The 43815-nt window shown below is 64.0% G+C and carries 39 protein-coding genes; 21 read left to right on the top strand and 18 right to left on the bottom strand.

Features of this window, described 5'->3' with window-relative positions; all coding sequences use genetic code 11:
• Positions 1-190: 190 nt before the first annotated feature.
• Positions 191-1624 carry an MFS transporter gene (locus tag RQH14_RS21735; RefSeq protein WP_311215193.1) on the bottom strand — a complete coding sequence of 478 codons (1434 nt, stop codon included), beginning with the start codon at positions 1622-1624 and terminating at the stop codon, positions 191-193.
• A 66-nt stretch (positions 1625-1690) separates the two neighbouring features.
• Between RQH14_RS21735 and soxR the strand changes: the two genes are divergently transcribed.
• Positions 1691-2146, top strand: coding sequence for a redox-sensitive transcriptional activator SoxR (gene soxR / locus RQH14_RS21730; protein ID WP_311215192.1), 456 nt, complete (start codon positions 1691-1693; stop codon positions 2144-2146).
• A 45-nt stretch (positions 2147-2191) separates the two neighbouring features.
• Positions 2192-2935, top strand: a complete 744-nt coding sequence (locus RQH14_RS21725; RefSeq protein WP_311215191.1) for a methyltransferase domain-containing protein — start codon at positions 2192-2194, stop codon at positions 2933-2935.
• Here the strand turns inward: RQH14_RS21725 and RQH14_RS21720 are convergent.
• The gene (locus RQH14_RS21720; protein WP_311215190.1) at positions 2932-3969 is read right to left on the bottom strand and encodes an Lrp/AsnC family transcriptional regulator; all 1038 of its coding nucleotides are present in this window, start codon (positions 3967-3969) and stop codon (positions 2932-2934) included. The genes RQH14_RS21725 and RQH14_RS21720 overlap by 4 nt on opposite strands.
• Before the next feature lie 140 nt (positions 3970-4109).
• Between RQH14_RS21720 and RQH14_RS21715 the strand changes: the two genes are divergently transcribed.
• Positions 4110-5327: a M20 family metallopeptidase gene (locus RQH14_RS21715; RefSeq protein WP_311215189.1), complete on the top strand. Its 1218-nt coding sequence runs from the start codon at positions 4110-4112 to the stop codon at positions 5325-5327.
• A gap of 37 nt (positions 5328-5364) precedes the next feature.
• The gene (locus RQH14_RS21710; RefSeq protein WP_311215188.1) at positions 5365-6657 is read left to right on the top strand and encodes an MFS transporter; all 1293 of its coding nucleotides are present in this window, start codon (positions 5365-5367) and stop codon (positions 6655-6657) included.
• A 76-nt stretch (positions 6658-6733) separates the two neighbouring features.
• Here the strand turns inward: RQH14_RS21710 and RQH14_RS21705 are convergent, their stop codons facing one another.
• Positions 6734-8011: a CynX/NimT family MFS transporter gene (locus RQH14_RS21705; RefSeq protein WP_311215187.1), complete on the bottom strand. Its 1278-nt coding sequence runs from the start codon at positions 8009-8011 to the stop codon at positions 6734-6736.
• Positions 8012-8054: 43 nt separating this feature from the next.
• Between RQH14_RS21705 and RQH14_RS21700 the strand changes: the two genes are divergently transcribed.
• The 5 genes from RQH14_RS21700 (at position 8055) to RQH14_RS21680 (ending at position 10518) form a co-directional block, all read left to right on the top strand.
• Positions 8055-8342 carry a ribbon-helix-helix domain-containing protein gene (locus RQH14_RS21700; RefSeq protein WP_311215186.1) on the top strand — a complete coding sequence of 96 codons (288 nt, stop codon included), beginning with the start codon at positions 8055-8057 and terminating at the stop codon, positions 8340-8342.
• On the top strand, positions 8324-8581 hold the full coding sequence (locus RQH14_RS21695) for a toxin (RefSeq protein WP_311215185.1): 258 nt from the start codon (positions 8324-8326) through the stop codon (positions 8579-8581). Before RQH14_RS21700 ends, RQH14_RS21695 begins: the two co-directional genes overlap by 19 nt.
• Positions 8582-8706: 125 nt before the next feature.
• On the top strand, positions 8707-9612 hold the full coding sequence (gene trmB, locus RQH14_RS21690; protein ID WP_311215184.1) for a tRNA (guanosine(46)-N7)-methyltransferase TrmB: 906 nt from the start codon (positions 8707-8709) through the stop codon (positions 9610-9612).
• A 19-nt stretch (positions 9613-9631) separates the two neighbouring features.
• Positions 9632-10024: a hypothetical protein gene (locus RQH14_RS21685; protein WP_311215183.1), complete on the top strand. Its 393-nt coding sequence runs from the start codon at positions 9632-9634 to the stop codon at positions 10022-10024.
• Entirely contained in the window at positions 10024-10518 is a 495-nt protein-coding gene (locus RQH14_RS21680; RefSeq protein WP_311215182.1) for an SRPBCC family protein, read from the top strand. The genes RQH14_RS21685 and RQH14_RS21680 overlap by 1 nt, the downstream gene beginning before the upstream one ends.
• A gap of 18 nt (positions 10519-10536) precedes the next feature.
• Here RQH14_RS21680 and RQH14_RS21675 read toward each other — a convergent pair whose 3' ends face one another.
• Positions 10537-11205 carry a zf-HC2 domain-containing protein gene (locus tag RQH14_RS21675; protein ID WP_311215181.1) on the bottom strand — a complete coding sequence of 223 codons (669 nt, stop codon included), beginning with the start codon at positions 11203-11205 and terminating at the stop codon, positions 10537-10539.
• Positions 11202-11699, bottom strand: coding sequence for a sigma-70 family RNA polymerase sigma factor (locus tag RQH14_RS21670; RefSeq protein ID WP_311215180.1), 498 nt, complete (start codon positions 11697-11699; stop codon positions 11202-11204). The genes RQH14_RS21675 and RQH14_RS21670 overlap by 4 nt, the downstream gene beginning before the upstream one ends.
• A 150-nt stretch (positions 11700-11849) precedes the next feature.
• Here RQH14_RS21670 and RQH14_RS21665 point away from each other — a divergent pair, with 150 nt between their 5' ends.
• Positions 11850-12395: a hypothetical protein gene (locus tag RQH14_RS21665; RefSeq protein ID WP_311215179.1), complete on the top strand. Its 546-nt coding sequence runs from the start codon at positions 11850-11852 to the stop codon at positions 12393-12395.
• A gap of 94 nt (positions 12396-12489) precedes the next feature.
• Here RQH14_RS21665 and RQH14_RS21660 read toward each other — a convergent pair whose 3' ends face one another.
• On the bottom strand, positions 12490-13440 hold the full coding sequence (locus RQH14_RS21660; protein ID WP_311215178.1) for a hypothetical protein: 951 nt from the start codon (positions 13438-13440) through the stop codon (positions 12490-12492).
• Between the two features lie 201 nt (positions 13441-13641).
• Here RQH14_RS21660 and RQH14_RS21655 point away from each other — a divergent pair, with 201 nt between their 5' ends.
• Positions 13642-13845 carry a hypothetical protein gene (locus RQH14_RS21655; RefSeq protein ID WP_311215177.1) on the top strand — a complete coding sequence of 68 codons (204 nt, stop codon included), beginning with the start codon at positions 13642-13644 and terminating at the stop codon, positions 13843-13845.
• An 89-nt stretch (positions 13846-13934) separates the two neighbouring features.
• On the opposite strand, the gene RQH14_RS21650 is transcribed toward RQH14_RS21655, so the two are convergent.
• The gene (locus RQH14_RS21650; RefSeq protein WP_311215176.1) at positions 13935-14372 is read right to left on the bottom strand and encodes a hypothetical protein; all 438 of its coding nucleotides are present in this window, start codon (positions 14370-14372) and stop codon (positions 13935-13937) included.
• 284 nt (positions 14373-14656) lie between these two features.
• Positions 14657-15505 (bottom strand): hypothetical protein, encoded by an 849-nt coding sequence (locus tag RQH14_RS21640; protein WP_311215175.1) that lies wholly within the window; start codon positions 15503-15505, stop codon positions 14657-14659.
• 165 nt (positions 15506-15670) lie between these two features.
• Here RQH14_RS21640 and RQH14_RS21635 point away from each other — a divergent pair, with 165 nt between their 5' ends.
• On the top strand, positions 15671-19123 hold the full coding sequence (locus tag RQH14_RS21635) for a DEAD/DEAH box helicase (protein ID WP_311215174.1): 3453 nt from the start codon (positions 15671-15673) through the stop codon (positions 19121-19123).
• A 24-nt stretch (positions 19124-19147) separates the two neighbouring features.
• Here the strand turns inward: RQH14_RS21635 and RQH14_RS21630 are convergent, their stop codons facing one another.
• Positions 19148-19888, bottom strand: coding sequence for an alpha/beta fold hydrolase (locus RQH14_RS21630; protein WP_311215173.1), 741 nt, complete (start codon positions 19886-19888; stop codon positions 19148-19150).
• Positions 19889-19961: 73 nt separating this feature from the next.
• Between RQH14_RS21630 and RQH14_RS21625 the strand changes: the two genes are divergently transcribed.
• Positions 19962-20675: a WYL domain-containing protein gene (locus tag RQH14_RS21625; RefSeq protein WP_311215172.1), complete on the top strand. Its 714-nt coding sequence runs from the start codon at positions 19962-19964 to the stop codon at positions 20673-20675.
• On the opposite strand, the gene RQH14_RS21620 is transcribed toward RQH14_RS21625, so the two are convergent.
• Positions 20672-21844 (bottom strand): MFS transporter, encoded by a 1173-nt coding sequence (locus RQH14_RS21620; protein WP_311215171.1) that lies wholly within the window; start codon positions 21842-21844, stop codon positions 20672-20674. The two genes, RQH14_RS21625 and RQH14_RS21620, sit on opposite strands and share 4 nt — an antisense overlap.
• Positions 21841-22503 (bottom strand): GntR family transcriptional regulator, encoded by a 663-nt coding sequence (locus RQH14_RS21615; protein WP_311215170.1) that lies wholly within the window; start codon positions 22501-22503, stop codon positions 21841-21843. Before RQH14_RS21615 ends, RQH14_RS21620 begins: the two co-directional genes overlap by 4 nt.
• Positions 22504-22751: 248 nt before the next feature.
• Here RQH14_RS21615 and RQH14_RS21610 point away from each other — a divergent pair, with 248 nt between their 5' ends.
• Positions 22752-26228 (top strand): discoidin domain-containing protein, encoded by a 3477-nt coding sequence (locus tag RQH14_RS21610; RefSeq protein ID WP_311215169.1) that lies wholly within the window; start codon positions 22752-22754, stop codon positions 26226-26228.
• A gap of 59 nt (positions 26229-26287) precedes the next feature.
• On the opposite strand, the gene RQH14_RS21605 is transcribed toward RQH14_RS21610, so the two are convergent.
• The 4 genes from RQH14_RS21605 to RQH14_RS21590 all read right to left on the bottom strand — a co-directional run bounded on the left by RQH14_RS21605 (position 26288) and on the right by RQH14_RS21590 (position 32328).
• Positions 26288-27088 carry a GNAT family N-acetyltransferase gene (locus RQH14_RS21605; protein WP_311215168.1) on the bottom strand — a complete coding sequence of 267 codons (801 nt, stop codon included), beginning with the start codon at positions 27086-27088 and terminating at the stop codon, positions 26288-26290.
• 208 nt (positions 27089-27296) lie between these two features.
• Positions 27297-29207, bottom strand: coding sequence for a DUF2264 domain-containing protein (locus RQH14_RS21600; protein ID WP_311215167.1), 1911 nt, complete (start codon positions 29205-29207; stop codon positions 27297-27299).
• Positions 29207-30358: a LacI family DNA-binding transcriptional regulator gene (locus tag RQH14_RS21595; protein WP_311215166.1), complete on the bottom strand. Its 1152-nt coding sequence runs from the start codon at positions 30356-30358 to the stop codon at positions 29207-29209. The genes RQH14_RS21600 and RQH14_RS21595 overlap by 1 nt, the downstream gene beginning before the upstream one ends.
• Complete coding sequence (locus RQH14_RS21590; RefSeq protein WP_311215165.1) at positions 30355-32328, bottom strand: heparinase II/III family protein; 1974 nt, start codon at positions 32326-32328, stop codon at positions 30355-30357. The genes RQH14_RS21595 and RQH14_RS21590 overlap by 4 nt, the downstream gene beginning before the upstream one ends.
• A 164-nt stretch (positions 32329-32492) precedes the next feature.
• Here RQH14_RS21590 and RQH14_RS21585 point away from each other — a divergent pair, with 164 nt between their 5' ends.
• The 6 genes from RQH14_RS21585 to RQH14_RS21560 all read left to right on the top strand — a co-directional run bounded on the left by RQH14_RS21585 (position 32493) and on the right by RQH14_RS21560 (position 39297).
• A complete protein-coding gene (locus tag RQH14_RS21585; protein ID WP_311215164.1) occupies positions 32493-33506 on the top strand; it encodes a hydroxyacid dehydrogenase in 1014 nt (337 codons plus the stop codon).
• Between the two features lie 58 nt (positions 33507-33564).
• Positions 33565-34845: a sugar ABC transporter substrate-binding protein gene (locus RQH14_RS21580; RefSeq protein WP_311215163.1), complete on the top strand. Its 1281-nt coding sequence runs from the start codon at positions 33565-33567 to the stop codon at positions 34843-34845.
• A gap of 114 nt (positions 34846-34959) precedes the next feature.
• Positions 34960-35886, top strand: coding sequence for a carbohydrate ABC transporter permease (locus RQH14_RS21575; protein WP_089596338.1), 927 nt, complete (start codon positions 34960-34962; stop codon positions 35884-35886).
• Positions 35886-36827, top strand: coding sequence for a carbohydrate ABC transporter permease (locus RQH14_RS21570; protein WP_091552267.1), 942 nt, complete (start codon positions 35886-35888; stop codon positions 36825-36827). Before RQH14_RS21575 ends, RQH14_RS21570 begins: the two co-directional genes overlap by 1 nt.
• Before the next feature lie 5 nt (positions 36828-36832).
• Entirely contained in the window at positions 36833-37531 is a 699-nt protein-coding gene (locus RQH14_RS21565) for a DUF624 domain-containing protein (protein WP_311215162.1), read from the top strand.
• Between the two features lie 17 nt (positions 37532-37548).
• The gene (locus RQH14_RS21560) at positions 37549-39297 is read left to right on the top strand and encodes a beta-galactosidase (RefSeq protein WP_311215161.1); all 1749 of its coding nucleotides are present in this window, start codon (positions 37549-37551) and stop codon (positions 39295-39297) included.
• 433 nt (positions 39298-39730) lie between these two features.
• On the opposite strand, the gene RQH14_RS21555 is transcribed toward RQH14_RS21560, so the two are convergent.
• The 3 genes from RQH14_RS21555 to RQH14_RS21545 all read right to left on the bottom strand — a co-directional run bounded on the left by RQH14_RS21555 (position 39731) and on the right by RQH14_RS21545 (position 42974).
• Complete coding sequence (locus RQH14_RS21555) at positions 39731-40096, bottom strand: hypothetical protein (RefSeq protein WP_311215160.1); 366 nt, start codon at positions 40094-40096, stop codon at positions 39731-39733.
• Positions 40097-40197: 101 nt separating this feature from the next.
• Positions 40198-41916 carry an amidase gene (locus RQH14_RS21550; RefSeq protein WP_311215159.1) on the bottom strand — a complete coding sequence of 573 codons (1719 nt, stop codon included), beginning with the start codon at positions 41914-41916 and terminating at the stop codon, positions 40198-40200.
• Positions 41916-42974, bottom strand: a complete 1059-nt coding sequence (locus tag RQH14_RS21545) for an agmatine deiminase family protein (protein WP_311215158.1) — start codon at positions 42972-42974, stop codon at positions 41916-41918. The genes RQH14_RS21550 and RQH14_RS21545 overlap by 1 nt, the downstream gene beginning before the upstream one ends.
• Before the next feature lie 83 nt (positions 42975-43057).
• On the opposite strand from RQH14_RS21545, the gene RQH14_RS21540 reads away from it, so the two are divergent.
• Positions 43058-43711: a TetR family transcriptional regulator C-terminal domain-containing protein gene (locus RQH14_RS21540; protein ID WP_311215157.1), complete on the top strand. Its 654-nt coding sequence runs from the start codon at positions 43058-43060 to the stop codon at positions 43709-43711.
• Positions 43712-43815: the final 104 nt, after the last annotated feature.

Here is a 43815-nt window from a genome sequence, read left to right as displayed (position 1 = left end):
CGGCTCAGGGCCCGCGAAACGCGCAGAGCAGGCCCCACAACCAACCCCCACGCCTTGCGGGGCCCGCTTAGCGCGGCTCAGGGCCCGCGAAACGCGCAGCGCAGGCCCCACAACCAACCCCCACGCGTTGCGGGGCCCGCTTTGCACGGCTCAGGGCCCGCGAAACGCGCAGAGCAGGCCTCACAACGCGTCAGGCGTGGTGCGTGAGTTCAGCGTCGGGTGCACTGGCTTCGGCAGGTGGCACGCCCCGCCTAGCGCCCTCCCCCGACGCGCGGGTGGCGACCCTCGGCGCAATAAGCACCCCGACGACGGCGATCACCGCCGTCAGCGCGAAGACCCCCGCAAACGAGTTCGTCGTCGTAAAGGCAGTAAAGACGAGTCCCGTGAGAGCCAGGGCGAGCGCGCCGCCGAGGGAATCGGAGATGGACATGGCCGCACTGTTGAAGCCCTGGTTTTCCGGGGTGGACAGCGCCAACGTCATCACGGAAAGCCGCGGGTACATGAGGCCCATCCCGGCGCCGGCGAGGATCCAGCCCCCAATCGCCACGGCCGCGGGCAGTGCAAACGCAGCCGTCACCAGCGTGGAGATCACGGCAACCAGCACCAGCGCGGCCCCGATTTTTACGGCGAGCGCGTCTGCCAGGCGAGCACCAAGACGCCCCTGAACGGCAGATGCCCCGGCCCAGGCCAGTGCGGCGCCGGTCAGCGTCAGTCCAGCAAAGGTGGGCGTGAACGCGTACCGCTCAGTCAGCAGGTACGGGAGGTACACCTCGGCCCCAAAGAATGCCGCGGACGCGAGCCCACGCACCAGAATCACGCTGGGCAACCCTCTGCGGGCGGTCAACGTTCCGCGGGGCACCAGTGGACGGACCGCCATCAGGGCAAGGACAAGCGCGACGACGGCAATCGCCCCGCCCACGCCCGGAACCTCTGCTGACAGGTTCAGTCCGAGGACGGCAACGGCTGCGAGCGCAGCCCACCCCATGCGGCCAAACGCCCACGGGACGGGCTCGGCGGCGGGTTCGGGAGAAGACCCGGAACCCATCCCCCGCACGGCCGGAACCACCATCAGCAGTGCCGGGACCACCAGCCCCACAACGCCCAGGAACACCCAGTGCCAACTGCTCAACTGGGCCACGACACCTGCGGCGAAGGGTCCCACCAAAGACGGAACCACCCAGGAGGCAGCGAAGGCGGCGAAGATCTTGGGATGCAGCGCGGGCGGGTACACACGGGCCACCAATACGTAGAGGGCCACTGTCATCGCGCCCCCGCCAAGCCCTTGAACCAGCCGACCCAACACCAGGATTTCCATGGAGCCGGCCATACCGGCAATCAGCAGTCCCACCACGAACAACGCCACCGAGGAATACAGGGGCGCCGCCGGACCACGACGATCCGACCAGTTCCCCGCTGCCACCATGCCCATCACGCCTGTTGCCAGCGGTCCTGCAAAGGCCAGCGCATAGAGGCTGGCTCCGTCGAGGTCGCGGCTCACCAGCGGCATGATGGTGGTTACTGCGAGGGACTCGAACGCGCTGAGGAATACCAAAGCGCAGGCGCCCACGGTGGCCAGCAGGTAGGGTCGGCTCAGTATCCCGGCCGTTGAGGTGTCAGAGGTCATGGTGGTTACCCTAGAACCTCAACTAATGTTGAGGTCAATCCATCGCCCTCCACCGGAAGCAATGTCATGTCGCAAGCCGCAACACACCGGCCCCTCACCATCGGCGAGCTGTCCGAGCGAAGCGGGGTGTCGTCGTCGGCCCTTCATTTCTACGAACGCAACGGGCTCATCGAAGCCGAGCGGACGGCCGGCAACCAGCGGCGGTATCGCCGCGACACGCTACGGCGGGTCGCGTTCATCAAGACCTCCCAGCGGGTGGGCCTGCCGTTGAAGGACATCCGCGAAGCGTTGGATTCCCTGCCGGACGGCCGGACCCCCACCAAACGGGACTGGGCAAGGTTGTCGCTGCGGTGGCGCACGGAGCTCGACGAACGCATCGCCGCGCTCCAGCACCTCCGCAACGATCTTGACGGGTGCATCGGCTGCGGCTGCCTGAGCCTGAAGTCGTGCACGCTGCAGAACCCCTCGGACGAGCTCGGCGCTTCTGGGGCCGGGGCGCAGCGCTGGAACTTGCCGGAATAGCAACAGGCGTTGCCTTCTGTCCGCCCGTAGCGGCACGCTTGGCATATGACTGAAAAAACGCACGACGGCGGTACTCCCCTGAGCGAACAGCCCACCAGCGCAGGCACCCACCAGCACGGACACCAGCACGAAGGCGCCCAGCAGCGTGGCCTTAACCTGCACGAGGACGCCGACAACGCCGTGGACATGTGGGACGGCATGTACCGGGAGCGGACCAAGGTCTGGAGCGGGAATCCCAACCCGCAACTAATGGCCGAAGCCAAGGATCTGAAACCCGGCCGGGCCCTGGATCTCGGCTGCGGCGAGGGTGGCGACGCCCTGTGGCTCGCAGCGCAAGGCTGGACCGTGACCGCTTTGGACGTGTCCGCCGTCGCGCTTGAACGGGCAGCTGCGCATGCCGCGGAAACCAGCCATGGCGACCGGATCACGTGGCAGCAGCAGGACCTTGCCGAGTGGAAGCCGGAGCCGGTGTTTGATTTGGTCTCGGCCCAGTTCCTGCACTCACCCCTGCTGCCGTGGCGCGACTCCGTGGCGTTGGCGGCGGCAGCAGTTGCGCCGGGTGGCACGTTGCTGGTGGTGGGGCATCATCCCCATGGGTTGCCGTCGTGGAGCCACCATCACGATTCGGGCATGTTCTTCACTCCGGAGCAGCTGGCCGGTGCGTTGCGGCTTGACCGTGAGCCGTGGTTTGTCGATGTGCTCACCGACAGGCGACGCGCCGTTGAAGGTCCCGACGGCGAGTCCGGTACCACTCTGGACACGGTCCTCAGGGCAACCAAGCACGCCTAAATGCCGTTGGGCAGCAGCTCCGCGTAGGGCGGGACCACGATTCCTGTGGCGGTGGAGTCCGGGTTCAACATCCACCCGACCCGCTTGGCCGTGTTCAGCATGACCACGCTCTCCACCAGTTCGATACCCGGGATGCGCTGCTGGACGGTGAGCTCCATCTCCAGGACTTCGGCCAGGGACCGCAGCCACATGATGATGGTGAAGTTGGTGCGCCCCGTGGTGGACGCAGCGAACCGGACATTCCGAATGGCACGCGACTCGATGGCCGCTGCCTCGTGCCGGCCCGGCGGGACGTTCGCAAACCACTGGATGGTCACGGGGTAACCCGAGAGTTGTTGGGCTATTTCGCAGCGGAAGGACAACGTCCTGCTGGCCAGCACCCTCCCCAGTTGCCGCTGGACCGTGGCCGGATTCCTTCCCAGGGCCCTGGCGATTTCCGCCGCAGTTGCCCGACCATCCCTGGCAAGGAACGGGATCAGCGCCAAGTGGCTCTCCGGGAGCGGAGTGGCCGTTGCATCGGGCCCTAACGGATTGGTGGACTCTGGTCCTGCGAGCGCCCGGATTGCCTGCTGCTCAGCCTTGGTCAGGACGTTGAGGCGCCAGGCGTAACCGCTGATGTGGATGCGCGTGCACAGCGCCGTCTGGTACTTGGTGAGTCCACGGATTTCCTTCAGTCTTGGCAAGAACTGTGTGGTGAACTGTCCCAGATCCCGGGTGATCACCGTCAGCGTCAGGTCGCGGTTGCTCGCCGCCTCCTCCACTGTGATGACTTCGGCAAGCTCCGCCAGGGCCGCGGTCACGTCCGGCCTGCGGTGCATTTCGCAGTCAACGTCCACCATGGCCAGGCACATGTTTTTCGGATCACCAGTGAGGTGCGACGTGGTCCAAGCCGCTCCTGCCTCCCGGAGCCGGTCCCAACGGGCCGCCAAGGTGGTGGCGTGGACACCCAGGACCTGCCCGGCATCCGACCAGCTGAGCCGGGGTGATATTTGCAGGGCGTTGATCAGGCGCAGGTCTTCCTCGCTGAGTTCCATTCCCCAATTCTCGCAGATGAGTGCATGTTTCCTGATTATCTTGGCAAAGCATGCATATTTCCAGATGTTTTCGAGCTTGTGAAGCACGTCACCACACAATGGCATGAGGAAGAGATCCCCGGATAGACCCAGGAGAAAACATGACCATTGCTGCCGACGCCAAGGACTTGCGGGACGACATTGTCCGTCTCCGGCACGAGCTTCACCGTGAACCGGAAATCGGCCTGCAGCTTCCCCGCACGCAGGAAAAGGTGCTCAAGGCATTGGATGGCCTGCCGTTCGAGATCACCCTTGGTGAAGAAACGACGTCGGTCACTGCGGTTCTCCGCGGCGGTGCCGGCCACGCTTCGGCTGAGAAGCCCGTGGTGTTGTTGCGCGCGGACATGGACGGACTTCCGGTCCAGGAGACCACCGGCGTGGACTACACCTCCCGCGTTGACGGCGCCATGCACGCCTGCGGCCACGACCTCCACACCTCCATGCTGGCCGGTGCTGCCACCCTCCTTGCAGAACGCCGGGATCAGCTGGCCGGCGATGTCATCCTCATGTTCCAGCCCGGCGAGGAAGGCTTCGACGGTGCGAGCTACATGATCAAGGAAGGCGTCCTGGAGGCAGCCGGCAAGCGCGCGGACACCGCCTACGGGATGCACGTGTTCTCCTCGCTGGAACCGCACGGCCAGTTCGTCACCAAGCCTGGCGTCATGCTCAGTTCCTCGGACGGGCTGGTTGTCACAGTCCTGGGAGCGGGCGGCCACGGCTCCGCTCCTTACTCAGCAAAGGACCCGGTCACGGCAGCCGCCGAGATGGTCACGGCGTTGCAGGTCATGGTCACCCGTCAGTTCAACATGTTCGATCCCGTAGTCCTGACCGTCGGTGTCCTGCACGCAGGGACCAAGCGGAACGTCATCCCGGAGACCGCCCGCATTGAAGCCACCATCCGGACCTTCTCCGAAGAGTCCCGTCGGAAGATGATGGAAGCAGTACCCAGGCTGCTCCACGGGATCGCGGCAGCCCACGGTTTGGAGGCGGACGTGCACTACCAAGAGGAATACCCCCTCACCATCAATGATGAGGACGAGACCACCACAGCGGAGAAGGTCATCGCCGGAATGTTCGGCGACTCCAGGCACACCCGGTTGGCCACTCCCCTGAGCGGTTCCGAGGATTTCTCGCGGGTCCTCGCCGAAGTCCCCGGCACCTTTGTGGGACTCAGCGCCGTTGCCCCCGGCGCCGACCACGCGACGTCGCCGTTCAACCACTCGCCCTACGCAACGTTCGACGACGGCGTCCTCACCGACGGTGCCGCGCTGTATGCCGAACTCGCGGTATCCCGCATCGCCGCCCTGGCCGGCAACTAGCGTCCAACCCCTTCCCCGCATCAGCTTGGAGAATCTCATGACCACCACCGCAGGAACGTCCCCCGACGTCACGGTCCACAAATCCCACGCGCGGACGCTCGTCGGAACCGGCATCGGCAACGCCGTTGAATGGTACGACTGGGCGATCTACGCAACGTTCTCACCGTTCATCGCCAGCGCCTTGTTCAGCCAGGCCGACCCCACGTCGGCTGTGCTGTCCACCTTGGCGATCTTCGCCGTCGGGTTTGTTGCCCGTCCGTTTGGCGGTTTCGTGTTCGGTTGGATCGGCGACAGGATCGGTCGCAAGACCTCCATGACCGTGGCCGTCGCGCTGGGAGCGGTGGGCAGCCTCCTTATCGGCATCGCGCCGACGTTCGCCGCCGTCGGCGCCTTCGCATCGGTGATGCTCCTGATCGCACGGCTCATCCAGGGCCTTGCGCACGGTGGTGAGTTGCCGTCGTCGCAGACTTACTTGTCCGAGATGGCACCCAAGGAACACCGCGGCTTCTGGGCAACCCTGATCTACACCTCCGGCACCGCCGGAATCCTGGCCGGAACGCTGCTGGGTGCCATCCTGACCAACGTCCTGAGCAAGGAAGAAATGAGCGCTTGGGGTTGGCGGATCCCCTTCCTGATCGGTGGAGCCCTGGGCATCTACGCCCTCTTCATGCGGGCCAAGATGAAGGAAACCGAGGCCTTCGAGGCGGAGGCTCCCAATGAGAAGCGCCTGCCGATCCTGCCGCAGATCATCAAGTACCGGAAGCAGGCGTTCCAGGTCATCGGCTTGACCGTAGGCCTGACGGTTGTCTACTACATCTGGGGAGTCGTGGCGCCGAGCTACGCAGCCACTGCTTTGAAAATGGACCGCGGTGAAGCCCTGTGGGCCGGTGTCATAGCCAATGTGGTGTTCATTGCCGCCCTGCCGTTCTGGGGCAAGCTCTCGGACCGGATCGGCCGCAAGCCCGTGATCATCGTTTCCGCCGCCGGCGCCGCCCTCCTGCACTTCCCCATGACGTGGCTGCTCAAGGACTCGCCGTGGCAGCTCGCGGTATCCATGTCCGTGATGCTGTTCTTCATCGCCGGCAGCGCCTCAATCGTCCCGGCCGTGTACGCCGAACTGTTCCCGACCCACATCCGCACCATCGGCGTCGGCGTTCCGTACTCCATCTGCGTGGCTGTCTTCGGCGGCACGGCCCCCTACCTGCAGACCTGGCTCGGCAGCATCGGGCAGGCCCAGCTGTTCAACGTCTATGCAGTGATCCTGCTGCTGGTGGGCATCGCGTTCGCCTTCTCCATCCCGGAGACCAAGGGCAAGGACCTGACCGTTTAGGCCCTCCTCCCCCAACTAGGTGACAGCACATGTTCCAATGAGCCCTCATTGCGACATGTGCTGTCACCTACTTGGGTTAAACGAAGCGGTCGCGGCCTGCCCGGTAGCCAAAGAAGGCAGCCAGGGACCCGACCACCAGGAACAAAATCCCAGCTGCTGCGAACCCGCCCGTTGCCTGATGTAGTTGGCCCACCATCAGAGTGCCGAGTGAACCTACTCCGTAGCCGACGCCCTGCATCATCCCGGACAGGTGCGCCGCCGTGTGGGCGTCGCGGGTTCGGACCATGATCATGGTCAGGGCCACCGCTGTCAGCGATCCTTGGCCCAGCCCGTTCAACCCCGTCCAGACCCAGATCAGCTCCGTGGGGCCAAAGATCGTGAGGGCAAAACCGCCTCCGGTCATCAGCGCCACCACCATGTTGATGATCCGCTGATCCTTGAACCGCGTGGCTAAGGCAGGGGCAAACAGCGAGCCCAGCATCTGCAGCACGATCGATACCGAGACGATCAGGCCTGCCGTACTGCCATCGATCCCCCGCTCGCGGAGGATGGGGGCCATCCACGCGAAAACACTGAACGACATCATCGCTTGCAGGACCATGAACATGGTCACCTGCCACGCCACCGCTGAGCGCCAGACATTCACGCCGCTGTGGACGGCCTGGTGCTTTACTGACGGCTGGCGGATTGCCAACGGCAGGAAAAGCAAAAGTACGACGCCGGCTGGCACCGCCCAGAACCATAGCGCCGAGGTCCAGTGGCCGGTTGCCGTAAAGACCGGATACGTGAAGCCCGCGCCAAGGGCGGCCGAGGCGCAGATCGCAGTGGTGTAGAGGCCGCCCATGAGGCCCAGGCGGTGCGGGAAATCCCGTTTGACGACGCCCGGAAGGAGCACGTTACAGAGGGCTATCGCGGCACCGCAGGCAGCTGTTCCGGCCAGAAGTGCGGGCAAGTGACCCATGCCCGGGAACTCCACGGGCCGCAGGAGCAAGCCCATGGTGAGGACTGCCATGGCTCCGAGGAGCACCCGTTCCGCACCGAACCTGCGGGCGAGGATGGGCGCCAGGGGTGCGAAGACACCCAGGAGCGTGACCGGAACGGTGGTGAGGACCACCAGCGACCAGCCCGGCAGGCCGGCGTCGGACGTGATCTCCGGGAGAACGGCTGAGAAGCTGGAGAAGACGGTGCGGAGGTTGAGCCCGATCAACACGAGGCAGACGCCCAGGTAGATCAAGCTCTTCTTGCCACCCAGTTGCGTGGGGTCCGCTGCCGGCTCGTCGTCGATCTCCGCGTCCACTGCTATGTCAGGCAGGACTGATTTCTCTGGGTAGCCGGGTGTCTTGGAAGAGGTCACACGTCCTATTCTGTCAGCACAGGTTCTCCGGGACATTCCCCCGATGCCAATTTCGTATTACGATTTGAATGTGGGCAACGAGAAGATCAACGGAGTACCGGTTACCGACGAGACGATCCAAGCGTGGGCTAACGAAGCCGAACGGGGATACCCGGCTGAGCAACTACGCAAGCGTGGCCGTCGCCCAGTCGGTGAGGGCCCCGGCGAAGTAATTCCGGTGCGCATGGACGCTGCACTGCTACGGGAGCTCTCCGCTCGGGCCGAGCATGATCATCTGAGCCGATCTGAAGCGATACGCGCAGCCGTCCGGGCGTGGATCAGCGCCGCTTAGTGCAGGCGCATTCATCCGCACTCAAGCACGGCATCAGCGCCGAGGATGGTATCCATGCGGCTGGACACATCGTCTATATTGCGGACCTCGACGATGACAGCCCTGCTCGCCAGCTAAGGCTGGGCTTCGATCCCGCAGGACGTCTTCTCGAACTCATCGTCCTTCGGTTCGACAGCGGCAATGAGCTCCTGATCCATGCGATGAGGGCCAGAAAGCAGTATCTGGAACTGCTCACCTGAGTTCATCTTTAGCCACCACACTCGTGGGCAGGCGCGATGACCAGAGCGACCCAAACTTTCATTGGTCTCCCTCCTGGCGTCCCTGGTCGCTAACCCGTCCGCCCAACCAAAGTATTCTGGAAAGGATGAGTGAAAACCCAGATTCCCCGCGACCCGTCACGCCCGGCACCCAGGCCTCCTTTGGTACCTATGGCGGCCGCCCCGTCAGCTTTGTGCGCCGCGGAACCCGTCTGCAGGGCCGCAGGCAGGCAGCGTGGGAAGAGCACGCCGAGCGCTGGGCCATCCAAGTCCCACGCCATGTTGCCAACACGTCCGTTCACCCTGATTACACTTTTGACGCCGAGGCAGTATTCGGGCGCAAAGCACCCCTGATCGTGGAGATCGGCTCCGGCCTGGGCGATGCTGTGGTTCACGCCGCAGAGCAGAACCCGGACAAGGACTTCCTCGCGGTGGAGGTCTACACCCCTGGCCTGGCCAACACCATCATCAAGATCAACAGCCGTGGGCTGACCAATGTGCGCGTGGTGGAAGCCAATGCCCCGGAGGTTTTGGAGTCCATGCTGCCGGAAGGCTCGGTCAGCGAGCTTTGGGTGTTCTTCCCGGACCCGTGGCACAAGGCCCGGCACCACAAACGCCGGCTCATCCAGCCCGCGTTCGCTTCGGTCGCCGCCAAGGCCCTCGAAAAGGGTGGGTACTGGCGCATCGCGACCGACTGGTCCAATTACGCGGTACACGTCCGCGAAGTGCTGGCAGACTCCACTGAGTTCGAGAACATGCACGAAGGCGAGCGCAGCGGCGAGGAGAGTCCGCTGACGCAGGTGTGGCAGTCCGGCGTCGAATCTGTTGTGGGCGGCGCCCCGGTGAGGGAAGGCCGCGCGCCGGTCAGCACCGAGCACACCGGTCCGAACGAGGGCGTGGATGCAGAAGGTGGCTGGGCTCCGCGGTTCGATGGCCGCATCCGGACCAGCTTCGAGAACAAAGCCCACGAGGCCGGGCGCATGATCTTCGACCTCACCTACCGCAAGATCTAGCCGAACCTTTGGGGGAACCATGAGCTATCAGCCACCGGTGGACTACTACCAGCAACCTCAACGGACCGGTAACCGAGGCCTTGCCGCCGGGATCACCAGCATCATCGCAGCCGTGCTCTCGCCGATCGCAGCCGTGGTCAGCATCCCCTTGGGCATCGCAGCCGTCGCCTCCGCCATGAGCCGTTACAACGAGGGCAACGATGCCTGGTGGTTTGGTGCACTTGTCCTGGCGGGGACTGCCGTGGTGCTGGCGATCGTTGCAGTGGTGAGCGGGCTGATCGCCGTCTTCCGGGCAGGCCGCATGAACGCGGGACGCATCACAGGCATCATCGGCTTGGCCATCATGGCGATCAACATCTTTGGCATTGTCTTCATGGTGTTCCTGGTGCTCGGCTCAGGTCAGGGGTTCTAATGCCGCAGGTGCGCGCCGAACGATTCATCCGCTTGGATCCGGAGACCGCCTTCGCCCTCTCCCAGACCACGGGTGCATTCCGGCTCACATGGGACCCGTTCATTTCCGCCCAGGCTTTCCTGGACGGAGCCACGGCAGCCGGTAAAGGCGTCAGGACGCGGACCGTCTCCCGTATGGGGCTGAAAATGGTCAGCGAATACGTCTCCTACACCCCACCCCGAAACGTTGGGATGACCATGGTCTCCGGGCCGTGGTTCTTTGAAACCTTCGGCGGTGGTTGGCGGTTCACGCCCGACGACGGAGGCACCCGGGCGGTCTGGAAGTACACCTTTTCGTGCCGGCCGGCGCTGATAAAGCCGTTGGCCGAGAGGATCGGCGGCTGGCTCTTGGGCCGGGAGATCGAACGCCGGATCGAGGCATTCGCCAAGGCCTGCGAGAACGCGGCGCTGGTGGCCGAACTGCGCGCCCAGGGCACCGGCGTTACAGAGCAATAGATCGCTCGGGAACCACCGCTACGGCACCGAAATCGAGGCCACCGTGTTCTCGGCCTCATCGCGAAGCTCAACCCCAGCGATGCCTGCCAACTGCACCGGAGTGGCCCCGGTGATCTTGATCCGGCCGCTCTGAGTGGCCGTCCATCCGCACGTGCGTTCTTCGGCGCCGTCCCTGCCCTTCACCCACAGATACAGGGTGCCTTCCAGCGGCATCGAGCGGCCCTCCACAGCGAGCTCGGTGCCCCAGTTCTTTTTCACCATGCCCACGGTCAGCTGCAATCCATTGTCCGACTGCACCGAGTAGCTTGCGTCCGGTTTCGGGGGCTGGTTCAGCAGAGGTCCGGCGAGGAAGCCGGCTGCAAGGCAAGCAGCGGCGACCGCGCCCACCACAGCCGCCCACCGCCGTCGTGATTTCCGCCTGCGGACCGACAAGTCCACCAGGACTTTTTCAGGAACCGCCTCGGGTTCCAACGGTGAGAGTGAGTCCGCACCCCCAGCGACCGTGAGCGCGACAGCGTCAGCCCGGGGAACGGCGTCGAGCAGTGCGGGCAGGCTTTCAAGCTCCTCCAGCTCACGGCGACACTCAGCGCAGGCGGCGAGGTGGTCCTCAAATGTACGGGCCTCGTGGGCCTCCAGCCCACCCAGAAGGTAGGCGCCCAGTAACTGGTGGACGGAGTTGCCGTTCATCGTTCCACCCCCATTTCATCAAGGATTGTTCGGAGGGCTTTCACAGCGTAGAAAGCCCGGGATTTCACGGTTCCCGCGGGGATGTTCAGCTGCAATGCTGCCTCGCTGACGGTGAACCTTTGGTAGTGGAGGGCCACCAAAACCTGCCGGTGTTCGTGACTGAGCCGGAGCAACGCTTCCTCCATGAGCACCCTGTTCAGGAGCTCGTCCACGCGTTCGGTGGCCGCGTGGTCCGGGAGGTCGTGCTCCCCGGCTTCGAGCGGCCGACGCTGTGCCTTCCTGTAGTTGTCGATTATGACGTTGCGGGCCGTCCGGAAGAGGTAGCTGCGCAGGCTTCCTGTGATCTGAGGGGCGTGCTGCCACACCTTGAGGATGGTTTCCTGCACGACGTCGTCCGCTTGGTGGGCGTCGGAGGTACAGCTGAGCACGAAGCGTTTCAGGGCCGTGCCATGGTCGCGGTAGATCGCAGCCACTACGTCCTCGTCCAACGGCATGGCCACCTCCCTCACTGTCTTCCTCCGCCCCTTCGCCTATACGACGACGCGCACTGGTAAATGGTTCAGCTTCATGAACCATTCTTCCCCCACCGGCGTCGTAGGGGTTAGCGCCGGTCCGTTCCGGCCGGCTCGTCAAAGGAGCTAGACATGAAGAAACCACTCAGCTTTGGACTCAGTGCGTTGATCCTGACCGCCGCTCTGGCGGGCTGTGGCGGGAGCCCAGGGACCAGCACCACTTCTCCGTCCGCAGCCACCTCCTCCGCGGCCCCCACCTCCGCGGCCCCCACCTCCGCTTCGCCACCTTCGGCTTCCAGCCCTGCAGCCGCGAGCACCGCAGCCGCCAGCACCGAGATGAAGGTCGCGTCCTCCAGCGCCGGCCAGATCGTCGTGGACGGAGAGGGCATGAGCCTCTACTTCTTCACCAAAGACGTCAAGGACTCCGGAACCAGCGCCTGCACGGAAGCGTGCCTGGCCGCGTGGCCGATTTTCACCACGACGGCGGAAACACCCTCTGTTGACGGCGTCTCCGGAACGGTGGGAACCATCGCGTCACCGGATGGCAAGAAACACGTAACCCTCAACGGCATGCCCTTGTACTACTACGCCAAGGACAAAGCTCCGGGCGATGTCACCGGCCAAGGCGTGGGCGGCGTCTGGTACCTGGTGAGCCCCACCGGGGAGATGATCAAGTAAGGCGCGTGGCCCCGAGTTCGTGGGAAGCCTGCCCCATAGCCGGAAGGTTCCATGCGAGCTTGCAGGTTTCCCGCGATCTGGTCCTCGGTGCCACTCACCTAAGTTCCCGAAGGATGCGTTCCTTGAAGGAGCGCTCTTGGAACAAGTCCTTCCATTCGATCCGGATGAACCGCCAACCTTCCTCGACGAGCGCTTTCTCCCGCCGCCGCTCTTGGAAGATGACCTCATCCGTTGGTTTGAAGTCGAAGTATTTGGTTCGTCCGTCGAACTCCAAAGCCAGTTTTTCCTCTTTCCAGGCAAAGTCCATACGATGCCGGCCCGCCCGGGACTGCACCTCGAATTGTGGCTGTGGGGGCCGGATGCTGAGTCTTTGGATTAATTCACGGGTGAGCGTCTCGCCGGCGGACTCGGAGCGCGGATCTGAGTTGTCCAAGGCCTTGCGCAGCGTGCGGATTCCACGCTTTCCAGCGGAATTTACTACCAACGCTGTCAGCTTGTTCCTGTCGGCGCCGATGCGAAGCCCGTGGTCCACGATCACCAAGGCTTTGGGATAGCTCAGCATCCTGGCACTGTCATAGATGGTGCGTTCAAGCGTGGTCGCGCGAAGACCACCAACCACCGCAACATCGTCCTCCGAGAACGCCTCTGTGTGCCCCCGGACGTCCTTACCCCAACGGTCGGATGAAGGCCTGGCCGGGTGCAGGATGTGAACCTTGTCATCAACACCCCATATAAAGAGCCCGTGGAGTCGTGCCGCCGACAAATGGCTATAGACGAACCCACCCGTCGACGTTGTCAGCGTTCCATGAGCGTGTGCCCGGATCCGTTCCTTGGCCTGACTCGCTGGGCCCAGGGCCTTCCACTTGCTGCCCCGGATGTAGCAGCCATACCTCAAGCGGTGCAGTTCACCGCGCTCCATTAGTGCCTTGACCTTTCGGCTGGTTAGTCCGAGCCGAAGCAACTCGTCGGTTCTCCACATGTACCCGCTTGCGGGAAGCCGGTGGACTGGCGGGACAGTGGTTTCGATCGATGATGTTGGATCCATCGGTTCAGCATGCCGACCAAACCTCCAGTCGCAGAAGGGGTGCGCCACGCTATGTGGACATCCGAGTGCCGAGGCGCCGGGAACGCGGCGAATTCGCTGCAAGTTTGCCCACGGGCACGCAGGGTTCCAGCGAACTCGCGCATTCCGGCAAACTTCCATGCTGAGCTAGGCTAACTGCAAGCCACTCACTGGGGAGAGAAAATGGCAGAGAAGACAAAAACGAAGAACCCGCCGAACTTGGCATTCCTTGTCCTGCAAGAGGTCGCGTGGGCTTTGGGACTAGTGGCCATGACACTGCACACCATCGATCGCGGTCTGGACTGGATCTGGATTGGCCTGCTTGTCGGGTGGCAAGCATCCATCATCTGGGGCTTCGTGAAGCTCCGGCGGGCCCAAGCCACTTAGCACGCTGAGATCGCGGGAAACCTGCCGCATCGCCGCAAGGTTCCGGACGAGCACGCACCTTTCCAGCGAACTCACGCACGGACCACCGCTTACCGCCTCGCACGTCCGTACAACTTCAGGACCAGGTGCTCGATGTCCGGCTCGTGGAGGGACAGGTCAGCTACCTCGGCTGTGCTCGCGATTGCGGCCAGGACTGTGGCCGCTGAGAGCCTGCGGGGGTCGAACGAAACGCTGTGCCGGATTCCGTCGGCCTCAATGCCCTGGTGGACGGCGCCGTCGGGAAGCAAGAAAAGATCAGCCGAGTGCACGGGGGCGGCGAGGTCAACCACCATGGTGCGGACGGCTCCGGCGACGTCAGCCAAAACGGTGAGCGGACCGTCGTAGGCGATGGCGCCGTCGTCGACTACCAGGACGCGTTGGCACAAACGCTGGATATCACTCATGTCGTGGGTTGTGAGCAGCAGCGTGGTGCCGTTTTCCCGACGCTCGGCGTCCAGGAACTGCCGCAGTTTCTCCTTGCTGATCATGTCCAGGCCGATGGTGGGCTCGTCCAGGATGACAAGTTCCGGCCGTAATGGCGCTTAGCAGCAGCGATGCCCGGATGAGCCCGAAGACGGAGTTGGTGAAAGCCCCGGCGACGGCGGCAGTACGGTACGTGGAATGGCGGCGGAAGGATGACCTGGCCAGTTCCCAATACGGACGCACCGGACGAGTCTAGCCACGTCGGACAGCCAAATCGCCGGAAACGCGTCGAGGCCGCCGGTACGCTACGGCGATTCCGCAGCGTTCCGGCGATCTCGCGCAGAAAGGCTTACGCGTCGGCGAATTCCTCGGACTCTTCGAACTCTACGGCCGCGATGATTTCCTTGGTCTCCGGGTGGATCATGAAGGCCTCCTCGTCGTCCTCGATCATGAGGTAGTCGCCGTGGTCGGTGGAGAAGTGCCAGGCGAGGGTCTTCACGCCGTCGTGCTCGTAGTTGGGATCGCCCATGGTGATCTTTTCCAAGGAGTAGCCGGCAACATCGCACAGTTCGCGGATGATGACCTCGAACTCCGGGGCATTGGCGATGGCTTCTTCTTCGGCTTCGGCTTGGCGCTCGGCGAGGTCCGGGATCAACGCGACGCGCTCGGCAATGTGTGCATCTATTTCTTCGTCGGTCAGGACAAGCAGTTCGGACTGGTCACGGAGGTAGGCCGAGTTGAGGTCGATGATGTCCTCTTCCTCGAGCAACGCTTCAAACTCGGCGTCGAGCTCGTCCAAGGCAACCACCGAGGAAGGCGGCGTTTCGGACTCGTCCAGTTCGCCGTCGAGGTAGGCCTCTGCTTCGTCCTCGGTCAGTGCATCGAACGTGGTCGCAGTGCGGTTGAAGAGGTCCAGGTGGCGGGTGGCGCCCATGCCTTCGAGGCCTGCGCGGACGTAAGCATCCACTTCCTCACGTTCCGGTGCGGTGAAGACATACTGGGCGAACCCACCGGACAGTGCCTGCGTCAGGTAGAAGTCCACAAAGTAGCTATTGAGCGCAGGGGCGGCAATTTCGTCACTGTTGAGGAGCTCCTGGTACATCTGATTCACGACGTTGACGTTGGAATCCACTACATCCGCGTTGCCGGCTTCGAAGCTGGTCTTGTTCAGGACGACGGGGTACTCGTTGGTAGTCATGGGAATTCCTCACTGCTGAAAGCTGGTGGTGCTCCGGACACTTTCAACGTACGCGTGGGAGCGGCGCGGCAATCGAGGAAGAGGTTAACGGAGGGCGAAGTTTGGGAGCCGTTTTCTGCTGACTAAGATTGAGCAGATAACCTCCTGCCGAAAGTAGCCCGACGCATGCCGTCCCACACAGACGAAACCTGGGAACTGGCCATACAGACTCCTGCCATTAACGACCGCTCCCTGGCGGCCGGACTGGCCTATGCCATGGGCAGCCGGGTCAGCGGGATTACTTTCGACGCCGCCACTGGCCTTCTGATGGGCAAGGTCCGCGGGACCGGTCCGCAGCCGTATTCGACGTCGGCAAAACTGGTCCGCAAGCCCAGCGGCTGGAGCTGCACCGTGGGTATCTGCAGTTGCCCGGTCCGCAAGGACTGCAAGCACGTGGCCGCGCTGCTCTTCACTGCGGAGGACCACCCCACCATCCGGGCCCAGCTCCTTTCCCAGGCGCCCGGAATTCAAACCTCGAGGGTCGGCTCGGGCCAGCAGGGCGGCACCGCGCGTCCTGCCTGGGAACAAGCCCTCAACAGGCTGATCACCAAGCCAGGCACTGCTCCGAGCGCGGCTGGCATCCAGCTCGCGCTCCAGTTCGAGGTGGAAGAGCCCGCCGCGCACTTCTCCTACACAGGCCGCCGCGACCCCATGCGCAGTGTCCGCCAACTCAAGGCCCGTCCTGTGATGATGGGCGCCAAGGGCAAGTGGATCCGTGGCGACGTCTCCTGGAACAACCTCAGCTACGTCAGCTTCCGGCGGGAATTCAACGAGGTCCACGTCGAATGGCTTCAGACGTTCCTCGCCGCCCACGGTTCCAGCAACGGCCGCCAGCAACCGTCGGGGGCCATGTGGTTGAGCCTGAACGACTTCGCTGCCAAGAACCTCTGGACCCTCCTCGCTGACGCCACCAAAGCCGGCATCCCTCTCATCCACTCCGCTGGGAGCGAGCCCGTCAGCGTGGAGACGCAACCCGCCGTCGTCGGACTGAGTTTGGCGCGTCTGGACGCTGCCCCGGACGCCACAACGGAAGCGCACGACGGCGGCCTGCAACTGGCGCCGTCAGTCACCGTGGGCGGTGAACCTGTTGACGCCGCCACCGTGGGCTTCCTGGGCAAGCCGGCCAATGGAATCTTCTTCACGCATTCCGGGGACATCCTGCCCGGGGTGCCGCAGCAAAAGAACCTGATTACCTTGGCCCCGATCGAGGGTGGCATCACTGACGAACTTCTCGAATTCGTCATGGACGGCCAAACGCTTCAGATTCCTGCCGAGGATGAGAGCCGCTTCCTGACCTCGTTCTACCCCAAATTGCGACAGTCCACGCCGGTGCAGGCCGCCGACGAATCGGTGGAGCTGCCCACACTGGCTGTTCCCACGCTGTCCCTGCTGGCCAACTACGGCAACGATCACAAGGTCCGGCTGCACTGGGAGTGGCACTACAAGTCCGGCACGCTGGTCACGGCGCAACCGCTTTGGCGGCACCCTGACGACCGCGGCTACCGGGACGATCCTGAGGAAGCCCGCATTCTTGAGTCGCTTGGCCGGCCGTGGGATGTGGTGTCGGCGTTGGCCGAGTCGGCCACGGGCGGTTGGGGCGCACCGCGGCTCGCGGCGTCAGCGGAACTGGGCGGTTTGGACACACTGGCGTTCACCGAAGAGGTCCTCCCTGCGCTGAAGGAACTGCCCGACGTTGTTGTGGAAACCTCCGGTGACATCGCGGATTACCGTGAAGCTGCCGAAGCTCCCGTGGTGTCCATCTCCACGAAGGAAACGGCCAGCGGCGACTGGTTCGACCTCGGCATCGTCATCACGCTCGAAGGCGAACCCGTCTCCTTCGCCGCGGTGTTCTCTGCCCTTGCAGCCGGCATGAGCCGCATGCTGCTGCCCAGTGGCGCGTACTTCTCGCTGGATCTGCCGGAGCTGCACCAGTTGCGCGCGCTGATCGACGAAGCCCGCTCCCTGCAGGACAACCCGGACAACAAGGACGGCACCCTGCAGATCAGCCGCTTCCAGGCTGGTCTCTGGGACGAGCTGGCGCAGCTCGGGATTGTGGACGAACAAGCAGCCGCGTGGCGCGAAGCCGTGGGGGGATTGCTCGACGACGGCGTGACCGGGCTGCCGCTGCCGGCAGGCCTCAACGCTGAGCTGCGTCCGTATCAGCTCGAAGGATTCAACTGGCTCAGCTTCCTGTACAAGCACAGCTTGGGCGGGGTTCTGGCGGATGACATGGGCCTGGGTAAGACCGTGCAGGCCATTGCGCTGATCTGCGCGGCGAAGGACCTGGCTGCGGAGACGGCTGCCGCCGCACAGGGTGATGCTGCTGAGGTGACTCCGCGTGCTCCTTTCCTGGTAGTGGCACCCACCAGTGTCGTGAGCAACTGGGCGTTGGAAGCGCAACGGTTCGCCCCTGGGCTGGTGGTGCGCACCGTTGGTGAGACTTTCGCCAAGAGCGGCCTGTCCCCTGTCGACGCATTGGCGGGTGCCGACGTCGTTATTACCTCCTATGCCCTGTTCCGCATTGATTACGATGCCTACGCGTCGTTCCACTGGGCCGGGCTCATGCTGGACGAGGCGCAGTTCGTGAAGAACCACCAGTCCAAGGCCTACCAGTGTGCGCGCAAGCTCCCGGCACGTTTCAAGCTCGCCATCACGGGCACGCCGCTGGAAAACAACCTCATGGAGTTCTGGGCCCTGACGTCGATCGTTGCGCCGGGGCTGTTCCCGAGCCCCAAGCGGTTCGCGGAGAACTATCAAAAGCCGGTGGAAAAGAACGGCGACTCGGCGCAACTGGGCAAGCTCCGGCGTCGTGTGCGTCCGCTGATGATGCGCCGCACCAAGGAGCAAGTCATCAAGGACCTGCCGCCCAAGCAGGAGCAGATCCTGGAAGTGGTGCTCAACCCGCGGCACCAGAAGGTCTACCAGACACACCTGCAGCGCGAGCGCCAGAAGATTCTCGGCCTAATCGACGACGTGAACAAGAACCGCTTCACGATCTTCCAGTCGTTGACGTTGCTGCGGCAGCTGAGCCTGGACGCATCGTTGGTGGATTCTTCATTGTCCGGCGTGCGCTCCTCCAAGCTCGATGTGTTGTTCGAGCAGCTGGAGGACGTCATTTCCGAGGGCCACCGGACGCTGATCTTCAGCCAGTTCACGGGGTTCCTTGGGAAGGTACGCGAGCGCCTGGACGAAGAGGGTGTGGAGTACTGCTACCTCGATGGCAGCACCCGGAACCGCGGCGACGTGGTCAGCGAGTTCAAGAACGGTGCCGCTCCGGTGTTCCTGATCTCGCTGAAGGCCGGTGGCTTCGGGCTCAACCTCACCGAGGCCGACTACGTGTTCCTGCTGGATCCGTGGTGGAACCCGGCGTCCGAAGCCCAGGCCGTGGACCGCACCCACCGTATTGGGCAGGCCAGGAACGTCATGGTCTATCGCTTGGTTGCGAAGGACACCATCGAAGAGAAGGTCATGGCGTTGAAGGCCAAGAAGTCACAGCTGTTCGCAGATGTGATGGAAGGTGACGCCTTGGCCGGTGGCTCGTTGACGGCGGACGACCTGGCGGCGCTGTTCGCGGAGTGACCTCCCCAAACAGCGCGCACTGCGTCACCCGACGTGTGTGGAAGCTGCCTGAATGATCGTGGCGAGATCGCGGGGGCGGCTCCACATGGGCCAATGCCCCGTGGGGAGGTCAATGACGTCGAGATTCTCGATGTTCGCGACTTCTGCAAACATGGCATGGCCTGCGTGGGCCAACTCCATCACCTGCGCGCCAGGGATCGAGCAGCACACCAGAGTGGTCCGGACCTTGCGGCGGGCATCGTTCATGAGCTCAACGGGCTGACGGAGCACAGGGCCAGGCTCGGGGACGGCCCGGGCACGAAAACGCTCAAGGACCTCTGTGCTCAGGCCTTCGAGACTTGCCTGCTGTGCGAGGACGTCGAGGGACGGCAGCGGAAGCTCCTCCACCCCTTCCGGGAGATCAGGGGCGAAGACGCTCCCTGGTGCAAGAGGGCCGGAGTCAACCCACACCACCAGATGAACAAGCTCAGGGTGTCGGTCAAGGACAAGGCTGACAGGGGCGTTCGCCCCACTGTGAGCCACGAGAACAGCGGGCCGATCTTCGGTAACTCCAAGGCGGGCAAAGTTCTCCAGGACCGCTGCAGCTTGATCGTCCAAGGTCTTTGTCGCCCGCTCAGGATCGTCCCCATCGAGACCAGGGAGCGTCACCGCAACTGCGCGGGAGTGGTCGCTTTGCAGGTGTTCAAGGACTTCATCCCACGCCCAAGCACCCAGCCAGTGGCCGGCGATGAGGATGATGTCCGGATTGCTTGTAGTTGTTGTCATGTCACTACCCTCGCAGGCGTTACGGACAAGGGTGTGTCACTATTTTCGTCATGAATTTAATGCGGGCTGACAGTTGAAGCGTGCAGAACGCCTCCATGCTCTTTCCGAGTTGCTGCGCCGCAGCGGAGCGCGGGGGGTCTCGGCCGAGCGGTTGGCGGGAGAGTTCGAGGTATCCGTGCGCACCGTCAAGAGGGACCTGGATGCGTTGGAGAGCAGTGGTGCGCCCGTTTGGTCGCGCCCTGGACCCGGTGGTGGGTACGGGTTGGCCGCTGGCGCTTCCCTGCCGCCTGTCAGCCTCTCCCCGGCGCAGGCCGTGGCGCTCATGGCGGCCGTGTCCGCTGCACCCGATGCCCCTTATGCCGATCTGGCAGCAGCCGGGATCCGGAAGATCCTGGATGTCCTCGATCGCAAGACCCGGGCAAGAGCCGACGACCTGGCTGGCCGTGTCTGGGTGAACGCGACTCCCCTCTCCTCGCGCGCCATCAGGTCGGCTCTGGAGGAGGCGATGTCCGAGCAACGGGTCATCCGCATGCGCTACACCTCGGGAGATGGGAGCACCACCATCCGCGACGTCGAACCCGTACTGTTCGCCTCAACGAATGGCCAGTGGTACTTGGTTGGATGGTGTCGACTTCGCGACGCCATGCGGTGGTTCATGGTGTCCCGCATTGAGCGAGCCAGCGTCACCAAGACGGCTTGCAGCGGCCACACCATCCACGAAGTCGGGGAACCTCCGGCGAACGCCAGGCCTGTGCACGGTTCGTTGGATCAGCCGTCGCTCGCCTAATCGTCCAGCCGTACGCCCCGCAGCAGCAGCATGGTCCCGCCCACGGCAACCGCGGATGCCAGGAACACGCCTGCGGCACCGAGCCCTACCGCCACAACGCCGATGACGCTGGGCAGGACCACTTGGCCCACCCTGTTCCCGGCGAGCCGCAAGGCCAGGGCCCGCCCGCGCTGGCCTTCAGGCGCTTGGGCAGAGAGCCAGGACATCGTCAGGGGCTGGCCGATTCCCAGCCCCAATCCGAGGAACGCCATCACGACGAAGAGCAACCACTCGGGCATCGGGACGGCGGCCACCCCCAGAGCGGCCGTGGAGATCGCCAGGCTCAGGATCAGCAACCTCATGCGCCCCAGTTTGCGGGACACGCTGCCCAGACCCAGCCGGGACACCATGGAAAACACGGCGCGAACGGTCAGCATAAGGCCCACGGTTGCTGCGGTCAGGCCCCGCTCCGCGCCCAATGCCGGCAGGTAGACAACGGTCAGGTCCACCACGGCCAGGACGGTGGCGCTGGTAGCCAAGGCACGGACCACCCCGGGTGTCCTGAGGAGTGCGGCCGCGCTGCCCTTGGGAGCGCCCTTGGCTGTGCGCCTACCCTGGCTGACCTTCGAAGAAATCACGAACGTGGTCAGGAACATCACCAAGCTCATGGCAGTGGCGAGGAGGAAGATCGCCTGCGTGTTCGGGCGAACGGAAGCACCGCCCACGACGGAAATGGCCAACGGTCCCAAGGCCTGGCCCAGGGACGCGGCGAAGGTCAGGTATCCGAAGGCAGAATCCAGGCGAGACGACGCCGCGTTGTTCGCGACCACCGCTTGCTGCCCCACCACGCAGGCCAACTGCCCGGCCCCCAGAAGCGCTGTTCCCGCTACGAGCGCAGGGACTGACGTCCCCCAGAACAGCAGAAACGCAGAACAGCCCAGTACGACGGCGGCCCCGATCGCCATGAGCCGACGCTCACCAAGGCGGTCCACCAGTCCGCCGATGGGCAGGGCGAGCAGCAGGGGAAACACAGCGTAGCTGGCGGCTAGAAGGCCAAGGGCGAACCCGGGGACATCCAATTCGAGTGCGCGGTACGTGGTGGCCGGCCGGACCAGGAACGTGACGGCCTGGATGAGCGTCGAGTGGACCAGGAGTGCGGTGGATGACCGCCGTCCGAGTTCGCCGATCATTCGACCACGAGGCCGGAGCTGGAGATGACCCGCAAGGTCTCATCCCGTGCGCCGATGACATGGTGGAAGGCGACCTTGGCTGCCTTCTCCGCATCCTTTGAAGCGATCGCTTCGACCAAGAGCCGGTGATTGGCGAGTGCTTCATCGCGGCGTTCGGGAGCGTTGTTGGTGAAGTACCGGTAGCGCTCAACCTGGCTGGCGATCTGCTCATGGAACCGCTGGGCCCAGGAGTTCCCAGCGATCCTGGCGATCGCAGCATGCAGGGCAACCCCGTACTTCATGGCCTCGTCGGCGAACTCCACCATCGCAGCATTGCGGGCAAGTAGCCCGCGGAGTTCTTCAAGGTCCGCGGCGGTGGCATTGGCGCAGGCCTCCCGTGCCATCAGGGATTCCAACGCTGCGCGAACGTCGTAAAGCTCAGAAATCACCTTCTCATCCAGCGCGGGAACCAGGACTCCTCCGGTGGATTGCTGTTCCAGCAGGCTCTCGGAAATCAGGCGGCGGATGGCTTCGCGAAGGGGCGTGCGGCTGACTTGCAAGGCAGCGGCCATGGCGGGTTCGTAGATGCGCTCCCCCGGTTTCAGTTCGAGGCTGAGGATCCGGCGCTTCAACTCGCCGTAGACAAGGTGCGCCCCCGTGTTTCGTGGTTGTTCTGCCATGCTGCCGCCTCAAGGGAAGGTGTACTTGTATACATCTATACAACCACGGGTCAGCGTAGGGCAAAGTTGTTACACCTGTGACCACTTCTGACTGACCACGAACGAGCGTGTTCGAGTGCCTTGTGACGCTCCCGAGAGCCCCATATTCTCGGCTTGCCGGGCCTTCCCGCGAAGCCCTGCACCATCACCCCGAACCCCGACGATGAGGTCCACCCATGGCGTTTTCCGCGCGAAGAATCCGAAGGCCAGTGGCAGTCCTGGCAGCAGCCGTCACTGCAGCCGCCGGCCTGGCACTCATGCCCGCAACCACACCACAAGCACACGCAGACGACGCAACAGCGGTCACCATCACCCCGAACCCCGCCACCAGAGGCGAAGCGTTCGAAGGATGGGGAACCAGCCTGGTGTGGTTCGCGAATGCGACGGCGGGCTACTCCCCCGAGCTCCGGGAGGAGCTGTACCAGAAGGTTTTCGGGGAGGACGGACTCAACCTCAACATCGCCCGCTACAACGTGGGCGGCGGCAATGCCTCAGACGTAGCCAACTACCTCAACGACGGTAGCGCTGTGGAGGGATGGTGGAAGCCGGTGGCCGAAGCGCAACCCGGCCAGCCGGCGTCGAACCTTTACAACCCGGACGGAACCGTGGACAAGACGCAGGCCAACAAGCTCGCGTTCTTGAACGGGTGGGATCCGGACGACCCCGCGTCCTACAACCCCGACGCCGATCAGAACCAGCGGTGGTGGGTGGAACGCCTCGCCGCAGACCAGCAGATCACCCACTGGGAAGCGTTCAGCAATTCCCCTCCGTGGTTCATGACCAAGAGCGGCTATGTCTCCGGCCAGGTCAACACCAACAAGGGCGAGAATCTGCTGCCTGAAGCGGAAGCCAAGTTCGCTGCCTACATGAGGAACGCCGTCGAGCTCCTCGAAAAAGGCAGCGGCATCACGGTGGACACTATCGACCCTTTCAATGAGCCGAACTCGGGTTACTGGGGTACGGACATCAATGCCGCCACCGGCAAGCCGCCCACCACGTACACCCAAAAGCAGGAGGGTGCGCTGATCTACCCGGCCGCCCAGGACCGCGTGACCAAATTGCTGGCCGCTGAGCTCAAAAAGGGCACCACGGACGCCGTCATCTCCGCGATGGACGAGACGGATCCCACCAAGTTCATGACCAACTGGAACGGCTACAGCCAGGAAGCCAAGGACGCTGTTGCGCAGCTCAACGTCCACACCTACGGCACCAACGACCGTCGTCGGGTCCGCGACCTCGCCGGTTCCACGGACAAGCCGCTGTGGATGAGCGAAGTGGGCGGATTCTGGACCGGCAACCCGGTGCTCGGCGACTCCACCAGCGGCTGGGACCGTTCCAATATCACCAACGGCCTGGGAATCGCCAGCCGGATGGTCAACGATCTCCGTGAGCTCGACCCCAACGCGTGGGTCTTCTGGCAGCCTGTGGAGGACACGTACAAGCAGGAGAAGGCAGACAAGGGCTGGGGCTCCATCTACATCGACTTCGACTGCAATTACGAAGGCCGCGAAGGCTTCTCCAACCGCCGCATCAACGACGGCGCATCCCAGGAACAAGCCAAGTGCAAGGTCCTGACCAACCAGAAATACAACACCACCCGGAACTTCACGCACTACATCCGGCCCGGCGACTTCCTCATCCAGAACGACAACGCCAAAACCGCCAGCGCCCTCCGCGCCGACGGCAACGGCGCAACGCTGGTCCACTTCAATGACACCCCGACGGCGGAAAAGGTCACCATCGACCTCAGCCGCTTCGGCAGCATCGCACCCGGCGCCAAAGTCACTCCCGTGGTCACCACGAAGTCACCTCTGGATGACATCGAGAAGAACGCACTCGTCAAGGGCGCGCCAGTCGCCGTCGACACCGCGGCAAAGTCCGCCACGCTCGAGGTTCCTGCTGCGTCTGTGGTGACGTTCGTCGTCGACGGCGTCAGTGGGGTTTCAGAGGATGCCGCGCCTGTGCGGGACGGCCACAGCTACCACCTCAGCGGTGAGGCGAGCGGCAAGTACCTGACCGGGCGTGCGAATGGCTCGGCCTCTATTGAGGAACTGGGCACCGACGCTGCAGGCGTGGCTCCGCAGATGTGGACGTTCAACGCGGTGGGTGCATCAAACGATCGTCGGTGGGTTGTTTCCAGCGCGGACGGACGGGTCCTTACCGGCAACGGGGGCGTGTTGAACGGGAGCCAGAGCGGTGCGGCAACACTGGCTTCTCTGACGTTGGACCAGGCCAAGGCGACTCCTTCTGCACAGTGGATCGTCACCACTGAGAATGGCAAGCAGTGGTCCCTGGTGAACGCCGGTGCCGCGATTGCCTTGCAGGTTTCGGGCAACCAGACCGCTGCTGGAACGTCCGTGGCACTTGCTTCATCTACCGGAACCACCTCAACCGCCTCGGCCAGCCCGCATCAGGCGTGGGCTTTCACGGATATCGCTGATTTGAAGCTCCTGGGTGTTTCGCCCGTTGAACTGAGCACGCTCACGGGCGTTGCGCCTACCCTTCCTTCTACAGTGATTCCGCTGTATGAGGCGGGTCCCGGCAGGCCGCTGGCTGTGACGTGGTCCGCCGTTGATCCGTCTGTTTGGCAGAAGGAAGGCAAGGTAACCCTCCGAGGTTCCGGCGTCGATCCCTATGGCCAGGCTTTTGACGACGCGCTCCTCACTGTGACGGTTGGGCAGTACGTCGCAACAGATCCCGCATCCGTGACAGTTGGTGTTGGTTCTACCGTGGCTGCAGTTCAAGCTGCGGCACCTGCTACGGTCTCCGGACAAATCGGTAACGGGCCCGCCCGCAACCCAATTCCTGTGGTGTGGGACTGGGCTTCACTTTCCGATTCTGCACTGCAGACCGTCGGCTCGTTGACTGTTTCTGGCAAGGCCGGCTCACTGTCCGCGACACTCACCATCGTGGTAGTGGACCGGGTTCCCAGCAGCAACATCTGCAAGGACGACCCCACCACGTCCGCGACCGCCAGCTATACCGAGGGCTCCTACATCGCGAAGAACACCTGCGATGCCAACGCTTCCACCCGCTGGTCCAACTGGGTGAGCGGCGGCCGTGCTGGTGACAGCCTGAGCTATGGTTTCAGCCGCGACTACACCGTTTCATCCGTTGCTGTGACGTCCGCGGAGAAAGCTGCGGCGAGCCTTAAGGTCCAGTACCAGGACGCCTCCGGGGCATGGAAGGACACTTCGGCCGGGACCATCACTGGACTCTCGACTTCTGCACCCACGACAGTTCGCTTCGACCCCGTGACCACCCGCGGCATCCGCGTCTCCTTCCTGACCACGGCGTCGTACACCAAGATCGCCGAGGTAGCCATCGCGGGTTCACGTTTGGCTGACGCCGGACTAGCCGACCTCGGCAGGCTCCTAGTCAACCAAGCGTCCGTCATCGGATTCGCCCCACCGACCACCGACTACCGGGTGCTGGCCGCGACGGCGACTCCCGCCGTCGTCGGCTACCCGCTGGACACGAACGCGAAGGTGACCGTCAAGCAGCCCACCGCTGAGGATCCGACGGCGGTAGTCACCGTGACGGCGCCGGATGGCACCACCAAGGAATATCGCGTCACTGTTTCCACCGGCAAGGACGCATGCAAGAGCGATGGATGGAAGACCAGTCCGTCGCCAGTGTTCACGAACCAGGGGCAGTGCGTGAGCTACTTCGCGGCTGGGAAGTAGGTCTCCTCGGTAACGGTTCGGGTCTCCTCCTGCTGAGCGCGGGAGGGGGCCCGAGCGGCTTAGTCACGCACCCAGCGGTACGGCGTCGTCGTCGAGACCTTGAGCAGCCCGGAGCGTTCCAGGATTGGCCGTGAGAATTCGGTGGAATCGCTGTGGATGAGGGTCTTGCCCAACTCGAGTGCTGCATGGGCACGGCGAGCCGTCAATGCCCGGTAAATCCCCCGGCCGCGCCACTCTTCTCTGGTGGCCCCGCCCCAGATACCGGCGAAGGCCGTGCCGGGCACTGGCTCCAAGCGTCCTGCGCTGACGATTTGTCCGTCAGCCTCCGCCACCCACAACTGCATCCCGTCATCGAGGGAGAGACGGCGCAGCAGGGCATCGGCCATCTCATCCGAGACCGGCTCGCCAAAGACCTCGTCCTGCATCGCGCTCATGGCCCGCACGTCCGGTTCCTCCCTGACCTGCCGTAGGGTCACGCCGTCGGGGAGTGGCACGGCTGTGCTCAAAGCCTTCGCTTCCCCGATCATGATGGACTCGGGTTCGTCCTGGGTGAAGCCGTTTTCGATGAGGGCCTCGTGTAAACCCGGCGCGTGATCATGCCCGCGGGATTTCCATTCAACCCTGGTGATTTCAGGTTCAGCGCGGAAGTAGGCCACCGACTCAGCGACGAGCCGCTTGATGGTCTGCGAGTCCGCGTCACCGAGGTCCTGGTAGGTGACGAAGCCCCGCCCCTTCATGAAGGTCACCAAGCGCACGGGTCCGTGCTGGGTCACTTTGAGGGCGCTCGGGGTCTCGGCGTCGGTGCGGAGGTCCTGGTCATATGCCGCGAGGAAGCGTGCTCGATCGTCGGTTTGGCTCATCCCGCGAGCCTACTGCAGGGGTGGGCCCGCCCGGATGTCGCCCGGTTCGATGGCTTGCTGCGCAGAAGACGGTAGGAGTCGTCTAACCCGCAGCTAGACGTCGAAACGGGCGGGCTGTCACGCTCTACCCCACCTCAGAGCGACCCAGCCAGGTGCCCGATTCGATGGCTCGCTGCACACAAGTTGGTAGGAGTCGTCTAACCCGCAGCTAACCCCCGATTTGGGCACGCCACAGCCGGGAGAGCTCCACGGAGGCACCGTCCGAGAACACGAACCGACCTTCCCCATCCCCTTCCCCGGCAACAAACGTGACACGCGCATTCGTCGAAGCACCCCCGTCACCGGCGAGGACGACGACGGCGGCGTAGTCGCCGTCGTGCGCGGTGCCCGAAGTGCCCACCCAGGGAATGGTGAGTTCGGACCCCATGGGGTGGGGTCCAGAGCGGACGAACGTCCCGGATACATCCAAGGCCAGACCAAACCCAGGCACGGCATGCACAGAGCCCACCACCGGAGACGCAGCATCCACCGGCCAGCCGCCGATCCGCAGCGCAGGCCCCAAAGCGCCCGAAGCCCCGGATACACGCACCAGCCGAAGCTCCACTGCCCCACGCGTTACCGACACCACGGTGACCGAGGGCCCTGGAGTCGCAACGCCGGCCACCCCGCTGCCGTGATCGGGACCGGCGTCGGGGTCGGGTTCGATCCAGTGAGCGCTGAACCGGGAAGCGCCCACCTGAACGCCGCCCTCGGAGTACGAGCCGAGGTATTCAAACCCCGTCCGATGCGTGAGCCGGCCAGCGGAATCAGCGAACGCCACCGCATTGTCCATGGACTCCGCCGTGAGGTCGGGGAACGTGTGGGTGGAGTACCCGATCCGCGCGTACAGCGGCGAGTCAGCCACCACAGCACCAGCAACGGCGTGATCCGTGGCATGGTTCCGTATCCGGACCACGCCGTCGGCACGAGTCCCATCCACCTGCCATCCCGGGGCAGCGATGATCCGCTGGGTGTCGGCAACTTCAACGGGCAAAGGAGCCTCAACGGAAGTCCACGCCGCGTGATCCGCCGGCAGCGCGAGCCCGAGCATCCCCTTCGCCGCCCAATACGGTGATCCTGCCCCGGAGTAGGCCTGCTTCATGCCCGCGAACTCGCCGTGCCAGCCGATGGACAGCAACCCGTCCTTCGTGATGGAGCCGTGCCGGGCAAAGTAGTCGAGCATCCCGGACGCTGCCCGGCGCGCCATACCGGGGGCCAAGCGCGTGTGCCCGGACAACTCCCCTACCCAGAACGGCGCGGCGGCAGCGAACCGGTAGATCAGACTCCGGCCTTGAATAAGTGGTGCACCGTTCGCTCCGACAAGGAACGCGGCGTCGTCCAGGAAATCAGCCAGCCGGTCGCCGTCGAGCGTTTTGCGGGCGGCAACGCGCGGATCATGAGGGGCCATCAACGCCCAGAGCTGCGGATACACCTGGAACGCCCAGCCCACATAGTGGTCGTAGGCACGCTCGGGACCGTCCGCGAACCAGCCACCGCCCCGGTACAGCGAGTCGTGGATGGCGAGTCCGGCGTCGATGTCTTCGTCCGAATACCGCCCGCCCACGGATGCCAGGAACGTCTCCACCACAATCTGGAACCACACCCAGTTGATGGGCGGGTATTCCTCGCCGATCACGGTTTCGAACCAGGCAATCAGCTGCTCCTGCACTCGCTCCGGCAGCTTGTCCCACAGGACGTCGCGGGTCAGCGCCAGGCCAACAGCCAACGACGCCGCCTCAACCTTCGCCTGCCCCAGCTCACCTGGTGTCGGCCACCGGTCCGGGTTGGCGGGGTTGGTTCCAGCGTCGAGTCCGGCGGCGTACCACTCGGCGATCCAGCCCGTACTGGCGGGGTCGCCCGCCATCCGGAACGAGGCCAGCAGGAACGTCCGTGCGAAGGCTTCCAGCGAATCACTTCGCGGGCCGTAGCGGCTGTTGGCTCCGGGCAGGTGGATGTTGGCGTGATCGTCGGTGCCGAACTGATGGGCCGAACGCAGGAGGTGATCCGCATACGCGCACCAGTGCTCACGGGTCAGGCCGGTGTAAGGGGAAAGCTTGTGATCCAGGGGCGGCAAAAGCATCACAGCGAGTCCTCCAACACAACTCCGGCGAGCCCCCGCGGCGCGCCCAAGGACGAATCGCGCACAATCAGCTCGGGGTTCAAGTCAATACGATGCACGGGGCGCATCCTTCCTTCGGCCAGGCGTGCAGCCATCAGCTGCACCGCCACTTTGCCGACATAGCTTTTGGGTGGCCGGACCGCGGAGATGGCGGGCTCGGCAAGGTAGGCAACTTCGTCGTCGTAACCAACGATCGCCATGCTGCCGGGAACATCCACGCCTCGGTCAACGCAGTGCTGCACGAACGCCACAGCCTGGGTGTCCGAGTGCACCAGCATGGCCGTGGTTCCGGTGGAACGGCACAGGTCCAGGACGTGATCGAAGTGCTTGGCGCGATCGCCATTGTCCAGCTTGGCAGAGTCCTCATGGACGGACTTCTCCAGCGGAATCTTGAGCGCGGCAAGGGCCTGTTTCCAACCGCGGACCACATGCGGACTGGTGGGACTGGTGGAATCCGTGAGGCATCCGATCATTCGATGCCCCTCCTGCCACAGATGCCGCACGGCCATCCCGGCGCCAAACGAGTGATCCGTCGCGACCCACTCCAGACGATGCGCAGGGATTTCCGACGGCGCCCGCCGTTCAGCCAGGATCACCGGAATGGGCAGGGCATTGAGCCACCGCAGCAACTCCTTCCCGTGCTCACCGCCCATATCGGGGGCAACGATCAGCCCGTCGATGTTCTGGGTATCCAGCAACGCCTGGACCTGGCGGCGGTTGTCGGCAGCGTCGTAGGCGGAGCCACGGACCAGGATGCGGAGGTTCTGTGCTTCGGCCTCGCCGCGCGCCCCGGAGATCACCTGCGGCCAGTAATAGTCCAGCGACGGAACCACCATGCCGATCGAGTAGCTGTGCGCCGACGGCCGCCCCACAGCCACCGAACGGTCCAACGGGCTGGGCAGCGTGGCGCCGCCATGCACGCGGGAGACGAGTCCTTCGTCGGCGAGGGTGTTCACATCACGCCGGATAGTCAGCTCGCTGACGCCCAACTTCGCGGCAATATCGCGCACGGTGATGGCGCCATGGGCCCGCAGCTCCTCCATGAGCCGTTCACGGCGTTGCAGGGAGAAGAGGGATTTGCCGCCCGCTTCCGGGGTCTGTTCAGAACTCAAGATGTTGCCTCCACTGTGAGGGTAAACGCGCCCGAAGCGCGGTTTTCGGCGGGCATACGGAAACGGAGCCGGGTCAGTTTTTCGCCCCAGATGTCGCTGAGGAGAGGATCGTCGAGGTGCCATTCGTCCACGAGTACGACGGCGGTGGCCGGCTTCCAGCGCAGGTGCAGGCCCCTGACGGTTTCCGCAGCCGGAATACCGTCGGGCGCGACTGTCGCCGTCGCGTCTGTACCGACGCTGACGGTGCCGGCAACCAGGTAGGTGATATCGACGTCGGGCGTTCCCTCAGGCCGGTGCGTTCCCTCGGGCGCCTGCTCGGGCAGGTTCCAACGGTCGTCAATCACCACGGACCCCAGCTCCCGGTTGATGAGCGAGGTGCGGATCCATTGCTCAGCGTGGTCCAAGCCGTAAGCCGCCCCCAATCCAAGCGCGAGGGTGGGTTCCTCGGGAGTCGGCTCTTGGAGAACGGTCGCCGCGAACGAAGACCCGGTCCCCTGCTCCAGCCCGAACGGCGCAGGCACGCTGTGCCAGGCGCTCTGCATGGCCCGAATCTGGTACCGGTCAGGTCCGAACGTTTGGGCGGTGTACGTGGGTTGGCCGGCGTCGACCAACAGGGGCACGCCGTCCACCGCGACCACCACGGAGCCGACGTCGCGGTGGTTGTGGTGCTCGCCGTTGTGTCCGCCCTTGGCCGCGAGGGTGAGCCCGTCGGATGAGCCCGGAGTTTGCCGCGCCACCATGATCTGGACTGACGGCAGGTACGTCCCCCAACCAGGTCGCAGCTGAGCGCGTTTTGAGGGTTCAAAACGCGCTGTGCTGCTACTTAGTTGGGTGAGGACGCGGCCCAGGCCCGCGGCGGCTTTGGGTTCGGGTTCGACGGCGGCAAAGGCGGCGGCGTGCGCGGCGGCCTCGGAGTCCCCCAGCCGGACAGCCCAGCGATGCAGCATGTCCCACGGGAGTCCGTCGTGGGCGCGGGCTGGGCCGTCAGCGACGTTCAGGAACCAGCGGCCTCCGAGGTGCATGCGGTGCGGGAAAGCGACCAGGGCGCGGATTACCGGCAGGTCCGGGTTCAGGACACCGCCGCTTGCCTCCTCCAGCAGGGCGAGACCTTCCAGCGCCCGGCCGGCGCCGTTCCACCAATAGGCGAAGCCTTCGTCGATGGCACCGTCGGCTGGAATGGAGGCGAGGAAGCGGTCCAGGCCCTCAATGCAGCGGGCTACCACCTCCGCCTGCAACTCAGGGTCATCAATCAGGACCAATGCCGCGGCGATGATGTTCGAGTGGATCCACGGATTCCAGTTGTGAACGTCGCCGTCCAAACCCAGCCAGTGCCAGTCGAGCCGGTCCAGGAACGGCCGGATGACCCGTTCCTGTGTCTCCAGGCGGATGCGACGGCGCAGCCCGGGAGCACGCTGATCCAATCGCGAACCCAGCACATGGTCCAGCCACGCCAGCTGCGCCACGACCTCCCCGGCGCCGAGATCCAGATACGGCCGGGAACGGTCAGGGACCACGTCGCCGCTGCGGGTGAACACGTCGTCGTGTGCGGCCCAGCTCCACGAACTTTGCTCGCACAGGAGGTAGGCGCCATCAATCACTTCATCGAGCCACCCGTCATCAGAGGAACCAGCCACGGCGGCCATCACGACGGCGCGGGTCAGGCGTTGCTGCCGGCTCGCCACAAGTCCCTCGTAGGCCGTGCGGTTGCCGTCGCGGAAGTAGCGCGCGTAATGGGACACGAGCGGTTGGGGCCAGGGGCTCCCCTTTTCTGCCGATGCTTGGCCGCGCAGTTCCGCGAGGGGCCGGTCAGCAGCGAGCTGCCATCCGGCGTCGGACGCTTGACGAACGGTGAGGCGGTCCCGGGAGCCGCGAAGCGACTCCATGAGGGCGGCCTTTGCGGCCAACGGGCCCCACGCAGTGAGTAACGGGTAACGATGTGGCGCTTCAACGGCGGCGGTGCCGGTTGCCATAGGAATTCTTCTCTCATTTGTTCGATCTTGAATGTTTTAGATCAAGTTCGATTGAGTTGAATGAACAGTCTTGTTTATGAGTATGTACTGATTATTAGATGTGATGCAACACATAAATCACGGTCGAACAGGCCGCCGAAAATTTCGAAGGGAGGATCCCCTCAATGTCGCTCAAGCCCCAGGCACTGCTGGTCATGAATAGCGGAACCTTTGCTGACCAGTTCGATTCCACGCGACTGGAGCGGCTGTCCGGAATGGTGGATCTCGGCGATCAGCCGTGGACGGATTCCCTGGACGAACCCGGATTGCAGGGCCGTTTGGAAGAGGTGGAAATCCTCCTGACCAGCTGGGGAGTGCCGCAGCTCAACGCTGAGCGTTTGGAGCGCATGCCCAAGCTCCGGGCAGTGTTCCACTGTGCAGGAACAGTGCGTAGCTTCGTCAGCGAAGAACTGTGGGATCGCGGCATCACCGTCACCAACGGCGCCGACGCCAACGCGATCCCGGTGGCCGAGTTCACATTCGCTTCGATCGTCCTGGCGGGCAAGAAAGCACATGTGCTGGCCAACGACGCCCGCACGCAACGGGAAGACTGGAGCTACATCGGTGACCGCGGCGAACTGGGCAACATCGGCAGGGTCATCGGCGTCGTCGGGTTCTCCCGCATCGGCCGTCGGGTGGTCCAACTGGTCCAGCAACTCCAGGACGTCACCTGCCTGGTAAGCGACCCGCACGCCGATCCGCTGGACGTAGCGGCCGCCGGTGGCAAGCTGGTCACCCTGGAAGAACTCCTGCCCGTATCTGATGTGGTCACCATCCACGCACCTGCGCTCCCTGAAACCCGCAACATGATCAGCACGGCCCAGCTCAGCGCCATGAAGGACCACGCGACGCTTATCAACACGGCCCGTGGCTCGCTGGTTGACACGGCGGCCCTCGAGAAAGAGTGCGCCACCGGCCGGATCACGGCGCTGCTGGACGTCACGGAACCCGAGCCGTTGCCGGCTGGGTCCACCTTGTACGACCTCCCCAACGTGATCATCACCCCGCACATCGCAGGTTCGCTCGGGACCGAAACCCGGCGGATGTCCGATGCCGCACTGGATGACCTTGAACGGTACCTCGCCGGCAAGGACCTCCTGGCCCAGGTGGTACACGCAGACCTCGGCCTCAGCGCCTAATCCCAGAACAAAGAAGCCGCATTTGCGGCAGACTTAAACCCCTACTAAGGAGAACGCAATGAAGCGCACAACCCTCGCCGCAATCGCCCTTGCGGTGACTGCAGGGCTCGGACTCACCGGCTGTGCCGGCGCTGCCGGTCCCGCCGAACCGCAGGCGGCCGAAGGCAAGACCCGGTTGACCGTCTCGGTCTGGAACTACGAGGGCACCCCGGAGTTCAAGGCCCTCTTTGACGGCTATGAGGCCGCCAACCCCAACGTGGACATTGAACCCGTGGACATCCTGGCTGATGACTACCCCCAGAAAGTCACCACCATGCTTGCCGGTGGGGACACCACCGACGTCCTCACCATGAAGAACGTGATCGACTACTCCCGTTACGCCAGCAACGGCCAGCTGCAGGAAATCAACAGCGTGGTGGACAAGGTGGGCAAGGACAACCTCGCCGGCCTGGACGCCTTCGACATCGACGGCAAGTACTTCGCTGCTCCCTACCGCCAGGACTTCTGGCTCCTGTACTACAACAAGGACCTGTTCAAGGCTGCCGGCATCGAGGAGCCCAAGGACCTGACGTGGGAGAAGTACACCGAGATCGCCAAGAAGCTCACCACCGAGGCCGGTGGAAAGAAGACGTACGGCACCTACCACCACATCTGGCGTTCCGTGGTCCAGGCCATCGCAGCGGCCCAGAACGGTGCTGACCAGAACAGCGGCGACTACGGTTTCATGGAGGACCAGTACAACACCGCCTTGGATCTCCAGAAGTCCGGCACCACCCTGGACTTCGGCACCGCCAAGAGCCAGAAGACCAGCTACCGCACCATGTTTGAGACCGGCCAGGCTGCCATGATGCCCATGGGCACCTGGTACACGGCAGGCATCCTGCAGGCCAAGAAGGACGGCAAGACCAACGTCAACTGGGGCCTGGCTCCACTGCCGCAGAAGAACGACGACGGCAAGGTCACCACGTTCGGTTCGCCCACAGCTTTCGCCGTGAACAAGAACGCCACCCACTCCGATGAGGCCAAGAAGTTCATCGAGTGGGCTGCCGGTGAAGAGGGCGCCAAGGCGATCTCCAAGATCGGTGTCGTCCCGGCCCTGCAGAACGAGTCCGTCACCGCTGAGTACTTCAAGCTTGACGGCCTGCCTACCGACGAGCTCTCCAAGAAGGCTTTCGCCCCGGATCAGACCGCCCTGGAAATGCCCGTCAGCGACAAGTCTGCCGCTACGGACAAGATCCTTAACCAGGAGCACGACCTCATCATGGTCGGCGAGCGCTCCGTCACTGATGGCCTCGCCGAGATGGGCAAGCGCGTCAACAGCGAAGTCCTGGGCAAGTAAGGCCAGGCAAGCAACTGGTTCCGGTGCTGCGTCCCTGGACGCGGCACCGGAACCGGACCTGAATTCTCCGGATCCTGAAATGGAGGAACGCCCCCGACGCCGGGAGCGGTCATCATGACTACAGAAACAATCACCCAGGCACCTGCCCCCGTGCACAGCCGCGGCAACAGGAAGCAAGCCAGGCGCAACACGCTGATCGGCTGGACGTTCATCCTTCCGAACTTCCTTGGCTTCCTGGCCTTCACCCTCATTCCAGTCGTGGCCGCTTTCGCGCTCTCCTTCATGGAATGGACCTCATTCAGCGCTCCCAAGTGGGTTGGCCTGGCCAACTTCGAGCGGATGTTCGCGTCCGACTCCTTCTGGATCGCTCTGCGGAACACCCTGGTCTATGCCTTGGGCCACGTCCCGCTCACCATGGCACTGGCCCTCATCCTGGCCATGCTGCTGAACCGCAAGCTCAAGGGCATCGGCTTCTTCCGCGTTGCCATCTTCTTCCCCTACATCACCTCGCTGGTGGCCGTTGCCGTCGTCTGGAACATGCTGTTCAGCCCGGACAGCGGCCCCATCAACCAGTTCCTCGGTGCCATCGGCATCGCCAACCCGCCGGGCTGGACCTCCAGTTCCGATTGGGCCATGCCGGCTGTCATCATCACCAGCGTGTGGCGCGACATGGGCTATTACATGGTCCTCTACTTAGCCGGCCTGCAGGCGATCCCCACCGAACTGTATGAAGCCGCCGAAGTTGACGGTGCCAGTGCTTGGCAGCGTTTCTGGAACGTCACCATCCCGTCCCTGCGTCCCACCACGTTCTTTGTGGTGGTCATGCTGACGGTTTCCAGCTTCAAGGTGTTCGACCTCATTGTGGTCATGACCAACGGTGGCCCCGGCCGCTCCACCACAGTGCTGTCCCAGCTGATCTACCAGGAGGGCATCGGCGAAGGTAAGTTCGGTTACTCCTCGGCCATTTCGCTGGTCCTGTTCATCATCGTGCTGACGGTTACCGTCCTGCAGTTCAAGATCCAACAGCGGAGGGAACGCTGATGACCAACATGGCCGAAGACCTCAAAGCCACTCATGTGACGGACGCGGCGCCGCTCCCGAACGGCGCACCTACTGCGGAAGACCGCCGTCGTACTGACCGCAAACGCTCCCCGCGCGAGCAGAAGAAGCGGACCGCGAACATCGTGATCTACGGTGTCCTGGTGGTCCTGGTGGCGGCGCTGATGGTGCCGTTCATCTGGATGCTTTCCTCGTCGTTGAAGGAGAACAACCAGGTCCTCACGGTTCCCATCCAGTGGATTCCGCAAGAGTTCGTGTGGAGCAACTACACGGACATCTGGACCCGTATCCCCATGATGGGCTACCTGCAGAACTCCCTGTACCTCGCCGTCATCATCACCTGCCTGCAGGTCCTCACGGGCTCGCTGGCCGCCTATGGTTTCTCCAAGGTCCGCTTCCCGGGCCGCGACGTGCTGTTCCTCGCATACATCGGCACCATCGCCGTTCCGTGGCAGGCCTACATGGTGCCGCAGTACATCATGATGCAGAACCTTGGCCTGACCAACAGCTTCAACGCGTTGATTCTCCTGCAGGCTTTCGGTGCGTTCGGCGTGTTCCTGATGCGCCAGTACTATATGACCATCCCGGACGAACTCTGCGAAGCGGCCCGCATCGATGGCCTGAGCGAATACGGCATCTGGGCCCGCGTCATCCTGCCCCTGTCCAAGCCGGCCCTCGCCAGTCTGGCGCTGCTCACGTTCGTGAACACGTGGAACGACTACATGGGTCCGTTCATCTACCTCACGTCCAACCGCCTCTGGACCGTCCAACTGGGCTTGCGGTCCTTCGTGGGCCAGTTCGACGCTGAGTACGCCATGATCATGACCGGCTCCGTGATCTCCGTGATCCCGATCCTCATCATCTTCCTCATCGGCCAGCGCTACTTCATCCAGGGCATCGCGACCAGCGGGATGAAAGGATGAGTAGTGTGAGCGCTAAACCGCGGCGGTGGGCCGGGCCAGGATTCGAGACCTTCGGGAGTATTTTCGGGTTCATTTACACCTTCCTGGCCGGCAACGCATTGCTCGCCGTGGCCAACGCTCCGCTGGTCCTCAGCCTTTCGCTGGTGGCCGACCCCGCTTCTGCGTGGCCATTCTTCCTGGCGCTGTCGGTCACCATCGCGCCGTCGCTCGCCGGCATCTTCGCCGCCTTCAAAGCCTTGAACGACGACGGCGGCGCGGTCAAGCCGGTTGCCGCTTTCCTTCGGGGATACAAGCGCAGTTTCGCGAAAGCCGCACTGCTCGGCGTGGGTGCCGTGGCGCTGCTGCTGTTCCTCGGCGTGGACCTTGCCGTCATCCAGAACAACGCTTCTACCCTTCCCGGTGCGGCTGTTTTGGTGCCGCTGATTGTCGTAGCAGCCGCCGTGACGGTGAGCCTCTCCGTCACGGCGGTTGCCGGCGTCGTGCTTCTGCCTGAGACGAAGCTGAAAAGCATCTTCAAGGCTTCGCTTTATCTGGTGGCGCAGCGCTGGTACCTCAGCCTGGCCATGCTGATCCTGCTGGGGATCATCGTGTCCGCCGCCGTGATGCAGCCGGTCCTGGGTATCGCGTTGGCGCCGGCACCGTTGCTGTTCGTGATCTGGAGCAACGCCTCGTACGCTTTCCACGCCGTGCTGCGTACTCCGTAAAACTGTTAGGACTTTCTTTGGACACGTTCGAAATCGGCGATCAGGACTTCCTCCTGAACGGCGAGCCTTTCCGCATCCTCGCCGGTGCCATCCACTATTTCCGGGTTCACCCCGATCTGTGGGCGGACCGGATCCACAAGGCCCGGCTGATGGGGCTGAACACCATCGAAACCTACGTGCCGTGGAACGAGCACTCGCCTTTTCCGGGCGCTTTTGTTGCCGACGGCGGGCTTGATCTTGGGAGATTCCTGGACCTGGTGGCCGCTTCCGGGATGAAGGCCATTGTCCGGCCCGGCCCCTACATCTGTGCCGAATGGGACAACGGAGGATTGCCCGCGTGGCTGTTCACCGACCCCACCGTGGGTGTCCGCAGCAGCGAACCCGGCTATCTCGCCGCCGTCTCTTCCTATATGGAAGCCGTGCTGGCTTTGGTGGTGCCCCGCCAGATCACGCAGGGCGGTCCAGTGATCATGTTCCAGATTGAGAACGAGTACGGCGCTTACGGGAACGACAAGGAGTACCTGCAGCACCTGGTGGACCTGTCCAAGCGCTCGGGCGTTGATGTTCCGCTCTTCACCTGCGACCAGCCGTTCGGGACCATGATCGAGGACGGCTCACTGCCCGAACTGCACAAGACCGCGACGTTTGGTTCCCGTGCTGATGAGCGGCTGGCCTTCCTGCGGGAACGGCAGCCTACCGGACCGCTGATGTGCGCCGAGTTCTGGAACGGCTGGTTCGATAACTGGGGAACCCACCACCACACCACCGACGCGGCTGCTTCCGCCGCCGAACTCGATGCCCTGCTGACTGCCGGGGCTTCGGTGAACATCTACATGTTCCACGGTGGTACCAACTTCGGCTTCACCAACGGTGCCAACGACAAGGGCATCTACGAGCCCACCATCACGTCGTACGACTACGATGCGCCCCTCTCCGAAGATGGGCAGCCGACGGCCAAGTACTTCGCATTCCGGGACGTCATTGCCAAGCATTTCCCGGTTCCAGCCGAGGTGCCGGCTCTCCGGGCGTCCGTTCCGGCTTCTGTTGTGGCGGTATCTTCGACGGCGCCTGTGCTCACTTCTGTGTCTACGTCTTTGGTGGGTGGAACCGTTCCGCCCGTCGAAGTGACCGGGCAGTACCGGGGCTTCTATCTTTACGAAACCTCGCTTACTGCCGGAGGTGTGCTGTCCTTCACGGAGGTTCGTGACAGGGCACAGTTCTTCCTGGACGGCGTGCCCGTGGGGGTGCTGAGCCGGGAACTGGGCGAGCGCTCGGTTGTCATCCCCGGCGGTGGCCGTCTGCAGGTTCTCCTGGAGGACCAAGGCCGCGTGAATTACGGTCAGAGGATCGGCGAAGCCAAGGGGTTGATGGGGCCTGCGCTGCTGAACGGCGTGGAGGTTCTGGACTGGGACGTCGGCGCGGTTGACCTGGGTTCACTGGAGGCTTTCCGGTCAGCAGTGGTTGATCTTCCTCGTGGTGCCGCGTCTGCCGGTGTGGCTGGTCCGTCTGTTTCGTTCGCGGCCTTCGACGCCGGAGGCCCGGGAGACCGATTCCTCCGCCTCGAAGGCTGGACCAAGGGTGTTGTTTTCGTGAACGGGTTCAACCTTGGCCGTTACTGGAGCCGCGGACCGCAGCGCACCCTGTACGTTCCCGGTCCCCTGATCCGCGAAGGTGCCAACGAGCTCGCCATCCTGGAACTCCACGGAAGCGCGACATGCGAGGTGAGTTTCGCCGTCGGGCCTGACCTTGGTCCCGACGAAAAGTAACCCTCTCTCACATCCCACCTCCTAAAACCGAACCGTCTCTCACATCCCACCTGCTAAAACCGAACCGTCTCTCACATCCCACGCCCTTCCCGGTAACCCTCTCTCACATCCCACCTGCTAAAAGCGAACCGTCTCTCACATCCCAAGGGTGTTCCCCCCAACCGTCTCTCACATCCCACGCCCTTCCCGGTAACCCTCTCTCACTTTCTTCAGGAAAGTGAGAGACGGTCCCGAATTGGGCAACGGGATGTGAGAGACGGTCCCGAATTAAGGAACGGGACGTGAGAGACGGTTTGCGGCACACAAAAGGGAACGGTTGTTCAACCGGTCCCTTTTAGTGTGTTCAGCCCTGTTCGTTCAGCGATCGCGTGTTCGGCCCTGTTCGTTCAGCGACCGTGTGTTCAGCGACTGTGTGTTCTGCGCGCGGGCGTCATTAGCCGCGGCAGAGCTCGCCGTACTTGGCACCGGCTTCCTGGAAGGATGCATTGAGCTCAGCCAACTTGGCTTCACGCTCGCTCTTCTGCGCGGCGTCGGTAGGCTCGTCCTTGCCCTGCTCGTCGAGGAATTCCAAGATGGCGGTGACCACCGGCTTCATCTCAGTGGATGCTACCGGTTCGATGGGCCTGATGGCGTTGGCCGCACGGATAGTGGCGGTCTGGCTCGGGCTTTGGGGGATGCCGGCTGCGGCGACGCCAACGCGGTCACAGGTTTCCGCGGTGGTCAGCTGCTGCTGGGCGGAACAAGCGGATGCCGAGGCAATGAGCCCGGCGGCGATCAGGACAGTGGTGAGTTTCTTCATGATTCCCTCAGTGGTCGACGTCCCTTTGATTGTAATCAGAGCCGGGGCCCGGTCACGCATTAGGTCCGGCTTGCCCGCCGTCGAATCCGCTATCGAATGCCCTACAGCGCCGGCGTCCGGGGCGGCACCGTACGACGCGAACCCGTTGCTTCGAAGGCCGCAGCCAACGTCAACAGGGCAGTGTCGTCGTACGCCCGGCCCGCAAAGGTAAGGCCCACGGGCATGCCAATGTCCGCCATGGTTCCCATCGGCACGGTCACCGTGGGGATGCCGAGGTGCCTTGGAACAAGGTTTCCGTTGGCCACCCACACACCGTTGCGCCAGCCGAGGTCTGCGGAGGCCGGGTTCACGTCCATGTCTGCGGGTCCCACGTCTGCTGCCGCCGGGAACAGGACAGCATCCAGCCCGAGGCCGTCCATCCACTCCTCAAGGTCTACACGGCGTGTCTCCTCCAGGCCGCACGCGCCGCTTTCCAGCTCGGGAATTTCGGTGAAGCTGGATACGCCGCGCTCACGGACATGCCGGGGATAACCGGAAATATGGTCGTCGAATCCGGTGTAGCGGTCCGCCAAGGCGCCCTTCGGATGCGGGAAGATCATCGCGCCGTCCACGTCGGCCAGCCGGTTCAGGGATGGGTCGCCGTTGGCGCGCAGAAAATCGTCCCATGCCCAGGCTGAGAGGTCCTCGATTTCACGTTTGAGGTACCCGGAGCTGACCAGGCCTCGGGTGGCGACGGTGGGTGCCCCGGGTCGGTCGCCTTCGTAGTTTGAGACCACCGGGAAGTCCACCAACACAACTTCAGCGCCAGCTGACTCAAGGTCCCGCTTGGCGGCCTCCCACAGGTCAATCACGGAAGCCCGCGTCTCGATGCGTTGCCCGGTGGGCCCGCCAATTCCCGGCTGTGTGCTGGTTCCGGCATCAGGGTCCGCGTTGACGTACATGCGCGGCACACCGAGGCGCTTGCCCCGCAAAGCCAATCCTCCGCCGTCGAGCGCTTCCGAAGCGAGCGCCACGTAGGACTCCGGCCGGACCTCCGACGACTTCGGGATCTGAACCCACGGCTGCGCGCGCCAGAAATCACCGCGGGACTCGGCGTCGTCGGCCACGATCACGTCCAGTAGTTCCAGCATGTCGGCCATGGTGCGGGTGTGCGGAACCACGACGTCCATGGTGGGGACCAGCGGCCAGTTGCCGCGCACAGAGATGACGCCGCGCGAGGGCGTGTAAGCGCACAGAGCATTGTTCGACGCCGGTGCGCGGCCACTTGACCAGGTCTCCTCGCCCAGGCCGAAGGCCGCGAAGCTGGCCGCCGTCGCGGTGCCGGAGCCGTTGGAGGAACCGGAACCGAACGCGGCCGTCAGGAAGTCCGCGTTGTAGGGGCTTTCGGCGCGGCCATAGACGCCACGTTGCATGCCGCCGTTGGCCATGGGGGGCATGTTGGTGAGGCCGATCAGCACCGCGCCGGCGTCCCGAAGGCGCTCGATGGTGAACGCATCCCGCTGTGCCACCAGATTCTCGAAGGCCGGAGAGCCGGCAGCGGCAGTGAGCCCCTTGGCCAGGTAGCTGTCCTTGGCTGTATAGGGAATACCGTCCAACGGACCCCAAACAGTCCCCTGCGCCCGGCGTTCATCCGAGGCCCGGGCCTCCGCCAGAGCCTCGGGGTTCATGACCACCAGCGCGTTGAGCTTGATGCCGGTGCGGTCATAGGCCTCGATGCGGTCGAGGTATGACTGGGTGAGCTGTTCGCTGGTCACCTCCCTTGCCTCCAGTGCCTCGCGCAGTTGCGCGATGGAGGCTTCAACGACTTCGAAGCGGGCCATTACGCTGTACCTCCGGCGAACTGCGCCCCGCTGAGACGAGGCTGCTGCTGGGTGATGCAGTGGATGCCCCCGCCGCGGGCCAGGATGGGCCGGGCGTCCACGGTGACTACGCGGCGGCCGGGGTAGGCCTCGGCAAGGATTTCCGCCGCGAGGGAGTCGGCACGTTCTTCGCCGTAACCGCAGGCGATCACGCCGCCGTTGACCACGAGGTGGTTGACGTAGCTCCAATCCACGAAGCCGTCGTCGTCGCGGAGCGTTTCCGGCGCGGGCAGCGGCACAATCTCGAAGGGCTTGCCCGCCGCGTCTGTCTGCGTCTCCAGGAATGCCTGGAGCGTGCGGCTGACCTCAAAGTCCGGGTGCTCAGGATTGGTTTGGGAGTGCAGCAGGATACGGCCGGGAGTGGGGAGGGTGGCCACCATGTCGATGTGGCCGCGGGTGCCCAGGTCCTCGTAGTCGCGGGTCAGTCCGCGGGGAACCCAAACGACCTTGGTGGCGCCGATGGTCCGGGCCAGTTCGGCCTCAACTGCGGCCTTGTCTGCAAAGGGGTTCCGGCCCGGATCCAACTGCACTGTTTCGGTGACCAGCACGGTTCCCTCGCCGTCCACGTGGATGGCGCCGCCCTCATTCACCAGGAGGGAGCTGACCAGTTCGGCACCGGACTGTTCCGCGACAAAGCGGCCCATGCCGGCACTCTTCTGCCACTCGGACCATGCCGGAGCGCCCCAGCCGTTGAAGATCCAGTCCACGGCGCCAAGCACGCCGGGACGTTCATTGTCCAGCACAAAGGTGGGTCCGACGTCGCGCATCCAAAACTCATCCAACGGCGCCTCGAGCTGCTCGATGCCACTGCCCAGCATGCGGGCGGCGCGTTGGCGCTCACTGGGGTCCACCACCATGGCGACCGGTTCGAATTCGGCCACGGCATGGGCGACGGCGGTCCAGGCCGCGTAAGCCTCTTCGGCCGAGGCGGCGTCGTCGCCCAGCGTCACGCCGGTGCGGGGGAACGCCATCCAGGTACGCTCATGCGGTGCGGTTTCGGCCGGCATTCTCCAAGCCATGGGTGACTCCTTCGTCTTCAGTTCAATTCTCCTGTTGATCATACGATCAACAATGCTGCAAAAGTAATCTAGACTGGTCTTTGATGTCAAGCACTCCACAGAAGCGCGCGCTCCGGAAGTCGCCGGCCGAGCGCGCCGCAGAAATCACAGAAGCCGCCCGCGAGATCGCCCTCGAGGCTGGTCTCACCGCACTCACGCTGCGCAATGTTGCCGCCCGCGTCGGTGTCGCTTCAGGCTTGGTTGCGCACTATCAGCCCAACATGGACGCGCTCGTTTCCAGCACGTTCGCCACCATCGTGGCCGCGGAAACACAAGAAGTTGCAGGCATGTTGAGCCAACGTCCAGGACCCTCCGAACGGCTTGGCCTGCTGGTGGACACCCTCTTGGACAACAGCAGGCTGGACGTCACGGCCATCTGGGTGGAGGCCTGGACCCTGGGGCGCCGCAACGAAGCACTGGCCGCCTCGGTCCGGGAGCAAATGGACGCCTGGCAGAACGTCTTCCAGGGAGTAGTGGAGGACGGGAACGCGACCGGAGCGTTCAACGTTTCCGATGCCGCCGCCGTAGCCTGGCAGATCCTCGGCATGGTGGACGGCCTGAACGCGCAGGCCTTGGTCCGCTGGGACGGAGTCAACGATCGCGGCACCCACCTCGCCCGTGCGGTGGAGGGAATGGTGGGGGCGGCCCGGGGTTCGCTCACCCCAGCACCTAGGTCAGCCCACCCAAACGCGAGTTAGCGCACGAGGTGCACGCTGGCGCCTTCGAACCACCGATGGAATGGTGGGCGCGGCCCGGGGTTCGCTCACCCCAGCACCTAGGTCAGCCCACCCAAACGCGAGTT

Source organism: Arthrobacter sp. WCS2018Hpa-7 (assembly GCF_031843805.1).
Classification (GTDB): Bacteria; Actinomycetota; Actinomycetes; order Actinomycetales; family Micrococcaceae; genus Arthrobacter.
This window is presented reverse-complemented; position numbering and strand designations above follow the sequence as displayed.

Excerpts from the sequence above, each read along its gene's own strand:
- RQH14_RS21555 (WP_311215160.1), bottom strand. The coding sequence starts at position 40,096 with ATGAAGAAACTCACCACTGTCCTGATCGCCGCCGGGCTCATTGCCTCG.
- RQH14_RS21700 (WP_311215186.1), top strand. The coding sequence starts at position 8,055 with ATGCCAATTTCGTATTACGATTTGAATGTGGGCAACGAGAAGATCAAC.
- RQH14_RS21580 (WP_311215163.1), top strand. The coding sequence starts at position 33,565 with ATGAAGCGCACAACCCTCGCCGCAATCGCCCTTGCGGTGACTGCAGGG.
- RQH14_RS21620 (WP_311215171.1), bottom strand. The coding sequence starts at position 21,844 with ATGATCGGCGAACTCGGACGGCGGTCATCCACCGCACTCCTGGTCCAC.
- RQH14_RS21710 (WP_311215188.1), top strand. The coding sequence starts at position 5,365 with ATGACCACCACCGCAGGAACGTCCCCCGACGTCACGGTCCACAAATCC.
- RQH14_RS21630 (WP_311215173.1), bottom strand. The coding sequence starts at position 19,888 with ATGACAACAACTACAAGCAATCCGGACATCATCCTCATCGCCGGCCAC.
- trmB (WP_311215184.1), top strand. The coding sequence starts at position 8,707 with ATGAGTGAAAACCCAGATTCCCCGCGACCCGTCACGCCCGGCACCCAG.
- RQH14_RS21680 (WP_311215182.1), top strand. The coding sequence starts at position 10,024 with ATGCCGCAGGTGCGCGCCGAACGATTCATCCGCTTGGATCCGGAGACC.
- RQH14_RS21660 (WP_311215178.1), bottom strand. The coding sequence starts at position 13,440 with ATGGATCCAACATCATCGATCGAAACCACTGTCCCGCCAGTCCACCGG.
- RQH14_RS21650 (WP_311215176.1), bottom strand. The coding sequence starts at position 14,372 with ATGATCAGCAAGGAGAAACTGCGGCAGTTCCTGGACGCCGAGCGTCGG.
- RQH14_RS21720 (WP_311215190.1), bottom strand. The coding sequence starts at position 3,969 with ATGGAACTCAGCGAGGAAGACCTGCGCCTGATCAACGCCCTGCAAATA.
- RQH14_RS21685 (WP_311215183.1), top strand. The coding sequence starts at position 9,632 with ATGAGCTATCAGCCACCGGTGGACTACTACCAGCAACCTCAACGGACC.
- RQH14_RS21605 (WP_311215168.1), bottom strand. The coding sequence starts at position 27,088 with ATGAGCCAAACCGACGATCGAGCACGCTTCCTCGCGGCATATGACCAG.
- RQH14_RS21715 (WP_311215189.1), top strand. The coding sequence starts at position 4,110 with ATGACCATTGCTGCCGACGCCAAGGACTTGCGGGACGACATTGTCCGT.
- RQH14_RS21540 (WP_311215157.1), top strand. The coding sequence starts at position 43,058 with ATGTCAAGCACTCCACAGAAGCGCGCGCTCCGGAAGTCGCCGGCCGAG.
- RQH14_RS21725 (WP_311215191.1), top strand. The coding sequence starts at position 2,192 with ATGACTGAAAAAACGCACGACGGCGGTACTCCCCTGAGCGAACAGCCC.
- RQH14_RS21655 (WP_311215177.1), top strand. The coding sequence starts at position 13,642 with ATGGCAGAGAAGACAAAAACGAAGAACCCGCCGAACTTGGCATTCCTT.
- RQH14_RS21590 (WP_311215165.1), bottom strand. The coding sequence starts at position 32,328 with ATGGCAACCGGCACCGCCGCCGTTGAAGCGCCACATCGTTACCCGTTA.
- soxR (WP_311215192.1), top strand. The coding sequence starts at position 1,691 with ATGTCGCAAGCCGCAACACACCGGCCCCTCACCATCGGCGAGCTGTCC.
- RQH14_RS21545 (WP_311215158.1), bottom strand. The coding sequence starts at position 42,974 with ATGGCTTGGAGAATGCCGGCCGAAACCGCACCGCATGAGCGTACCTGG.
- RQH14_RS21670 (WP_311215180.1), bottom strand. The coding sequence starts at position 11,699 with ATGCCGTTGGACGAGGACGTAGTGGCTGCGATCTACCGCGACCATGGC.
- RQH14_RS21570 (WP_091552267.1), top strand. The coding sequence starts at position 35,886 with ATGACCAACATGGCCGAAGACCTCAAAGCCACTCATGTGACGGACGCG.
- RQH14_RS21665 (WP_311215179.1), top strand. The coding sequence starts at position 11,850 with ATGAAGAAACCACTCAGCTTTGGACTCAGTGCGTTGATCCTGACCGCC.
- RQH14_RS21635 (WP_311215174.1), top strand. The coding sequence starts at position 15,671 with ATGCCGTCCCACACAGACGAAACCTGGGAACTGGCCATACAGACTCCT.
- RQH14_RS21600 (WP_311215167.1), bottom strand. The coding sequence starts at position 29,207 with ATGCTTTTGCCGCCCCTGGATCACAAGCTTTCCCCTTACACCGGCCTG.
- RQH14_RS21640 (WP_311215175.1), bottom strand. The coding sequence starts at position 15,505 with ATGACTACCAACGAGTACCCCGTCGTCCTGAACAAGACCAGCTTCGAA.
- RQH14_RS21585 (WP_311215164.1), top strand. The coding sequence starts at position 32,493 with ATGTCGCTCAAGCCCCAGGCACTGCTGGTCATGAATAGCGGAACCTTT.
- RQH14_RS21735 (WP_311215193.1), bottom strand. The coding sequence starts at position 1,624 with ATGACCTCTGACACCTCAACGGCCGGGATACTGAGCCGACCCTACCTG.
- RQH14_RS21550 (WP_311215159.1), bottom strand. The coding sequence starts at position 41,916 with ATGGCCCGCTTCGAAGTCGTTGAAGCCTCCATCGCGCAACTGCGCGAG.
- RQH14_RS21615 (WP_311215170.1), bottom strand. The coding sequence starts at position 22,503 with ATGGCAGAACAACCACGAAACACGGGGGCGCACCTTGTCTACGGCGAG.
- RQH14_RS21675 (WP_311215181.1), bottom strand. The coding sequence starts at position 11,205 with ATGAACGGCAACTCCGTCCACCAGTTACTGGGCGCCTACCTTCTGGGT.
- RQH14_RS21575 (WP_089596338.1), top strand. The coding sequence starts at position 34,960 with ATGACTACAGAAACAATCACCCAGGCACCTGCCCCCGTGCACAGCCGC.